This window comes from Tsuneonella rigui (assembly GCF_003958625.1).
Taxonomy (GTDB): domain Bacteria; phylum Pseudomonadota; class Alphaproteobacteria; order Sphingomonadales; family Sphingomonadaceae; genus Tsuneonella; species Tsuneonella rigui.
In genome coordinates, this window is record NZ_RSEL01000026.1 from 52340 (window position 1) to 94653 (window position 42314).

Consider the following 42314-nt stretch of genomic DNA (forward strand, 5'->3'; position numbering starts at 1 on the left):
ACCGGTGCGCAGCTTTGCCGCCAGGATATCGTGACGACGTTCGACAGTTCGGGCGGATTCTATACCGGCAACGTGTTCCTCGGCGACTTCGTCCCTTACACCCGGGCCGACTGACGCTCCGCATAACATGACGGCCGCCCCGCGCCGCTGGGCGGCCGACTTGCTCCATTTCTGGTTCCACGAACTCGGCGCAGAGGACTGGTTCGGCGGCTCGGCCGAGGTCGACGCGGCTTCGCAACGTTTCGCGCGCGACCTCGATATGCTCGGCCGCCGTCCGGCGCACGAGTTCCTCGGCGATCCGCTGACCGCCCGCGCCGCAATCCTCCTGTTCGATCAGATCCCGCGCAATGTGTTCCGCAAGGATGCGCGGGCTTTCGCCCACGACGCGCTCGCACGCCGGATTGCCAAGGGGGTGATCGCGTGCGGCTGGCTCGATGGGCTGTCGCGCGACGAGCGCGCGTTCGTCGGGATGCCGCTGATGCACAGCGAAGCCATCGCCGACCAGCGCGCGAGTCTCGCCTTCTTCCGCGGATCGCCGACCAACTTCGCCTTCGCCCGCGCGCACTGGCGGATGATCGCCCGTTTCGGACGGTTTCCCCACCGCAATGCCGTGCTCGGCAGACGGTCCAGCCCGGCCGAGCGCGCGGCCATCGCGGCGGGGAATGCTTGGTAAGGCGTCAGTCGGTCAGCTGACCCCGGATCGCGCCGTTGGGATAGGCGGTGGTGTGGACGTTGACATAGAAGTCCGCTGGGTTCCCCTGCAGGCGATTCTCGGTCCACTCCTTGCCGTCCTTGCAGCCCTGCCAGCGGCCCTCGTTTGACTTCTCGAGCGTGAGCACCGGGGGCCCGTTCACCCCGGCGCGGCCGAAGTGGATATGGGCCGCGGTGATCGGATCGAGACCGCGAAGGTCGTGGATTTCCCAGCACACCTGGCCGAAGCCGTCCGACACCGAGACCTCGGCCTTGCCGTAGCCATCGGGATCGCCGCCGCCGACCTCGTTGGCGCCGGTCAGCACCGCGTTGTAGGTGTCCGAGGTGGCATCGACCGCTTCTTCCTCGAGCGTTGCACAGCCGGCGAGCGTGATCGCTCCCATCAGGCCCGCGAACGCGAGCGCGTGTTTCCTGTTCATGCTACTCTCCTGTTTGCGGCGCCGTGTCCCTCGGCCCGCACGCGAAGATAACAATGGTTAGCGGGGGAAGTTTCCGCCAGGGTCATGGCCGCGCGGCCGGGGGAAGGTGCGCTGGGAGATAAGCGAATGATAAGTCAGCAGGAACCCGTTGGATCGCCGTTTGGCTACCGCTCGCGCGCACTAGAGGTGGTCGAGGGAATCGACCTGTCGGGCAAGCAGGTGGTGGTCACCGGCGGCTATTCGGGAATCGGCACCGAGACCGTCCGCGCGCTAGCCGCTGCTGGCGCGAAGGTCATCGTCGGAGCGCGCCGGACCGGGCAGGCCGAGGACGTGCTGCGCACGGTCGAGGGCGATATCGCGATTTTCCCGCTGGACTTGTCTGATCCCGCATCGATCGACGCCTTCGCCGAGAGCGTGGCCGAGCGGTGGGACCGGATCGATATCCTGGTCAACAACGCCGCAGTGATGGCCAGTCCGCTGACCCGCGATGCCCGTGGATACGAAGGCCAGTTCGCGACAAACCACCTCGGCCATTTCCAGCTCACCGCGCGGCTGTGGCCGCTGTTGAAGGCGGCGAACGGTGCGCGCGTGGTGGTATTGTCGTCGGTCGGGCACCGGTTGAAGGGGCTCGATCTCGAAGACCCGAACTTCGAGCGGCGCGATTACGACAAGTGGCTCGCTTACGGTCAGGCCAAGAGCGCCAACGCGCTGTTCGCGCTACAGCTCGACAAGCTGGGCGAACCGTACGGCGTGCGCGCGTTCGCGGTGCATCCCGGCGGGATCATGACGCCCTTGCAGCGGCACCTCTCGAACGAGGAGCAGGTCGCGATGGGCTGGATCGACGCCGACGGTAACGTCAACGAGCGCTTCAAGACTGAGGAGCAGGGCGCCTCCACCACCGTGTGGGCGGCGACCTCGCCGCAACTGGAGGGCAAGGGCGGTGTTTATCTGGAAAACTGCGAGGTCGCCGAGCCGGCGAGCAAGGATAATCCGATGGGCGGCGTGTTCCCGCATGTGCGCGACGAGGACTTGGCAGAGCGGCTTTGGGACAAGTCGGAGGAGATGACCGGGGTGCGGTTCAGGCCCTGACGGTCGGCGTTCGGTCCGGGTCGAGATCGATCACCAGGTCCGCGGGCTCGTCCTCCAGCGTCCAGCGGGTGATGCGCTCGTAGTGGTCAATGAAGCGCTTGATCGCAGGTGTTTCCATGCCGCCGAACGGCAGTTGACGCTCCTGTTCGGTCCGCCAGCGTAGCACGACATCGAAACTGGGCGCGCGCAGCAGGACGCGCAGCGCGAGCCGTTCGAATAGCGCGGCGTAGTCGCTCGACAGGCGCGCGTTCACCCAACGGCGCCAGCGACCGGCAGGGTCCTCCAAGCGCTCGAGCATGTTGATCGGTTCGGCAAGACAGCCGTCCGCCTGCGGCCGCGCGCCGATGCACCAGCCTTCGAGGATAACGACATCGAACGGACCTACGACCGTGCGCCAGTCTCCATCGAGCCGGTCATCCGTAGCCTTGTCGAAGCGCGGGATCTGCACGTCCTCCCCGCGCAACATGCCGTCCAGCACGGCCGTAAGAAGCGCGACGTCGTGGGTGCCGGGCACGCCGCGCGTTGCGAGGAGCGGGTGGACGGTGGCGGCCAGCCTCGCTCGCTCGGCGCGCGTGAGATAGAAATCGTCGAGCGAAAGCACTGCCGCGCGCAAGCCAGCCGCGGCCAGGCGCGCGACAATCCGTGGCGCCATCGTCGATTTGCCCGAGCCCTGCGCGCCGGCCAGCCCAACCGCGATCGGCCGACCCGTCGCGGCCAGGACCTTTCGGATAGCGGCCGCCACGTGAACGTCTACGGCCGCCCATTCCTTCTCGTGGGCTATCGGTGTCATTGGTCGACCGTCCCCCGCCATTCGTCGACCCGAATAGCGCAAGTGCTTGCAATGCGGAACGAAATGCTCTGGCGGGCTGCCCGCGCACGCTCTAGTGGCGCGCGCGCCGCGGGCCGATCGGCCCGGGCGAGAAATTCTGAGGGGTTCGTAATCACATGCATCGCAGAAACTTTGTCGGCGGGGCCGCCGCTTCGCTCGCGGCTGTCGCCGTGCCCAGTGCGGCCAGCGCGCAGCTTGGCGGGCTCGGAGGCCTCGGCGGCAAGCTCTTGAAGAAATCGCCGCTGGCCAACGTACTGGGCGGCAAGCCCCCGATCACCACCGAGCTGGCCGACGCCAAATGGGGCAATCCGGAGCTGGACAACTTCACCCCGCGCGAAGCCGCGCGCTCGCTGATGACGCTGCAGCGCACGCCCAACGGCGGCTTCGTGTTGCAGCCCGGCTACTACGAGTTCGTCGGCCAGAGCTATTGCCTGAAGGCGGGTACGCATGGTCCGGGCGGCGGTGACGGGTATCTTTACGCGCCGCCGCTGGGCCCGGCGGAGGATGCGGTGATGACGATCGTGCGCGGCTCGGTGAACCGCCCAGAGATCGCGCAGAGCAAGATCCAGCAGCTGTTGTGGGCCATCATCGCCCGCGCCAAGTTCGAGGACCTGACCGGCGACAGCAAAGCGGTTGCCGCGCAGCTCCTCACTCCGCGTCAGCTCGCGGGCCTGAACCGCAGCGCGCTCGATGTGCTGCACGGCAATGCTCTGACCGACGCGCTCGGCGGGGTCCCCGAACCGCTGCGCCAGATCGCCCAAGCGGAAGCGCAGCTCCGCCAGATGCTCACCACGCCGGGCGCGACTTTTGCCGAGATGGAGCGGATCGCGGTGCTCAGCGGCAACGCTCCGCTCGGTGCAGGCAGCCGCGAGACGCCATCGGGCCGGTGGTCGAACCACCCCGACGGGTATCACGTGCGTTACCTGCCGAGCGGATACTCGACCACCGAGGTCAACATCTGGGTGCCGCAGGGCAGCCCGGCGGTGGGCAAGGAATACGACCCCGCGACCCACATCGCGGTCCCCGGCAACACTTCGCGTCAGCGGTTGATCCAGTCAGGCCGCCCGCAGCAGGGGCATTGATGATCGATGGGAGTGGGCTCGGGTGCGCTCACTCCCACTCAATCGTGCCGGGCGGCTTGCTGGTGTAGTCGTAAACCACCCGGTTCACGCCCTTCACCTCATTGACGATGCGGGTCGCCACGCGGCTGAGGAAGGCAGCGTCGAAGGGGTAGATGTCCGCCGTCATGCCGTCGGTGCTGGTCACTGCACGCAGCGCGAGGACGCTGTCGTAAGTGCGGTAGTCGCCCATCACTCCGACGGTGCGCACGGGCAGCAGCACGGCAAAGGCCTGCCAGATGGCATCGTAGAGCCCGGCGTTGCGGATTTCCTCGAGGTAGATCGCGTCGGCTTTGCGCAGGATGTCGCAGCGTTCCTTGGTCACTTCGCCAGGGATGCGGATGGCGAGGCCGGGGCCGGGGAACGGGTGGCGGCCGACGAACACTTCGGGCAGGCCCAGCTCACGACCGAGCTCGCGGACCTCGTCCTTGAACAGTTCGCGCAAGGGCTCGACCAGCGCCATGTTCATCCGCTCGGGCAGGCCGCCGACGTTGTGGTGGCTCTTGATCGTGACGCTCGGCCCGCCGGTGAACGACACCGACTCGATCACGTCCGGATAGAGCGTGCCCTGCGCCAGGAAATCCGCCCCGCCGATCGCCTTCGCCTCGGCTTCGAACAGGTCGATGAAGGCCTTGCCGATGAACTTGCGCTTCTTTTCGGGGTCGGTCTCGCCGGCGAGGCCGGAGAGGAACATCTCTTCCGCGTTCACGTGGACCAGCGGGATGTTGTAGTGATCGCGAAACAGGGTGACGACCTGCTCCGCCTCGTTAAGCCGCATCAGGCCGTGATCGACGAACACGCAGGTAAGCTGCTCGCCGATCGCCTCGTGGATGAGCACCGCGGCGACCGCGCTGTCGACCCCGCCGCTGAGGCCACAGATCACCCGGCCCCTGCCCACCTGCGCGCGGATCTCGGCGATCTTGGTCTTGCGGAACTCGGCCATGTTCCAGTCGCCGGTGAGGCCGCAGACGTGGCGCACGAAATTGGCGATCAGCTTTCCGCCGTCGGGCGTGTGGACGACCTCGGGGTGGAACTGGGTGCCGTAATATTTGCGGCTCTCGTCGGCGATCACCGCGAACGGCGCGCCGTCGCTGGTGGCGACGATTTCGAAGCCCGGCGCGAACTGGGTGACCTTGTCGCCGTGGCTCATCCACACCTGGTGCCGTTCGCCTTCGGACCACAGGCCGTCGAACAGCGCGCAAGGCTTGGTGACGGTCAGGAACGCGCGGCCGAACTCGCCGTCCCATTCGCCCTGGTTACCCGCCTCGACCGTGCCGCCGAGCTGGTGCGTCATGACCTGCTGGCCATAGCAGATGCCGAGGATGGGGAGGCCGCTGTCGAACACGATCTGTGGCGCGCGGGGGCTGCCTTCCTCGGGCACCCCGGCGGGTGAGCCCGACAGGATGATGCCCTTGGGCTGGAGGCGGTGGAACGCTTCCTCGGCGGTCGTGAACGGGGCGATCTCGGAATAGACCCCCGCCTCACGCACGCGGCGCGCGATGAGCTGGGTCACCTGGCTGCCGAAATCGATTATCAGGATCGAGTTTGGCAGGACGGAATCGGGAAGATGCTGCGCGTCCATGCGGGCCGTTAAGCCAGTCCGCCGCGCGCTGTCCAGAAGCGCGATTGTCGCGTCCCCAGTGGCGCGTTACCAGTGCAGCGGGGAGGGGCTCATGCAGCAGCGCGCGGTCCTGTGGTTTCTGTTCGCGGTCGTGCTGGTCGACATGATCGGTTTCGGCATCGTCATGCCGGTGCTGCCGCAACTGATCATGCACTTGGGCGACATGCCGGTCGACAGCGCGGCGGTGTGGGCCGGGTGGCTGGCGGCGGGCTATGCCGCGATGCAATTCGTGTTCGCGCCGATCATCGGCAGCCTGTCGGACCGCTTCGGGCGGCGGCCGGTGCTGCTGGCGTGCCTCGCCGGTTTCGGAATCGACTATCTGGTGCAGGGCCTCGCGCCCAGCCTCGGCTGGCTGGTCGCCGGGCGGGTCGTCGCGGGATTGACGGGCGCAAGCTACTCGGCCGCCTACGCCTACATCGCCGATGTCACCCCGCCCGAGAAGCGCGCCGCCAGCTTCGGGCTGATGGGCATGGCGTTCGGGTTCGGCTTCATCATCGGTCCCGCGCTCGGCGGCCTGCTCGGCGAGATCGGTCCGCGGGTGCCGTTCCTCGCCGCGGCCGGTCTGGCGCTGGTCAACGTCCTGTTCGGGTTCTTCGTGCTCAAGGAGAGCCTCCCGCCGGAGAAGCGCCGGCCGTTCAGCCTCGCGCGCGCCAACGCCTTTTCGGCCTTGCGCGCGCTCGGCAATCAGAGCCGTGCGGTCATCTGGACCATCGGCGCGATCGGCGTGTGGCAGCTCGCGCACATCGTCTATCCCTCGATCTGGTCATACTTCGCGATCGAGGCCTATGGCTGGAGCGCGTGGCAGATCGGGCTATCGCTGGCGGCGGTCGGCGTCGGGAGCGCGCTGGTGCAGGGGGTGCTGCTCGGCCGCGTGGTGGCGCGGATCGGCGAGGTCGGCGCGGTGCTGGTCGGGCTGACAGCGGTGGTACTGGCGACGGCGGCGTTCGCCTTCGCCCGGTCCGACGTCGTGGTTTACGCAGCGATCCTGTTCAATGGGTTGCAAGGGCTGATCTACCCGTCGCTCAATGCGCTCAACAGCCGGGCGGTCGACAAGCCCGCCGCCGACGCAGGCGGAACGGAATCGAGCCAAGGCGAGCTACAGGGCGCGACGCAGGCGGTCGGCTCGGTCGCCCAGATCGTCGGCCCGCCGCTGTACGCCTTTGTCTTCGCCAAGTTTTCCGGACCAAACGCGATCGCGCATTTTCCGGCCATGCCGCTGGTGCTGTCCGCGACGATCGCGGTCCTCGCGGTGTCGCTGTTCCTGGCCGGCATCAGACGGGTGCATCGCTAGTTGCGCCAAACGCAACACGTCGCGCGCTTATCTCATTTGTGCAAAGCTTGGCGAAAGATTATTTCCACCGCTGAAGCCGGACGACGCCAGTCCTCTCCCCCCGAAGCGGCGGGTCCGGCCAGCGCCCGCGATCCCCTCCCGGATCCCGGAAGCGCGCTTCGCCCCCGCTGCAAGGCGGCCCGCGAATAGATACGGAGCGGCGGCTCTCTCTCCCCCTCGGCCGCCGCTCCGTTTTCATTCTCCCTGACGGATTTTTCCATCTTTTCCGCGCGTTCGGCGGCTAGGCGCCTCTGCGAGGGGAGCACGGTCAATGGATACGAATGACGCCGCCGAGCTGATCGCCGAGCTGTGCGAGGACCGCGCGGAGAAAGCTGACGAGGCGCACTTCGCCAATCGCGCCGCGCTGCTGATCGCGGCGATGGCGGCGGTGTTGGCGATCGGTGGTCTCGGCGGCGGCAACGCCACCGACGACATGATGATCGGCAACATCCGCGCGAGCGACACCTGGGCGTTCTACCAGGCCAAGAACATTCGCCAGACCGCTTACGAGATCGAGGCGGCCGAGCTGGAATCGCGGTTAGTCGGCGCCAGCGGTGCGCAGGCCCACGACCTCAACGGCCGGATCGCGAAGTACCGCGCCAAGGTGGCCCGCTACGATGACGAGCCCGATCCGGCGGCGCCTGATGATCCGCTCAAGGGCGAAGGCAAGAAGCAGCTGATGGCGCAAGCCAAGGTGTTCGAGGCCATGCGCGACCGCGCGTCCGAGCAGGACAACAACTTCGATTACGCCGAGGTCGTGTTGCAACTTGCACTGGTGTTAGGGTCGGTCGCGATCCTTGCCGGCAACCGCACCGTGCTGACTGTATCGGCTTTGCTCGGCGCGATCGGCACCGTGCTGACACTCAACGGCTTCTTCCTGCTGTTTCCAATACCGTTTTGACCGTTGCGCCAAACGCAACACGGGTGCGCGTCTTCTCATTTGTGAAAAGCCGCGCGTAATATTATTTCCCTGCGCATCACCGGGGTCGGCCGCTCATCCGGGCAGCCGATTACACGGAGAACCACTCAACAGGGGAAAGCCCATGCGTCTCGCATCGCACATCCTGGCGTTCTTCGCTGCGGCGGCCATCAGCGGCCTCACGCTCGCGACGACCATCGCCTGATCGCCAAGGCCCGGGGTTTCCCTGGGCCTTTTGCGTTGGGGCTCCCTGCCCCGCGCGTTCAGTCGATCGTCAGCTCGGCCGCGGCGCGTTCGCGCAAGTCGGTCTTGAGCAGCTTGCCGATGTGGCTGCGCGGCATCTCGTCAATCGTCAGCAGCGCCGCCAGTCGCTGGGTCTTGCCCAGCTTGCCGTTGGTCTCGGTCAGGATCGACTGCACCGCGGCCTCGGGCGTTCCCGGGATCAGCCGCACGAAGCCGACCGGGGTTTCACCCCACTTGCGGCTGTCCATCCCGACCACAGCGGCCTCCGCCACGCGCGGATCGGTTTCCAACACTGCTTCGAGATCGCTCGGGTAGATGTTGAACCCGCCCGAGATGATCATGTCCTTGGCGCGGCCGACCAGCTCGACGAACCCGTCCTCGTCGATGCGGCCGATGTCGCCCATGCGCTGCCAGGTTTCGCCGCTCTCGGGATCGGTCCAGTAGCCCTCGCGGGTCTTGCCCGGCTGGTTCTTGTAGCCCGACATCATCGTGCCCGAACGGCCGATGAGGTTGCCGGGCGTGCCGGGCGGAACCGGTCGATCCTCGTCGTCGAGGACCTTCAATTCGCTGCCCGGCGCGGGTCGGCCGACGGTGTGCAGCTTGTCGGGGAATTCGTGTGCCTGCAGCAGGCACACCACGCCGCCCTCGGTCATCGAGTAAATCTCGACCAGGCTGCCGGGCATCCGCCGCAACACCTCGCGCTTGAGCTCGGCGGAGAATGGAGCGGAGGTGCAGTATTTTGCAACCAGGCCTGAAAGGTCGAAGTCGTCGAACGACGGCTCGTCCATCAGGCGCTGGTACTGCACCGGCACCAGCATCGTCACGTTGGTCCTGTCAGCCTGCGCGTGCGCGAGCCAGCGCTTGGTGTCGAACTTGCCCATGATCCGCACCGTGCCCCCGGCCAGCAGCGGGGGCAGGAACGCGATCATGGTGGTGTTCGAATAGAGCGGCGTGGAGGCGAGGCTGATCACGTCCTGCCCGGTCGAGCGGAACGCCTGCGCGGTGCCGGTGAACTGGCGCCAGCGCATGAGGTGCGAATGAACGATGCCCTTGGGGATGCCGGTGGTGCCGCTCGAATAGATGATGTTGAACGGGTCGCTCTCGGCCGGATCGAACGGCGCGGCTCGCGTGCCGGCGGGCGCCATCCACCCGTCGAGGTCTTCGTCGAGCACGATCCGCTCGAGATCGGGCATGAACCCGTCGCCGAGCTCGGTCAGCTTAGCGCGGTCGATGAACAGGTGCCGCGCGCCGCTGTCGGCCGCCATGCCGGCAAGCTGCTCGGCGCTGGCGCTGGTAGTGAGCGGCGCCGCGACCCCGCCCGCACGCACCGCCGCCAGGAACACCAGCGCGTAGGGGATGGTCGAAGTGCCGAGGATCGCCACCGACTGCCCGCGTTCGAGCCCGGTTTCGAGCATGCGCGCGGCGATCCGTTCGATGCGGTCGTCGAGCTCGCCCCAGGTGACTTCGCCCTGCTCGTCGCGCAGGGCGACCTTGCCGGGCTGGACCGCCGCCCAATCGGCGAGGACTTGCGGGAACGAACCGAACGGCTCGCCGAGACGGGCGGCAATATCCTCAGGCGTCACTTGCTCGACAGCTCCTTGACCAGGTCGAACAAATAGTCGCGTGCGGTGTAGACCGCCTTGACCTCGACCCGCTCGTTGAGGCCGTGGGTGCCGTTGCCGTCGGGGTCGCCCCAAACGCTCGGCACGCCGTAGGTCGGGATGCCCGCGCCGCCGGTGTAGACGCCGTCGGTCGCGCCGGTGGACATCGACGGGACCACCGGCACGCCCGGATAGTACTTGGCGGCCAGTTTTTCCATCGGCCCGATCAGCGCCGGATCGAGCGGCGGGCTCTTGGCAACCGGCTTGTCGGCCCGGCGATACTCGATGGTGATCTTGGGATCGCCGATCACCTGGGCAAGCTGGTCCCTGATCTCCTCGCGGGTGTGGCCCGGGAACATGCGGCAGTTGACGTTCGCCTCCACCCGCTGCGGCAGCGCATTCAGCGCATGCCCGCCGTCGATCATTGTCGCGACGCAGGTCGTGCGCAGCATCGAGTGGAGCGACTTGTCCTTGTTCACCACAGCCATCGCGGCGCTGTCATTGAGGTCCTTGGTAAGCGCGACCATCGCCTTGCCGGTCTCGTCGAGCCGCAGCGCGCCGGCCTTGGCGAAGAACACCCGGGTGGTGTCGTTGAACTCCGCCGGAAATTCGTGCGCGGAGATTTTGTCGAGCGCGCGGCTCATGTCGTAGATCGCGTTCTCGGGCACCGGCGCGGAACTGTGGCCGCCCGGGTTGGTCGCGGTCAGCTTGAAGTCCTGGTAGACCTTCTCGCCGACCTGGATGGTCTGGACGAGCAGGTGGCCCTTGCCGTCGGTGCGCCCGCCGCCGCCTTCGTTCAGCGCGAACGCGGCGTCGATCAGGTCGCGCTTCTCGCTCGAGAGGTACTCGGCGCCGTTGAACGCGGTGTCGGTCTCCTCGCCGCAAGTGAGCGCCATCTTGATCGTGCGCTTGGGCTGGTAGCCCGCTTGCTTGAGCCGGATCAGGGTGTCGGCCCAGGTCGCGGCCTGGAACTTGTCGTCGAGAATGCCGCGGGCGTAGTAGTACCCGTTCTCCTCGACCAGCTTGAACGGATCGCGCACCCAGTCCTCGCGCTTGGCGGCGACCACGTCGATGTGCGCCAGCAGCAGCATCGGCTTGAGGGTGGTGGAGGTGCCGGGGAGGACCGCGACGAGGCCGCCATCGTCCGGATGCTCCGCGACCGAGAACGGGATAAGCTGCTCGTCAGTGAAGCCGGCCGCCTTCATCCGGGTGGCGATCTGCGCCGCGGCCTGGGTGCAACTGCCGACCCCGACCACGGTGTTGGTCTCGACCAGCTCCTTGTAGAGATCGAAGAACTTCTGCTGGTCGGGCCGCAGCGGACCCTGCGTGCCGGTGGCGACCTGCGCCAGCGCGGAAGTCGAGATCAGGGAAGCCGCGACCGCCCCCAGTACCGCCTTTTTCATCACATTCTCCCCTGCGATTCGCCCGCGACAAAAGCAGGAAACGATTGTGGATGGAAGGGCCCCTTGCGGGTTCCTAAATGGCCCCCTCGTCCCTATATAATCGGCATGGACGAGAAGACCGAAAATACCCCGAACCAGAATGGCTACGGCGCCGACAGCATCAAGGTGCTGAAGGGCCTCGACGCGGTGCGCAAGCGCCCCGGCATGTACATCGGCGATACCGACGACGGATCGGGCCTGCACCACATGGTGTTCGAGGTTTCCGACAACGCGATCGACGAGGCGCTGGCGGGTCACTGCGACCTGGTCCTGATCGAACTCAACCCTGACGGCTCGGTCTCGGTCGAGGACAACGGCCGCGGGATTCCCGTCGATATCCACCGCGAGGAAGGCGTCTCGGCGGCCGAGGTCATCATGACCCAGCTCCACGCGGGCGGTAAGTTCGAGAACACCAGCGACGACAACGCCTACAAGGTGTCGGGCGGCCTCCACGGCGTGGGCGTCTCGGTGGTCAACGCGCTCAGCGAATGGCTCGAGCTGACGATCTGGCGCGACGGCAAGGAGCACTGGATGCGCTTCGAGCACGGCGACGCCGTCGGCCCGCTGATCGTCAAAGGCGAGGGCCGCGAGCGCAATGGCACCCGTGTCACCTTCATGGCCTCGACCGACACTTTCAAGAACGTCACCGAGTACGATTTCGAGAAGCTCGAGCACCGTTACCGCGAACTGGCGTTCCTCAATTCCGGCGTGCGCATCAAGCTGCGCGACCTGCGGCACGAAGAGCCGATCGAGCACGACCTATTTTACGAAGGCGGCATCGCCGCGTTCGTGAAGTATCTCGACCGCAACAAGCAGCCCCTGGTGCCCGAGCCGATCTCGGTCAGCGCCAACAAGGAAGGCATCGGCATCGACGTCGCGCTCGAGTGGAACGATTCTTACTACGAGAACGTGCTGTGCTTCACCAACAACATCCCCCAGCGTGACGGCGGCACCCACCTTGCCGCGTTCCGCGCCGCGCTGACCCGCACGATCAACAGCTACGCCGAGCGCACCGGGCTGCTGAAGAAGGAAAAGGTCGGCCTGACTGGTGAGGACATGCGCGAAGGTCTGACCGCGATCGTCTCGGTCAAGCTGCCCGATCCGAAGTTCTCGTCGCAGACCAAGGACAAGCTGGTCAGCTCCGAGGTGCGCCAGCCGCTCGAATCGCTGATGGGCGAAAAGATGACCGAGTGGCTGGAGGAAAATCCGGCCGACGCGAAGACCATCATCCAGAAGATCGTCGACGCCGCCGCCGCGCGCGAAGCCGCCCGCCGGGCGCGCGAGATGAGCCGCAAGGGTGCGATGTCGGTCGCCTCGCTGCCGGGCAAGCTCTCCGACTGCCGCGAGCGCGATCCGTCGAAGTGCGAACTGTTCCTGGTGGAGGGCGACAGCGCGGGCGGCTCGGCCAAGTCGGGCCGCGACAGCAAGTATCAGGCGATCCTTCCGCTGCGGGGCAAGATCCTCAACGTCGAGCGGGCGCGGTTCGACCGGATCATCAGTTCCAAGGAAGTCGGCACGCTGATCCAGGCGATGGGCACCGGCCTGCGCGACGAGTTCAACCTCGAAAAGCTGCGCTACCACAAGATCGTCATCATGACCGACGCCGACGTGGACGGTGCGCACATCCGCACGCTGCTGCTGACGTTCTTCCACCGGCAGATGCCGGACATCGTCAAGGCGGGGCACCTGTTCATCGCCCAGCCGCCGCTGTTCAAGGTCAGCAAGGGCCGCAGCGAGGTTTACCTCAAGGACCAGGCGGCGCTCGACCGCTACCTGGTCGAGGGCGGCACCGCGGGCCGGGTGCTGGAAACCCAGCAGGGCGCGCGCACCGGCGCCGATCTCGCCGCGCTGGTCGAGTACGCGCTGCGCATCCGCAGCCTGCTCGGCTTCGTGCCGCGCAAGTACGACCCGGCGGTGATCGAGCAGATGGCGCTCGCCGGGGTATTCGATCCGGCGCTCGACGCCGCGGGCCGTATGGCTGCGCTCGAGTTGGCGGCGCGCCGGTTGGGTCAGGGCGATCCGGAGGCCGAGTGGAGCGTCCAGCGCCGTGACGACGGGTCGATCGTGTTCGCCCGCCGTTGGCGGGGGGTAACCGATGCGCATGAGATCGAGGGCAAGTTCCTCGACAGCGCCGAGGCGAGGAAGCTGCACAAGCTGGCCGAGGAGCACGCCGAGGCCTTCGCCACGCCCAGCCGGTTTGCCCGTGCCTCGGCCGAGGCGGAGCCAGAACCCGAGCCGGTTTCGGACGAGCAGGACGACGCACAAGAGGTTCAACCTGGGGTCGAGACGCCGGTCGTGGGCGATGGCGCGATCACCCGGCCGTCGCAGCTGCTCGACGCGGTGCTTGCCGCCGGGCGCAAAGGCCTGTCGATCAGCCGCTACAAGGGCCTCGGCGAAATGAACGCCGAGCAGCTGTGGGAGACCACGCTCGATCCCGAAAACCGCGCGCTGCTGCAGGTGAAGGTCGAGGACGCGGACGTGACCGACGAGATCTTCACCCGCCTGATGGGCGACGTCGTCGAACCGCGGCGCGAGTTCATCCAGGACAATGCGCTCAACGTCGCGAACCTCGACGTTTGATGCGGATCCTCGCCTCGCTAGCGGCGGCGGGTCTGCTGTCGGCGGCTCCGCTCGCGGCGGAGGACGTGCTCGCGCCCTATGACTACGGCATTGCCGGCATCAACGCCTCGTGGCTGCTGGTCGAATGCAGGGACAAGGACCCACTGCGGGTCGCGCGGTGCGATGGGTTCATCCAGGGCGTCGCCGCGGTGATCGAGGCGCGAGAGTTTCACCGCGGCAATGACCGCAAGGTCTGCGTCGCGGTGAATAACCCCGCCGAGCTGCGCTATGCAGTCCTGCACTTCATGGAGCCGACCCGCGATCCGGCGGCCGACGCGGTCGAGAAGGCTCTGACCGAAGCCTACGCCTGCGTGCCTATGCAGGTGACGACGCCGCAGCCCTAGGGGCGGTTTCGGCGGACGCTTCCGCCACCAGTTCCCCGAACAGCGCCTCGTAGTGGATCATCGCCTGGCGCAGCTCTTCGGTGGTCGCCTGGCCTTCGACCGCACGTCCGGCGATATCGTGCCCGGCGCGGTAGTGCCGCGCGACCTCGCCGTGATCGACCGTCAGGCTTTCGTAGCGCGCGTCGAAATCGGCGATCGGATAGCCGCGCGCGCCCATCACCACTCGGATAACCCCGTCCGCCTCGCCGACCGCGGCCGCGGGATCGTCGACGAAGCGTGCCTTGGCCGAGTGCCAGTCGCTCGCGAAGCGCTCCCGTTCATCCGCGGTGAGCGGCTTGAGCTCGAGTTCGGACACCCGCTTCTCGCGCTCGAGCAACGCGGCCTCGGCGTCAGCGCGGCTGCCGTGGCGGTCGAGCGTTCGATCGTATTCCGATTTGCCGAACCGGTCGCGTAGCGCGGAGGTGCGGCGCGAGCGGTAGAGCCACCACAACAGCAGCGCCGCGACCAGCAGCATCGCGAGTATGGCGCCGAGGGCGATCGGGTCGAGCGTCATGGCCGGAGGCTCCTTGGTTCAAACCCTCCCATCGGCATGGGATTCTTCGAACGCCCGCGACTTTGCCCGGTTCCGCCAGCAGCGTGCACTAAATGACGCTTTTTTCCTGTTTTTTCAGGAACCGATCGACGCGCGGCAGAATGGCCTTGAAGCGGTCACGCGGGCGGTGCACTCCGCGCACCCATGATCCGCCAACTCCTCGCGCTGCCGCTCGCCGCCGCGCTCGCCGCCTGTGCCACCGTTCCCAAGGCCCCGGCCGAACCGGTCACGGTCCGCATCGTCGGGCTCAACGATTTTCACGGCAACCTCGAGCCGATCAAGCGGCCGATCCTGCTCGAAGACGGGCAGGTCGGCAAACAGGAGGTCTATGCCGGAGGCGCCGCGTGGTTCGCCACCGCGGTCGAGAAGATTCGCGAGCAGAACCCATACAACATGGCGATCGGCGCGGGCGACCTGATCAGCGCCAGCCCGCTGTCCTCCTCGCTGTTCCTCGACGAGCCGACCGTGGGGGTGATGAACCGCGTCCACCTCGATTTCACCAGCGTCGGCAATCACGAATTCGACCGCGGGTGGCGCGAGCTGAAGCGCCTGCGCGAAGGCGGGTGCGAGAAGTTCACCTTGCGCGAACCGTGCGCTGTCGAGCCGGATTACAAGGGCACAACATACCCTATACTCGCCGCCAACGTGCGCCAGCAGGACGGCACCACGCTGTTTCCCGGCTACGGCATCAAGCGCTTCGGGACCGGCAAGAATGCGGTCGCGGTGGGCGTGATCGGTCTGACCCTCAGGGGCACCGCGCAGATCGTCTCGCCCGGCGGGATCGAGGGCCTGACCTTCGAGGACGAGGCGGAATCGATCAACGCGCTGGTGCCCAAGGTGCTGGCCGAGGGCGCCGACGCGGTGGTGGTGGCGATCCACCAGGGCCTCGTGCCCGAGCCCGGCGACAGTTACACCGGCTGCGGTTCGATGGCGGGCGACTTGCGCGATATCCTCGCCAAGCTCGATCCGCGGATCGACCTCGTCATTTCAGGCCACACGCACAAGTCGTATGTGTGCGACTTCTCCAAGGTCGATCCGACACGGCACTTCACGGTGACCAGCGCGGGCTACGGCGGCACCATGCTGACCGACATTGCGCTCACCATCGACCCGCGTCTGCACGACGTGACCGCGATCGCGGCCAAGAACGTGCCGGTGCAGAGCGTTGGCGACGGGCGGCCGGTCAACGCGGCGTTCGAGGCGCTCCAGCCCAACCCGGAGATCGCGGCTTACGTCGCCAAGTACACCGCGGCGGCGGCCGAGGTATCCAACCGCCCGGTCGGCCGCATCTCCGCCTCGGCCACCAAGAAGAAGCCCGAGAGCACACTGGGCAACCTCGTCGCCGACGCGCAGCTCGCCTCGACCCGCGATGCGGGCGCGGTGATCGCGTTCATGAACCCAGGCGGCATCCGCACCGACCTAGTCGCGCGCGATGGAGGCGTGGTGACCTTCGGCGACATCTACGCGGTGCAGCCGTTCGGCAACACGCTTGTGACGATGACCTACACCGGCGCGCAGCTCCTCCAGATCCTCGAAGAGCAGTTCGCCAACATGAACGACTGGAACATTCTCGCGGTGAGCGAAGGGTTCACCATGACGCTCGACCCATCGAAACCGGCGGGGCAGCGGGTGATCAAGGCGGCGCTGAACGGTCAGCCGATCGATCCGGCGAAGACTTACCGCGTGACGCTCAACAACTTCATCGCAGCGGGCGGGGACCGGTTCGTGACATTCAAGCAGGGGAAGGACCCGCAAGTGGGGCCGCTCGATCTCGATTCGATGGAGGAGTATCTGCGCGGCAAGGAGATGGTGCAGGTGCCGCCGGTGGGGCGGGTAACGATGGTGGGAGGTTAGGAAGGGGCTAAGGCGAGAAGCCCTCGCCTTCCGATCCACCGTCGCCCCGGACTTGATCCGGGGCAGTGCTGCCTTCTCGGACGTCCGAAAGAAGCACCAGGCCCGGATCAGGTCCGGGCCGACGTCGGTTTGTTGGATTGGGCGAGCTAAGCCGCCCGCAGCCCCGTCACACCCTGCGCACCGCCGTTCGCGGCGGACAGCCCGGCGAAGATCGTATCGACGATCCGGCCCAGCTTCTCCTCGCTCAGCCGCTCGTCCATGTACGTCAGCACTTCGGCCAGCGTGTAAGGCAGCACCATCTGGTTGATCAGACTCAGCGCCTGATCGATCGCCAGCCCCTCGAACGCGCCCTCGGCCTGCGCCTGCGCAATCAGCTCGCACAAGTAGTGATCGGCGAGATCGACATAGCCGCGAATGCGCTCGAACTGCGCCGCGCCCAGTTCGCAATACGCCTTGAACGCCGCCGGATTGGCCCGATAGCGCTCGCGGCTCAAACGAAAGCGGCGGGCGAAGAATTCGTACATCTTGCGGTTGGGCGGCAGGTCGCTCGCCAGGACCTCTTCCATGATCGCAATGTGATCGACGAACCAGGTCTCCACGATCGCGTCGAACAGCGCGTCATCGTCGGGGAAGATCGCTTCGAGCCGGGCACGGGGCACACCCGCGAAAATGGCTAACGAGCCCACGCTGATCGCGTCGCCGCGCTCCTCGATCATGCGCTCGGCCACGCCGAGCAGCCGCGTCTTCTCGTCGCCCGGCTGATCCGACCTGAGGTTCATGCGCTATGCTCCCGCCTTCTGCGGCGCATTTAAGCCAGCGGGCGCCCGGTTTGAAGAGGCGCGGCTAACATTTGGTCGCGTTTACATGCGGAACACGCCGAACGCCGGCCGCTCGGCGATGGGCGCTTCGAGCGTGGCGGCGAAGGCGAGGCCGAGCACGTCGCGGGTCTGCGCGGGGTCGATCACCCCGTCGTCCCACAGCCGCGCGGTGGCGTAGTAGGGGTTGCCTTCGTCCTCATACTTCTGGCGAATCGGGGCCTTGAACTCCTCGGCTTGGGTTGCCGTCCAGCTGTCGGCATCGCGGTGGACGGTGGCGAGGACCGAGGCAGCCTGCTCGCCGCCCATCACGCTGATGCGGCTGTTGGGCCAGGAGAACAGGAAGCGCGGGGAATAGGCGCGGCCAGCCATACCATAGTTGCCCGCGCCGAAGCTCCCGCCGATCAGCACGGTGATCTTGGGCACGGTGGCGGTGGCGACCGCGGTGACCAGCTTGGCGCCGTGCTTGGCGATGCCTTCTGCCTCGTACTTCCCGCCGACCATGAAGCCCGAGATGTTCTGCAGGAACAGCAGCGGGATGCGGCGCTGGCAGGCGAGTTCGATGAAGTGCGCGCCCTTCACCGCGCTCTCAGAGAACAGCACGCCGTTGTTGGCGAGGATCGCCACCGGCATGCCCCAGATGTGCGCGAACCCGCACACGAGGGTGCTGCCGTAGAGCGCCTTGAACTCGTGGAACTCGCTGCCGTCGACGATGCGGGCGATGACCTCGTGCACGTCGTAAGGGGCGCGGACATCGTCGGGGATGATCGCGTACAGGTCTTGCGGGTCGAATTTCGGCTCGCGCGGTTCGCGCAGCGTCACGTCGGCCGCCGCGCCGGTATTGGCGCCGAGATGGCTGACGATGTCGCGCACGATCGAGAGCGCGTGCTCGTCGTTCTCGGCGAGGTGATCGACCACGCCCGATTTCTTGGCGTGGAGGTCGCCGCCGCCGAGGTCCTCAGCCGAGATTTCCTCCCCCGTCGCCGCCTTTACCAACGGCGGGCCGGCGAGGAAGATCGTGCCCTGGTTTCGGACGATGACGGTCTCATCGCTCATGGCCGGCACGTAGGCGCCGCCCGCGGTGCACGATCCCATCACGCAGGCGATCTGCGGGATGCCCTTCGCGCTCATCTGCGCCTGGTTGAAGAATATCCGCCCGAAGTGCTCGCGGTCGGGGAAGACTTCCGACTGGTACGGCAGGTTCGCGCCGCCGCTGTCGACGAGGTACACGCACGGCAGGCGGTTTTCGGTCGCGATCTCCTGCGCGCGCAGGTGCTTCTTGACCGTCATCGGGTAGTAACTGCCGCCCTTCACGGTGGGATCGTTGGCGACGATCATCACCTGCCGCCCCGACACGCGGCCGATACCGCAGATCATCGAGGCGCCCGAGACGTCGCCTTCGTACATCCCGTTTGCGGCGAGCTGCCCGATCTCGAGGAACGGTGCGCCGGGATCGAGCAGCCGCTCGACCCGCTCGCGGGGGAGCAGCTTGCCGCGGCTGGTGTGCCTCTCGCGGTGCTTCTCGGGCCCGCCGAGCGCCGCCTCGGCGACCTTGGCGCGCAGCTCCTCGGCGAGCGCCGAGTTGTGCGCGAACCGCGCCTTCGCCTCCGGGCTCTCGCGGTCTAGCTTGCTGCTGAGGACGGGTGCGGTCATCGTATCTCCTTGGCCCAAGCGCCCTAACGGGTGGGAGGCGCGCCGCCAAGTTGGGAGGATGAGCGATGCGGTCGGGATTGTTCGCGGTGCTGGCGCTGCTCTGGGCGCTGCCCGCGCTAGGGCGGGAGCCCGCCTACGCTCCGCCCGCCGCGCCTGAATGCCGCCGGGTGGGCGACGTGCCCTCGCTGCGGATCGACCCGGCGACCGCGGCGCGCATGGCGGAGATCGGGCTCGACCGTGCCGGGGTCTTCGCGCGGATGCAGGAGACCTCGATCCCCGAGACGATGGGCTGCTGGGCGATGCCGGTCGGCAATTTCGACAGCCAGCTGATCTCGGTCGGGATGGCGCAGTGGAACTACGGCACCGGCAGCCTGCAGCCGGTGCTGAAAGAATGGCGCGATTCGTTGGGTTCGCGCCGCAAGGCCAAGCGCGAACTAGCGCGGCTGGCCCCCACTTACGGCAAGCTGCTGCTGTCGAAGGACTGCCTCGCGGTGCCGGCCACCGCGAAGTGCCGCGCCGGCATCCTCGCCGCGCATGGGCCCGACGGGAAGCTCAACCCGGTGATCATGGGCGAGCTCACCGCGTTGTTCGAAAGCGATGCGATGCTGCAGGTGCAGCTCGATCACTACCTCGCGCTGCTCGACCTCGTGCGCGGCGACCTCCAGCGGGTGTTCCCCTACGGCCCGATCACTTCGCGCAAGGTGCGGTGGGCGATCGACACCCGTGTCCAACAAGGCGGCCTGCCGCCGAGCGAGGACATCGCCCGGCTACGCAGCAAGCTCGTCGCCATGCCGCCCGCCGAGCGCTGGCCGCGCCTGCGCGCGATCTTCGACTGGTACAACGCGCTGGGGCAGACGATCGACCAGGACGGCATCGGCCGCGACTTCGCGTGGAACTACGCCCAGTGGAACTGCCTGATCGATGCGGGTCGGATCGACGATGAGCAGTACGAGCTCCTCGCCATCACCTTCCTGCGCAGCCGCACCGCCACCGGAAACTCGGGCCGCTGGCAGGCGCTGACATTCTCGCGCCGGGCGAAGATCATCCTCGGCGTCGGCAGCGTCAGCGGGGTGCGGGATGGGAGCTGTAGCTAGCCCGCCGCCCCGATCAGCTCGCGCCCGATCAGCATCCGCCGGATTTCGTTCGTTCCCGCGCCGATGTCGAGCAGCTTGGCGTCGCGCAGGTAGCGTTCGACCGGCCAGTCCTTGGTGTAGCCCGCGCCGCCCAGCGCCTGGACCGCCTCGCCGGCGACGCGGAAGGCGTTTTCGCTCGCCAGCAGGATCGCGCCGGCGGCGTCGAAGCGGGTGGTCTGGCCGGCGTCGCAGCTTTTGGCGACCGCGTAAGTGTAGGCGCGCGCCGATTGCAGCGCGACGTACATGTCGGCGACCTTGGCCTGGATCAGCTGGAACGCGCCGATGGGCTTGCCGAACTGCTTGCGCTCGCGGACGTAGGGGATGACCGTGTCGAGGCACGCCTGCATGATCCCGAGCTGCAGCCCGGCGAGCACCACGCGCTCGTAATCCAATCCACTCATCAGCACGCCGACGCCGCCGTTCAAGGGACCCATGACGTTCTCTTCGGGCACTTCGCAGTCGTCGAATACCAACTCGGCGGTGGGCGAGCCGCGCATGCCCATCTTGTCGATCTTCTGGCCGATCGAGAATCCGGGCATGTCCTTCTCGATCAGGAACGCGGTGATCCCGCGGCTGCCCGCATGGCCGTCGGTCTTGGCATAGACCACAAGCGTATCGGCGTAGGTTGCGTTGGTGATCCAGAACTTGGTGCCGTTGAGGACGTAGCCGCCCTGGACTGCATCGGCCTTGAGCTTCATCGAGACGACGTCCGACCCAGCCGAGGCCTCCGACATGGCGAGCGAGCCGACATGCTCGCCGCTGATGAGCTTGGGGAGATACTTGGCCTTCTGCTCGGCGTTGCCCCAGCGGCGAATCTGGTTGACGCACAGGTTCGAGTGCGCGCCGTAGCTGAGCCCGACCGAGGCGCTGGCGCGGCTGATCTCCTCCACCGCGATGACATGCTCGAGGTACCCGAGCCCGAGCCCGCCGTCTTCCTCGCCGACGGTGATCCCGTGCAGGCCCAGCTCACCCATCGCCGGCCACAGCTCTTGCGGAAACCAGTCCTCGCGGTCCGCCTTTTCGGCGAGCGGAGCGACCTGCTCGTCGGCGAAGCGGGCGGTCGCCTCGCGGATCATCTCGGCGCTCTCGCCGAGCTGGAAATCGAAATCGGGGGTGGCGCGCAACGGCTTTCTCCAGGTCTGGCGAGGCGCATAGCCGAGGGCCGCGGGGACAAGCAAACGCTTCGATTTCAGCAATTTGCGCGCAAATTAGTTTCGTCGCGCAAATACTTTGAATTTATAATGTTTTTCTGCTACTTGGCGCGCAGGATCGCAGTTACATGAACCAGGACGGGACTCTTCCACGGGCTACAGCCCCCGTTGCCGCCGTGCCGTGCAGCGAAGACGAGCGCGCGGTCGTGCTCGCCGCCTACGGGGTCGACAGCCTGGAGGACGATCCCGAGCTGGTCTCGGTGGTCAATTTCGCCGCCAAGCTATGCGGCGCCCCGGTCGCGGTCCTGAGCATGGTCGAGGGGGAGCGGCAACGCTTCCTCGCCCGCTTCGGCCTCGATGACCGCGAGACTCCGCGCTCGCAAAGCTTCTGCGCCCACACGATGCTCGAACCCGCGCCGATGATCGTCGCCGATGCGACTGGCGACGCGCGATTCCGGAACAACGAGCTGGTCACCGGCGCGCTCAACATCCGCTTCTATGCCGGCGTCCCGCTCGTCTCGAGCGAGGGCGTTCCGCTCGGCGCGCTGGCGGTGATCGACACGCAGCCGCGCCCTGAGGGGCTGACCGAGCTGCAGCTCGAAGGCCTGCAGGTGCTCGCGGAGTCGGTCATGTGCCGTATGGCCGCGCACCGCCACCAGCTCGCCGCCACCACCCGCGCGAGCGAAAGCGCGCGGGCGATGCGCGAGATCGCCGACATGGTCCCGGGTATCGTCTGGTCGGCCGATCACGAGGGCAAGTTCGACTACTTCAACAGCCGCTGGCGCCACACCACCGGGGCGGACCACCCCGCGACGATGACCGATTGGGGCCCGCACGTGCACGCCGAAGATACCGATCGGACGCGCGACGCGTGGCAATCGAGCATCGCCAACGGAATGCCGTTCGAGTGCGAATATCGCCTCAAGCAGGTTGACGGCACTTGGCGGTGGACCCTGGCACGCGCGCTGCCGGTGGTCGACGGTCAGGGGCAGGTGACGCGCTGGTACGGCACCCTGACCGACATCGACGAAGGCCACCGCCGGTCGGAGAACCGCGACCTCCTCGCGCGCGAGCTGTCGCATCGGATCAAGAACATCTTCGCGGTCGTCGCGGGCCTTATCTCGCTGCGAGCGCGGCGCCGGCCGGAAGCGGCCGACTTCGCGCAGGAACTGATCGACACCATCCGCGCATTGGGTCGCGCGCACGACTTCGTGCGGCCGATGGAGGGCATGAAAGGCGACAGCCTGCTGGGCTTGCTGAAGGAGCTGATGGCGCCCTATGCCGACGCGCCGGGCCGGGTCGAGATTAGCGGGGACGACTGCGTGATCGGCCCGCGCGCCGCCACCCCGCTGGCGCTAACCTTCCACGAGCTCGCGACCAATTCGGCCAAGTATGGCGCGCTGTCCGATGCCGACGGGTCGGTGACGATCACGATCGAATGCGGACACGATGTGCAATCGGCCGCGGTTCGCTGGCGCGAGCGCGGCGGGCCTAATGCGCAACAGCCGGCGGAGGAAGGGTTCGGCTCGCGCTTGCTCAAGAGCTCGATCGAAGGCCAGCTCGGCGGCACGCTCGAGCGGCGCTTCGCCGATGGCGGGCTTGAGGTCGACCTCGTCATCCCGCGCGCTGCGATTCAGAGCTAGCGCGCTAGCCAGCGCTCGCTAGGCTGCGGGCGATGCTGGAATTCATCGAGGTCAGCAAACGGTTCGGGGCGCTGGCTGCCATCGACGCGGTTACGCTCGCCGTGCCGCGTGGGGCATTCGTGGCGTTGGTCGGCGAATCCGGCTCGGGCAAATCGACCCTGCTCAAAACGGCCAACCGGCTGATCAAGCCTGACGCGGGGCGCGTGCTCATCGGCGGCGCGGACGTGCGCGAAGCGGACGCGCCCGAGTTGCGGCGGCGGATCGGCTACGTATTCCAGTCGATCGGGCTGTTCCCGCACATGGATGTTGCCCGCAACATCGGCATCGGTCCGCGGCTCGAAGGCAAGCCGCTGGGTGACGAGCGGATCGCGGAGCTGCTTGCGCTCGTGGGCCTCACGCCCGAGCACGCGCACCGGATGCCCGATGCGCTGTCGGGCGGGCAGCGCCAGCGGGTGGGGGTGGCGCGCGCGCTCGCAGGCGAGCCCGAGCTGCTGCTGATGGACGAGCCGTTCGGCGCGCTCGATCCGGTGACCCGCGATGCACTGGGGCGGCAGGTGCGCGCGCTGCACGACCGGCTTGGGCTGACGACGGTGATGGTGACGCACGACATGGCCGAGGCGCTGCTGCTCGCCGACCGCGTGGTGGTAATGGCGGCGGGGCGGATCGTTGCCGACGAGGAACCGCGCGCTTTGCTCGCGGGCGCGGGCGGCGAGATCGCCCAGGCGCTGGTCGCGGTGCCGCGCGCGCAATCCGAAGCGCTCGCGAAGCTCGGCGGATGAGCGAGACCTGGCAGACGCTGTTGACGCTCGGCGACAAGCTCTCGGCGCACGTGCTGCTGTCGGCCGCCGCGCTCGCGCTCGGCATCGCGGTGGCGCTGCCGCTGGCGGTGTGGGCGGGCAGGTCGCGTAGCGTCGCGCGGGTGACGCTCGGGCTGGCGAGCCTGGTCCAGACCATTCCCGCGCTCGCGCTGTTGGCGCTGTTCTTCCCGATCCTGCTGAGCCTGCGCGCGGTGTTCGGGTCTGGGGTACCAACGCTCGGCTTCCTCCCCGCACTGCTCGCGCTGGCGCTCTATGCGCTGCTGCCGATCCTGCGCAACGCGGTCACCGCGCGTGCCGAGATGGACCCCGGTGTGCTCGAAGCGGCGGACGCGGTCGGTATGACGCCGGCACAGAAGCTGCGGCTGGTCGAGGCGCCGCTTGCCGCGCCGTTCGTGATGGCGGGCATCCGCACCGCCGCGGTGTGGACCATCGGGGCGGCGACCCTATCGACCACCGTCGGGCAACCGAGCCTGGGCGATCCGATCTTCGCCGGGCTGCAGACGCAGAACTGGGCGCTGGTGCTGGCGGGCTGTATCGCTGCTGCAACGCTGGCGCTTGTGACGGATGGACTGCTTGCATTGATCGAACGCGGTCTCGGGACGCGGCGACCGGCGCTGGCGTGGCTCGGGCTCGGGCTGGTCGCGGCCGGACTGTTTGCTGCCGCCTTCGCGGGCCAGCGTGAAAGCCGCGATACGGTCGTGGTCGGGGCCAAGAACTTCTCCGAGCAGTACATCCTCGCCCGGCTGATCGGGCAGCGGCTGGAGCGGGCGGGCTACGCCGTGACCTACCGCGAGGGGCTCGGCTCCGCGGTGATCCACCGCGCACTGACCTCGGGCCAGATCGACGTCTATGTCGACTACTCGGGCACGGTGTGGGCGAACGAGATGAAGCGCACCGACACCCCGGATCGCGCGGCGATGCTGAAGGGCATCGCGGCGTGGGAACAGGGCAATGGGGCGCGGCTATTGGGCTCGCTCGGGTTCGAGAACGCCTACGCCTTCGCGATGAAGAGCGATCGCGCCAAGGCGATGGGCATCGCCAGCCTCGCCGATCTTGCCGCCAAGGGGCGCGACCTGACACTGGGCGGCGACCTCGAATTCTTCCGCCGGCCGGAGTGGCGCCGGGTGGACGCGGCGTATGGCCTCGGCGCTCTGCGGCAGAGGAACTTCGCGCCGACCTTCATGTACGATGCGCTGGCGAGCGGCGAGGCGGAGGCGATCACTGCGTTCAGCTCCGACGGGCGGATCGCCGCAGACAAGCTGGCGGTGCTCGCCGATCCCAAGGGCGCGCTCCCCGCTTACGATGCGATCCTGCTGGTTGCCCCGGCGCGGGCGAACGACGCGCGCCTCGTGAATGCGCTCAAGCCATTGGTCGGGGCTATCCCGGTGGCGGCGATGCAGCAGGCGAACTATCGGGTCGATCGGCCGGACGACAAGCAGTCGCCGGAGGCGGCGGCGCGCTGGCTGGCGCAGCGGATCGGGCGCTAGCTCCCGCGGCGCCAGACCTGGGTTTGGCAGAACGGGCCGATACAGCCCTTCACCTCCAGCCGGTCGCCCGCCAGCCGGCGCAACACCGAGCGGTACGACTTGCCCGACTTGGGGTCGTAGATCGTCCCGCGCCAGACGGCCCCGTCTTCGCTGAAGCCGGTGAGGATCGGCACGCCCAGCAGTTTGCGCGTGCGCAGCCTGGCGTCGGGATTGTGGATGTCGCGCTGGTCCGCGCCGCCGGGCGGGGTGACCAGGAACCGGGCGAGCGTGCCGCACAGGCTCTTGCCGCACGGGGCGATGCGCACGACCCCATCGCGCGCGGCGGTGACCCACGAGCCGGTGATCGGTTCGGCCGCCGCCACTGGGGTGGCGGCAAGCAGGGTCGCCGCGATGGCCAGGTATTTCATGCGCATCATGCCTCCTCGAATCCCACGCCGCGCGGCCAATCCGGCGCGGCCAACCCCATCACCTTGAACAAGGTGCCCATCTGGTCGTCCGCGATCAGCCGGTCGCGCGCGGCATTGAGCTCGTTGCGCAAGTGCGGCGCGCGCATGGTCAGCGCCTCGGAGCGGGTTTCGATCCCCAGCGCGCGCAGCCACTCGCCTTGGCCGACGGTGCCCATCCACTGCGCGTTGCGCGACTGGGCGACGCGGGCGAGCGTGGCAAAATCGACGTGCGCCGTGAGGTCCGCCTCTCCCGGTGCAGTGAGCGGATCGACCTTCCGGTGCGCCCTGACTGCCTGGAAGGTCGAACCGCCGCGCAAGTCCGCGTGGCCGTAGTCGATCAGCAGCGCGCAGCCGCCCTGGTTCGCGAGGCGTCCCGCGATCTCGTAGACGATCGCGGCGGCGGCGGGCGAGGTCTCGATGATCGCACCCTGCCGCGCACCGCGCCAGTCGGGCGGCACCGCGCTCTCCATCGGCATCGCGCCCGCGACGTAGACGAATGTGTCGCCGTCCAGACCTACCATCCGCTCGCGCCAGCCCTCGGCCGCGCGCACTAGCTGCCGCACCGGCAGGGCGTCGAGAAACTCGTTGCCGATCACCAGCAACGGCCCCTCCATCGGAACGGAGGTCTGGTCGGCATGGAACTGCGCCTGCGGCACCGCTTCCAATTGCAGCTTCTTGAGCGCGGGCGAGGTCTCGACGAAGTGCACCTGCGGGGTGAGGCCGTAGCGCTTCATGGTTCGCAGCGCATCCTTGGCGAGCGTCCCGCGCCCGGGGCCGAGCTCGACATAGTGGACCGGCTCTTCGCGCCCGGCGCGGATCCACATATCGGCCAGCCACAGGCCGATCAGTTCACCGAACATCTGGCTGATTTCCGGCGCGGTGACGAAGTCGCCCTCGCTGCCGAGCGGGTCCTTCGCCGCGTAATAGCGGGCGTTGGACTCGGCCATGAAGTGCGCCAGGCTGATCGGCCCGGTGGCGCGGATCAACCGGCGGAAGACCTCCGCCAGCGGCGTCGTTTCGTCGGTCATGCCGCCGCGGGTTGCGCCGCCGTGGTCCCCATCTGCGGCTTGATCAGCGCGCGGGCGATCAGCGCAAGGCCGAGCACGATCAGCGGCACGGTCAGCCACTGGCCCATCGAGAGGCCCGTCTGCCGCGCGAACTCGGCAAGCTGCTGGTCCGGCTGGCGGTAGAACTCGACTGTAAAGCGGGCGAGCGCGATGCCGGCGGTGAATACGCCGACCAGCAGCCCCGGCCGCCAGCGCGCGCGGGTCTTCCAGAACAGCAGCAGCATGACCACGATCAGCAACGCGCCCTCGAGGCCCGCCTCGTAAAGCTGGCTCGGGTGGCGCGGCAGGCCGAGCGGGTCGGTGGGGAAGATCATCGCCCACGGCACTTCGCTCTCGACCGGGCGGCCCCACAGCTCGCCGTTGATGAAGTTGGCGATGCGCCCGAACATCATCCCGAACGGCACGTTGACCGCGATGTAGTCGGCGGTGCGCAGGAAGTTGATCTGGCCGCTGCGGCACACCCAGGCGATCGCGATCAGCACGCCGATCACCCCGCCGTGGAAGCTCATCCCGCCGTCCCATAGCCGCAGCAGGTCCCAGCTCGGGAATTCGCCGGGGGTGAAGTGGGTGAACATCGACGGGATGCCGGTCTCACCGCCGGTGTAGAACGCCGCGTAGCCCAACCGTCCGCCGATGATGATGCCGAGCGTGCAGTAGAAGAACAGGTCGTCGGCATGGCGCTGCGCCATGGGGCTGCCGGGCGCCTTGATCATCTTGCTGAGGTGCCAGTACCCCAGCACGATCCCCGCCAGGTAGGCGAGCGAGTAGAACCGCAGCTCCATGAAGCCGAGGTTGATGCCCTTCCTCAGGCCCAGGTCCTCGAACCGAATGGCGTGGTCGGCGTATTGCGACGCGTCGGCCAGTAGTGACAGCAGCACGATTGATCCTTAACCCTTGGCGCCAACCTCCCATAAGGGGGCCGCGATCGTCCGCGCGCGTCTTTGGCATAGCGCGGCGCGCGGCGAAACCCCGGCGCGGGATACAGCTGGAAGAGGAACGGCATGCCGACGGAGCTCGACAAGGATATTCAGCGGATCAACGCGGCGCTGACCGCGCCCGGGCAGATGTTCGAGACCCGTGCCGTCGAGCGCCGGGGCGTTGAGATGCCCGCCTTCGTCAACGCGCCGCCCAGCCTGGCGCACTACTTCGCCCACTTCGTTGGCCAGCATAGGGACACGCTGTTCATCGTCGACGGCGACCAGCGGCTGACCTTCGGCGAGATCTACGAAGCCGCCGCCCGTGTCGCCGACGGTCTCGCCACGCGGCATGGGATGAAGAAGGGCGACCGCGTCGGAATCGCCGCCCGCAATTCGGCCAACTGGATCGCCGGCTACATGGGCGTGCTGATGGGCGGCGGATGCGCCTCGCTACTCAACGGCTGGTGGACGGGGGAGGAGCTCGCCTTCGGGATCGACCTCTGCGAATGCACGATCGTGCTCGCCGACCGCCAGCGCGCCGAGCGGCTGAGCGGCGTGCCGCACGGCGCCAAGCTGGTGGTGTTCGATCACGACGGCCCGCCGGCGGTGGGGCTGGAACCGGTGTGGGGCGAAGGCGACACCGCCACCCGGATGCTCGAGGAGCTCGGGCCTGACGATCTCGCGACCATGCTCTACACCTCGGGGTCGACCGGCTCACCCAAAGGCGCCTATTCCGATCATCTCGGCAAAGTGAGTGCGGTGATGAATTACATCGCCCAGACCGCCACCATCGTGCAGCTGTTCACCGAGAAGGGCGAAATGCCGACCGTCCAGCCGAGCGCGCTGGTCAATGTCCCGCTCTTCCACGTGACCGGGGAAGTGCCGGTGTTCCTCCAGAGCTTCGCGATGGGGCGCAAGCTGGTGCTGATGCCCAAGTGGGACGCGACCGAGGCGCTGCGCTTGCTGGAAAAGGAGCAGATCACCTATTTCGTCGGCGTGCCGCTGATGAGCTACGAGCTCGCCACGCACCCCGACCGCGACAAGTACGACCTGTCGGCTTGCAAGACCTTCGCCGGCGGCGGCGCCCCGCGCCCGCCCGAGCACGTGACCAAGATCAAGGAGGCGTTCTCCGAAGGCTTCCCGGTATTGGGCTACGGTCTCACCGAAACCAACGGCGTCGGCTGCGGCAACATGAACGAGAACTACCTGGCGAAGCCGGGTTCGACCGGCACCGCCTCGAAGCCGCTGGTCGATCTTGCGATCCTCGACGATGCCGGGAAGCCCGTGCCGCAGGGCCAGGTGGGGGAGATCTCGATGCGCTCGGCGTGCAACTTCCTCGGCTACTGGCGCAACGAGGAGGCGACCGAGGCCGCGTTCACCGCCGACGCCTATTTCCGGACCGGCGATCTCGGCTATCTCGACGAAGACGAGTACCTGTTCATCGTCGACCGCAAGAAGGACATCATCATCCGCGGCGGCGAGAACATCGCCTGCATCGAGGTCGAGCAGGAGATCTACGCGCACCCGAACATCGCCGAATGCTCGGTCTTCGGGCTGCCCGACGAACGCTTCGGCGAGGTGGTCGCGGCGGTCTACCTGTCGAAGGACGGGCGGGACGTCGATCCGCAGGACCTGTGCGAATTCCTCGCCGAGCGGCTCGCCAAGTTCAAGATCCCGCAATACCTGTGGCAGGTGACCGAAGCGCTGCCGCGGCTTGGCACCGAGAAGATCGACAAGCGCGCGCTCAGGACCAAGTATACCGCGCTGCTGCAGGCCGCTTGAGGCTGATCGAGCAGGGCGAATTGCGTTTCGGGTTTCCTACACCCGTCGCGCCGGTCTAGCGTGCATGGATGGTCAGCCCGCGCCCTTCCGCTTCCTATTTAGCGAAACGAACACGGGGTGTGGACTTCGCCAAAACGGAAGGTGACACCGGTTTAGCAGGTTTTCGTTTGTCGGCAGTAAGTTGCCGCCCATTTGAGTTTCAAAGAAAGGGTGGGATCGGTGTGACACAAGGGGGCCTCCGGTGAGCGAGCCGCGCGTCCCCAACCAGCGCGCCGTGATCGACCGGCGCGCGATCGCCGGCAGGATCGCCGAGCTGGCGGCGGACGGCGCCAAAGCGCGGCCCGCGATTGTGGCTGCGCTCAAGGCCGCGCTCGAAAGGGGCCGTGCCGAGCTCGACCGGCGGCTGACCGAGAAACCGAGCGCGGGCCACGAGATCACCGCCGGCCACGCGTTCCTGATCGACCAGCTCGTTCGCACGATCCACGACCACGTGATCGCCGATGTCTACCCGGCGCAGAACCGCACCGCCGCCGAACGCCTGACTCTGATCGCGGTCGGCGGCTACGGCCGCTCGGAAATGGCGCCGCATTCGGACGTCGACATCGCCTTCATCCACCCGACTCGCAACGCAGCCTGGTGCGAGCAGGTGATCGAGGCGATGCTCTATTATCTGTGGGACCTCGGGTTGAAGGTCGGACATTCGAGCCGCTCGGTCGACGAGATGATCCGCATGGCGCGCGGAGACCTTACCATCCGCACCGCGCTGCTCGAAGGCCGTTACGTGTGGGGTGACCAGGCGCTCTACGACGAGGCGACCCGCCGCTTCGCCGATGAAGTGGTCAAGGGCACCGAGAAGCAGTTCGTCGCCGAGAAGCTCGAAGAGCGCAACGCGCGGCACAAGCGGATGGGCGACAGCCGCTATGTGGTCGAGCCCAACGTCAAGGACGGCAAGGGCGGCCTGCGCGACCTCCAGACGCTGTACTGGATCGGCAAGTATATCCACAAGGTACGGGTCGCCGCCGAACTGGTCGACGCCAAGTTGTTCACCCCCGAGGAATACCGCAGCTTCCGCCGCGCCGAGGGGTTCATGCTGGCGGTGCGCTGCCACCTCCACACGATCACCGGGCGCGCCGAGGACCGCCTGACCTTCGACCTCCAGCGCGCGGTCGCCGCACGGATGAACTTCGCCGACCGTCCGGGCAAAAGTGCGGTCGAGCGGTTCATGCAGTTCTATTTCCTGCAGGCGAAGCGCGTCGGCAGCCTGACGGGCGTGTTCCTCGCGCACATCGACGAGCAGTTCGCCAAGAGCCGCGCGCGCAGGGGCCTGCTCGCCAGCTTCACTCCGCGGGCGCGGACCCTGAAGGGCTATCGTGTGTTCGGCGGCAAGATCGCCGCGCCGTCGGACGATTGGTTCAAGAAGGACCCGGTGCGGTTGATCGAGGTGTTTCAGCTCGCCGAAGAGCATGGGCTCGAAATGCATCCCGAAACGATGCGCCAAGCCGCGCGCGATGCGGGCCTGATCAAGGGAGAGATGCGCGACGACCCGCGCGCCAACGCCCTGTTCGTCGACCTGCTGGCGGGCCGTAACGATCCCGAGGGCGTCCTCCGCTGGATGAACGAAGCCGGCGTATTCGGGCGCTTCGTGCCCGACTTCGCGCGCGTCAACGCGCAGATGCAGTTCGACATGTATCACCACTACACGGTCGACGAGCACACCATCCGCGCGATCGGGCTGCTCAACAAGATCGAGAAGGGGGAGCTGCAGCAGGACCACCCGCGCTCGACCCGGCTGATTCACGAAGTCGCCAGCCGCCGCGCCGCCTACGTCGCGGTGTTGCTGCACGATATCGCCAAGGGGCGGGGCGGCGATCACTCGGTGTTGGGCGGCGAAGTGGCGGAGGAGCTATGCCCGCGCTTCGGGCTCGACGCGGGCGAGACCGCGCTGGTCGCGTGGCTGGTGCGGCAGCACCTGCTGATGAGCCGCACCGCGTTCAAGCGCGACCTGACCGATCCCAAGACGATCGACGATTTCGTGGCCGAGGTGCAGGGGCTCGAGCGCCTGCGTCACCTGATGATCCTGACCGCGGTCGATATCCGCGCGGTCGGTCCCGGCACCTGGAACAGCTGGAAGGGCCAGCTGCTCGGCGAGCTCTACGACGCGGCGGAGGAGCACCTGCGGCTCGGTCACATGCGGCACGGGCGCAAGGAACGGGTGGCGGCGAAGAAGGCCAAGGTCGAATCGCTGCTGGGGAGCAAGGCCGGACTGCTGCGGCTCTACTCCGATCGGTTCGACGACAGCTACTGGATCGCCGAGCCCGAGGACATCGCCGCGCTCAACCTGCTGCAATACGGCTTCGCGCACGAGGACACCGGCAACCTGTCGGTGCGCTGCGAGGTCTATCCGGCGCGCGGAGCGACGCTGGTGACGGTGATCGCCGCCGACCACCCGGGGCTGTTCTACCGCATCGCCGGCGGCATTCACCTCGCCGGCGCCAACATCATCGACGCGCGCATTCACACCACCCGCTCGGGGTGGGCGGTCGACAACTTCCTGGTGCAGGACCCGCACGGCGCGCCCTTCAGCGAGCCGGCGCAGATCGCCCGCATCGAACAGGCCATCGCCGACGCGCTCGCCAACCGCAGCGCGCTGGTGCCGCAGCTCGCGCGCCGTCCGCTATCGCACAGCCGGGCCGGCGCGTTCGACGTGCGCCCGGTGGTGAGCTTCGACAACCAGGCCTCGGGCCGGTTCACCGTGATCGAAGTCAACGCCCGCGACCGCGCGGCGCTCCTGAATCGCCTCGCGCGCGCGCTGTTCGAAAGCCGCCTGCTGGTGTTCAGCGCGCACATCACCAACTACGGGGAGCGCGCGGCGGACACGTTCTACGTGACCGATCTGACCGGCGGAAAGATCACCGGTTCGGCGCGGCTCAAGGCAATCGAGGCGGCGCTGCTGGAGGCCGCCAGCGACGAGCGGCAGGCCGAACTGGAGAGCGCGTGAGCCCGATCGATTAGGTAATCCTGACGAAGTGTGCTAGGTGAAACCCGCTGACGTCGAATTTTGCGACGGACTTCGGCTTTTGACGACCGTTTCCGCTTATGAAGCGGCAACGAAAATTAGACGGCGACTTCCTTTCAACAGACGACCCGACGCACGGCTCGAGAGCACTATCGCTCGCGGGCAACCACAGCGTTTCTTGAAAGGAAACTAGCATGACCAAGACCGGAACCGTCAAGTTCTTCAACAACGACAAGGGCTACGGCTTCATCCAGCCCGACGATGGCTCGGGCGACAGCTTCGTTCACATCAGCGCAGTCCAGGCCGCCGGCATGAACGCGCTCGATAAGGACCAGCGCCTCAACTACGAAGTCGAGACCGGCCGCAACGGCAAGGAAAGCGCCGTCAATCTGTCGGCTGCCGACTGATCTCAAAGCCCCTCCCGCGCCTTGCGGGAGGGGACTTCCCCTTCGTTCCCCGCCGAGGAGCCGCGATGAGCCAGACCTTCGAATTCTACGATGCCCGCGCCCGCGAGGCGGTGGCGGAAGCGGATGCGGCGACGCTCGACAACGTGCGCGACCGCAACTTGCGCGCGGCGAAGACCTGGCGCGCGCTCGCCGACCAGGCGGGCAAGGTGTCACGCGACCGTCAAAAAGCCGAACTCGACCGCGCTGAGCGCCGCTTGGCTGAGGAAGCCGCTAGCCGCGCGCTCCAAACAGAGCAGTTCCCACCCGAACATGAGTAGCGCCTAGCATGATGGCGGTTTCGTAATCGCCGCTCATGCCCATGCTGCGGCCATCCAGACCGTGATCGCGCGCGAGCTTGTCGAGGAACGCGAAGAACGGCGCCGCCTCGATCTCGGCCGGCGGCACGCACATCAGGCCGATGATTGGAATGTCCGCCTCCCGCGCCAGGGCGAGTAGCGCCGGAAGCTCCGAGACCGGGCATCCGCCCTTCTGCGGTTCCTCGCCGACGTCGACTTGCACGAAGCACGGCACCTGCCGGCCGGTCTTGTCGAACGCCTTGGCCAGCGCCGTGACCAGATTCGGCCGGTCGAGCGAATGGATGCAGTCGAACACTCGCGCCGCGTCCTCGGCCTTGTTCGACTGGAGCTGGCCGACGAGATGCAGTTCGGCGTCGGGCCACCGTTCGCGCAAGCCCGGCCACTTGGCCTGCGCCTCCTGCACCCGGTTCTCGCCGAACACGCGCTGACCCGCCTCGAGCAGCGGTGCGATCGCTTCGGCAGGATGGGTTTTGCTGACCGCCACCAGCGTTACTTCCGCCGGCTCGCGGTGGGCGAGTTTGCAGGCGTGGGCAATTCGGTCGTGGATTTCGCTCAGGCGCAACGCTGCGTTCATGACGAAGTGCGCTATAACGATGGCATGGGACTGCGCCAGTCACTCCCCGATCTTTGGCTCCTGTCGGATGCCCGCAACGACGAATTGCTTGCGCGCGCGCTCCGGGCGCTGCCGCGCTCATCGGCCTTCATCTTCCGCCACTACCATCTCGATCCCAAGAGCCGCCGCGCGCGGTGGGACGAATTGATGCCGCTGGTCGATGAGGGCGGCCATCTCGCGATCCTGTCGGGTAGCGATGACCAGGCGCGCGCTTGGGGGGCGGTCGGCAGCTACGGCCCGCCAGAAGCGGTGGGCGAAGCGCCCGAGCTGCTGCGGGTGGTAACGGTGCACGATGCCAACGAGATCGCGCACGCCAATGCGTCCGGCGCGGATGCGGCGATGCTCTCGCCGGTTTTCGCCACCCGTACGCATCCCAATATCCCGCCGCTCGGGCCGGAAAAGTTCCACGCCCTCGCCGCGCTGGCCGAGATGCCGGTGATCGCGCTAGGCGGCATGACGTTCGAGCGGGCGAAGGAGCTTGGCTGGGGCCGCTGGGCCGCGATCGACGGTTTGGCACTCAAGCAGGACCACTGACGCCAAGCTCGCTTGACGCCGGACTCGCGCACCTGCGATAACAGGCGCGGACGTTTTCAGGGGTAGCAGCAATGGCAACACGCGCGATGGGTGCGGGCAGGGCACCGGCCGCCGACTGGCGCGCGGCCTTCCGCCGCAGCTTGCGCCGGGCCGCGCAGATGACCGGCGCCGCCGGGCTGTTCGGCGCGATGCTGTTTCTCGGCCTCGCCCTCGCCAGCTACACCCAGACCGATCCGAGCGGCTCGACCGCCGCCGCCGGCGACGACGTCCGTAACTGGATGGGCGCGAGCGGCGCTTGGTTCGCCGAGAAGGTCTATTTCCTGTTCGGCGCCACCGGCGTGCTGCTGTTGCCGCTGCTCTACGTCTTTTCGCGCAAGCTGTGGCATGATGTCGAAGAGGAAGACGACGACCTGCGCGCTCGCTGGTGGCGCCCGACCGGGCTGCTGCTGCTGTCGATGGCGCTGATCGGCACGGTCCTATCGCTCACCTTCGACGGTCCGGGGGGCTCGCTCCCGGCTTCGCTCGGGGGGATTACGGGCCTGCTGGGCGCTGCCGCGGTCGAGGGGGTGGCCAATCGCCTCGGCGAAGGGCTCTCCGGCTGGGTGATCCTCGCGCTGGCGCTGGTTGCGCTGGCGGGCGGGGTCGCCGGCGTGACCAAGGTCTTCGCGCTCGACTGGGTGCAGCTGTTGACGCTGCCGCGCTTTCTCAAGCGTGCGCCCGCGCTGCCCGAACGCTTGGCAGACATTGACCTCCCGTTCCTCCCAAAGCCGCGCGCCAAGAAGCGCGACGCCGCGTCTGAAGACGCGCCGCAGTTCGCCGAACGCCGCGCGCCCGAGATTGCCGAGCCCACGCTCGCGCCGCGCCCCGCAAAACCAGCGACCAAGGCCGCGCAGAAGGACCTGTTCGCCAGCTACCAGCTCCCGAGCCTCGACCTGCTGACCAACCCGCCCGCGCACAGCGCACCAAAGCTCGACAAGCTGGCCCTGGAGCGTAATGCGCGCCTGCTCGAGACGGTGCTCGACGACTTCAACGTCAAGGGCGAGATCACCGCGGTCCGCACCGGCCCGGTGGTGACGATGTACGAGCTCGAGCCAGCGCCCGGCATCAAAGCGAGCCGCGTGATCGGCCTTGCCGAAGACATCGCCCGCAACATGAGTGCGATCAGCGCGCGCGTGTCGTCGATCCCCGGCAAGACGGTCATGGGCATCGAGCTGCCCAACACCGACCGGCAGACCATCGCCTACAAGGAACTCGCCGGTTGCGAGGCCTTCGTAAACGCCAAGGGCACGCTGCCGATCATCCTCGGCAAGGATATCGCGGGCGAACCGATCGTTGCCGACCTCGCCGCGATGCCGCACTTGCTGGTCGCGGGCACCACCGGCTCGGGCAAGTCGGTGGGTCTCAACTGCATCCTGCTGTCGCTGCTCTACAAGTTCACGCCCGACGACTGCCGCCTGATCCTGATCGATCCCAAGGTGCTCGAGCTCAAGAGCTACGACGATATTCCGCACCTCCTCTCGCCGGTGGTGACCGAGCCGGCCAAGGCGGTCCGCGCACTGAAGTGGGCGGTTGAGGAGATGGAGCGCCGCTACCGCTGGATGAGCAGCATCGGCGCGCGCAACATCGCGGGCTTCAACGAGCGTGTGCGCACCGCGCAGGCCAAGGGCAAGCCGCTCGGCCGCCGGGTGCAGACCGGGTTCAATCCCGACACCGGCGAGGAACTGTTCGAGGAAGAGCAGCTCGAATACGCGGCCTTGCCGCAGATCGTGCTCATCGTCGACGAACTGGCGGACCTGATGGTCACCGTCGGCAAAGAGATCGAGGTGCTGATCCAGCGCCTCAGCCAGAAGAGCCGCGCCGCCGGCATCCACCTGATCATGGCCACCCAGCGCCCCTCGGTCGACGTCATCACCGGTGTCATCAAGGCGAACCTGCCGACCCGTATCAGCTTCAACGTCACCAGCCGCATCGATAGCCGCACGATCCTCGGAGAGCAGGGCGCCGAGCAGCTGCTGGGCAAGGGTGACATGCTCTACAAACCCAGCTCGGGCGCATTGGTGCGCGTGCACGGGCCGTTCGTCAGCGACGAAGAAGTCGAACAGGTCGCCGAGCACTGGCGTAGCCAGGGCAAGCCCGAGTATGTCGACGCCGTTACGGAGGAGCCGGAGGACAACTTCCACTTCGGCTTCGACGACGAGCTGACCGCGTCCGACAATCCCGAGGAACGCAAGTATCGGCAAGCCTGCCAGATCGTGTTCGAGCACCAGAAGGCGTCGGGTTCGTGGCTCCAGCGCCAGATGGGCGTGGGCTACAACACCGCCGCCAAGTGGATCGAGCGGATGGAGGAAGACGGGTTCGTCGGGCCGGCCAACCATGTCGGGCGGCGAGACATCTACCGCGACAAGGACGGCAATCCGCTGTGACCGACGGCGCCAGCGCTATCTTTCGATTGTAACAAAGGCGCAACACTGCCGCACAAATTCGGCACCGAAAGAATTTATCTTGCGGGGGCAAGCCGCATCGTTGGTATTTCATGAGGTCAGACAGGAGGGTCTACCCATGAAGTTCACGCGTTTCGCGCTCCTCGGCTCCGCCGCCGCGGTTCTCACCACCATCGCCGCCCAGCCGGCTCTCGCCCAGGACGTCCCGGGCGAAACCACCGCGTCGGAGCAAGGCGAGGAAATCCCGCAAGAGCAGATCATCGTCACCGGCACCCGCCGGACCGACCGCACCGTGGCCGACAGCGCTGTGCCGATCGACGTGATCTCGAACGATGCCCTGCTCAACCAGGGCTCGACCGAGACCAACCGGTTGCTCAACAATCTGGTCCCTTCGTTCAACTTCCCGCAGCCATCGCTGACCGACGGCACGGACTCGCTGCGACCCGCGACGCTGCGCGGCCTCGCGCCCGACCAGGTGCTGGTGCTGGTCAACGGCAAGCGCCGCCACATCTCATCGCTGCTCAACCTCAACGGCTCGGTCGGCCGCGGGTCGGCTGGCGTCGACATGAACACCATCCCGGCGATCGCGATCGACCGTATCGAAGTACTGCGCGACGGTGCCGCCTCGCAGTACGGCTCCGACGCGATCGCGGGCGTGATCAACATCCAATTGAAGCGCCGCCCCGGCGGGCGCGCGCAGGCGACGTATGGCAAGTACATCACCACGCTCGAAGACGTGTTCGATGTCGCCAGCGTGGCGAAGACCACGGCGGCGGGCGTAGACCCGGTGATCACCTACGAGGATCAGGAGTCCAAGCGCCGCGACGGCGAGACCTGGACGATCGCCAGCAACATCGGCGTGCCGGTGGGCGACACCGGGTACTTCAACGTCACCGCAGAGTACCGCGATCGCTCACCGACCAACCGGTCGGGGCCCGATCCCCGGCGCCAGTACGCCACCACGGGTGACGTTCGCGAGACCACGATCAATCGCATCAACCACCGCTATGGCGACGGCAAGTCGCAGGACTACAACTTCGTCATCAACGCCGGTGCCGAGATTGGTGGCGGTTTCGAACTCTACGAATTCGGCAGCTACGGGGTGCGTGACGGCAACGGCGCGGGCTTCTTCCGCCGGCCGAACGATGCGCGCAACGCCGATTTCGCCCACGGCGGTGCGCCATTCTATCCCGATGGCTTCCTCCCGCTCATCGTCAGCGAGATCACCGACATTGCGGGCGTTATCGGCGTGCGCGGCGAGACCGCGGGCTGGAACCTCGACCTTTCGCTGAATTACGGCTCGAACCGTCTCAACTACTCGGTCGAGGATAGCTGGAACGCATCGCTGGGCGGCAACATCAGCCCACGCAGGTTCCGTGCTGGCGGCATGCGTTCGGGTCAGACCCTGGTCAATTTCGACGCCCAGCGCGAGATCAACCTCGGCATCGGCGACACGTCGGTGGCCGCTGGTCTCGAGTACCGCAACGAGAACTACAAGATCGTCCCCGGCCAGTCCGAGAGCTACGCGGTCGGTCCGTTTTTCTTCACCAACGGCGCGGCGCCCGGATCGCAGGTGTTCCCGGGCTTCTCGCCGACCACCGCGATCGACAAGTCGCGCAACAGCTATGCCGCATACCTCGAGCTCGACAACGACCTGACCGATGCGGTCAACGTCCAGGTCGCGGGGCGCTTCGAGCACTTCTCCGACTTCGGCAGCACGATCAACGGCAAGGTCGCCGCCAAGGCGGACGTGGTCGACGGACTGGGCGTGCGTGGTTCGGTCTCGACCGGTTTCCGCGCGCCGGGCATGGCGCAGCAGTTCTTCTCGACCACCTCGACCAATAACGTTGGCGGTCAGCTGATCGAGATCGGCACCTTCCCGGTCGGCTCGCCGATCGCGGTGGCGCTGGGCGCGCAGCCGCTCGAGCCCGAAAAGTCGGTCAACATGGGCGCGGGCGTGGTATTCACGATGGTGCCCGGCCTCAGCATCACCGCCGACTATTACAACATCAAGATCAACGACCGGATCGTGCTGACCGAGAACCTGCAGGGCGCCGACGTGGTCGCGCTGCTCAAGGCGGCCAACGTCGCGGGCTCGTCGGCGCGCTTTTTCATCAACGGAATCGACACCCGCACCCAAGGGCTCGATATCGTCGCCAGCTACCGCATGCCCGATTTCGGCGCGGGCAACTTCCGCTTCAACGCGGGCTACAACCGCAACAACACCAAGATCACCGATCGCCGGGCGTTCTCGGCGTTCAGCACCCAGCGGCTGTTCGCGCGGCAGGAAAGCTTCCGTCTGGTCGAAGGTCAGCCCAGCAACAAGATCAACGTCGGGGTGAACTGGGACGCGGGGCCGTTCGGGGCGACGGTGAACGCCAACCGGTATGGCAAGGTTCTGCTGCCCGACAGCGTCACCACGGTGGCCGCGAATGGTCAGGCGGTGACGCTGAGCAATCCGGCCATCCGCGACGACATCAACGTCAAGGCGGGCGATGCGCCGGGCGACATCTTCCTGTCGCCCAAGTGGGTGGTCGATGCCGAAGTGCGGTTCAAGCCGATCGAGAGCCTGGAACTCGCGGTGGGCGCGAACAACCTGCTCGACGAATATCCCGATCGCCTGCCGTTCGGGGTCGTGAACGGGGTCAACTACGGCGGCAACAATGCCTTCCTGCCGTATTCCTCGCAGTCGCCGTTCGGTTTCAGCGGGCGGTTCCTCTACGGCCGGGTGAGCTGGGACTTCTGAGTTCTCAGTTCCAAGCTGTCCAGAAGACCCCGCCGGTGCGAACCGGCGGGGTTTTTCGTGTCAGAAATCGATCTGTGCCCGCGCCCCGAGGGCGTCGACCGAGTAGTTGCGGTCGCCACTGGCGGCCGGCAGAAATGCGTCGCTGTAGAGCAGGTGGCCATAGCTCAACATGAACCGGGTGTAGTCGGTCGGGGTCCACACCACACCGAGCTCGTAGCCGTCCTGCTTACCGCCGATCACGCCAGCATCGATCAGGTCGAGATAGTCGTAGCGGACGTTGACCTGCACCGCGCCAAAGCCGCCCTTGTCGACCGGGCGCTTGGGCTTCACCCGATCGAACACGCCGCCCTTGTAGCCGCGCGTGTCGCCTTTGGTGAGGAACAGGCCCGCCTCGACATAACCGCCGAAGAAGGTGGGATCGGTCAGCGCGCCCGGGCGGTCGACGCGTTGCCAGTGCGCCTCGCTCGCGACGTGGAATGGTCCCTGGATGTACGCGGCTTCGAGGCCGTGGCCCAGTTCGCTCACCGCCCTGACGTTTCCGGTGTCAATGAAGCGTATATCGGGAGTGTGGATCAGCGGCCGAACACGGTACCGAACAGACGAAGCACTGTCGTTGAGGTCGTGATAGTGGACCGATCCGCCCAGATGCAGCTGGCCGGTGCCGATCTTGGGCGCGAACACCGCGCGGCCATCGAACGAATAGGAGTTGTTCTCGTCGTTGTTGAGGTCGGCGGCGTTGTCGGTGAATGCACCGCCCTGCAGCAGGACATCGCCCTTCGCGTAGGTGGCGCTCACGCCGACCCGGCGTTCGTAGCCGAAGGCGGTGTTGACGGCGGCGCGTTCGACGAAGCTCGGGAACAGGTCGCTGGTCAGTTCCTCCAGCCCCCAGAACGGCTTGTGCTGGCCGACGGTGAACTGGAGTTCCTTCGATGCCTGGTAGGTCAGGTAGAGGTCGGTGATCTCCACCGCGCTCGCGGCGACATCGATTTCGGCGCGGTAGCCGAAGCCGCCGGGGATCTTGCCCTCGAAGCCGAGATAGGCGCGCCGGACCTCGCTGCCAAAGCCGGTGCTTGCGTCCGAAATGCCAGTTGGGCTGCTGACGGTACCGGCATCGAACTGCAGCCGCCCGCGCGGCTTGAAGGTCCAGCCGTTCGCGGTGGTCAGTTCGGGTGCGCCTTTCCAGGCGATCTGTGTCTCAGTGTTGGCGGCGGTGGCGCTCGCGGGCGCTGCCGTCGCCGCGCTCGTGGCTGCGGTTGTCGCCTGCGTCTCCGCCTTGGTCGCCGCGAGCTGCGCCTCGAGCGTATCGATCCGGCTGGCCATCGCCGCCATCTGGGCGCGCATCGCGGCGAGCTCCTGCGCCATGGCCGAGGCGTCCTGCGCCGCGGCGGGAGCGGTCCAGCCCGCCGAGAGCGCGATCGCCGCGGCCGACGCTATCAGTCGATTGTTCACTTGAGGATGCCCCTGTCCATTAGCCGCCATCGGGTGTTGGTTACGCCAATATGGCGGCCGTGTGACAGCGTTGTGACACGATACGTCCACCGTGCGATCCGCATCGCGCTTGCCGCTAACTGGTTGCAACTGTAACGGCGCGTTCCGAAGGAGACCCGTCAGATGCGCATCGGCTGCCCCAAGGAAATCAAGAACCACGAATACCGCGTGGGCCTGACGCCCGAGAGCGTGCGCGAGCTGTCTGCGCACGGGCACGAAGTGTGGGTCGAGACCGGCGCCGGCCTCGGCATCGGCGCGGACGACGGGCAGTACCGCCAGGCAGGCGCGGCCATCCAGGACGGCCCGGACCCGATCTTCGCCGAATGCGAAATGGTCGTGAAGGTCAAAGAGCCGCAGGCGGTCGAGCGCGCCAAGCTGCGCGAAGGCCAGGTGCTCTACACCTACCTCCACCTCGCGCCCGATCCCGAACAGACCGCCGACCTCGTCAAGTCCGGCGTCACCGGGATCGCCTATGAGACAGTCACCGGCCCGGGCAACACGCTCCCGCTTCTGAAGCCGATGAGCCAGGTCGCGGGACGGATGAGCATCCAGGCCGGCGCCACCGCACTGGAAAAGGCGCACGGCGGCCGCGGCGTGCTCTTGGGCGGCGTCCCGGGCGTGCTGCCCGGCAAGGTGATGGTGATCGGCGGCGGCGTGGTCGGCTTCAACGCTGCGCAGATGGCGGTCGGTCTCGGCGCCGACGTGACGATCCTCGACCGCGATCCCGAAGTGCTCGAGCGGCTCGGCACGCATTTCGAAAGCCGCGCCAAGACGCTATTCTCGAGCCAGGCGAGCATCGAGCAGACGATCTGCGAGGTGGACCTCGTGATCGGCGCGGTGCTGATCCCCGGCGCCGCCGCACCCAAGCTCGTCAGCCGCGAGATGCTCAAGTGCATGAAGCCCGGCGCGGTGCTGGTCGATGTCGCGATCGACCAGGGCGGCTGCTTCGAAACCAGCCACGCGACGACCCACGCCGACCCCACCTACGTCGTCGATGGCATCGTCCACTACTGCGTCGCCAACATGCCGGGCGCGGTTGCGCGCACCAGCACTTACGCGCTCAACAACGT

Annotated in this window: 35 protein-coding genes (1 of these 35 cut by a window edge); 21 read left to right on the forward strand and 14 right to left on the reverse strand. The window is 67.2% G+C overall.

The genetic code is table 11. From position 1 onward, the window contains the following. Window positions 1–114 carry the 3' portion of a hypothetical protein gene (locus ELY12_RS11205; protein WP_126176796.1) on the forward strand. 282 nt of this gene lie to the left of the window's left edge, so the window shows 114 of its 396 coding nt (coding positions 283–396); the start codon falls outside the window, past its left edge; its stop codon occupies window positions 112–114. Window positions 115–127: 13 nt separating this feature from the next. After that, entirely contained in the window at window positions 128–673 is a 546-nt protein-coding gene (locus ELY12_RS11210) for a DUF924 family protein (protein WP_126176797.1), read from the forward strand. A gap of 4 nt (window positions 674–677) precedes the next feature. Here the strand turns inward: ELY12_RS11210 and ELY12_RS11215 are convergent, their stop codons facing one another. After that, the gene (locus ELY12_RS11215) at window positions 678–1130 is read right to left on the reverse strand and encodes a CHRD domain-containing protein (protein WP_241229830.1); all 453 of its coding nucleotides are present in this window, start codon (window positions 1128–1130) and stop codon (window positions 678–680) included. A gap of 126 nt (window positions 1131–1256) precedes the next feature. Between ELY12_RS11215 and ELY12_RS11220 the strand changes: the two genes are divergently transcribed. Continuing rightward, window positions 1257–2219, forward strand: a complete 963-nt coding sequence (locus ELY12_RS11220; protein ID WP_126176798.1) for an SDR family NAD(P)-dependent oxidoreductase — start codon at window positions 1257–1259, stop codon at window positions 2217–2219. Here ELY12_RS11220 and ELY12_RS11225 read toward each other — a convergent pair. Then, window positions 2209–3009: a kinase gene (locus tag ELY12_RS11225; RefSeq protein WP_126176799.1), complete on the reverse strand. Its 801-nt coding sequence runs from the start codon at window positions 3007–3009 to the stop codon at window positions 2209–2211. The two genes, ELY12_RS11220 and ELY12_RS11225, sit on opposite strands and share 11 nt — an antisense overlap. 155 nt (window positions 3010–3164) lie before the next feature. Between ELY12_RS11225 and ELY12_RS11230 the strand changes: the two genes are divergently transcribed. Next, window positions 3165–4130 (forward strand): hypothetical protein, encoded by a 966-nt coding sequence (locus ELY12_RS11230; protein WP_126176800.1) that lies wholly within the window; start codon window positions 3165–3167, stop codon window positions 4128–4130. A gap of 28 nt (window positions 4131–4158) precedes the next feature. Here the strand turns inward: ELY12_RS11230 and guaA are convergent, their stop codons facing one another. Beyond that, window positions 4159–5748: a glutamine-hydrolyzing GMP synthase gene (gene guaA, locus ELY12_RS11235; RefSeq protein ID WP_126176801.1), complete on the reverse strand. Its 1590-nt coding sequence runs from the start codon at window positions 5746–5748 to the stop codon at window positions 4159–4161. A 91-nt stretch (window positions 5749–5839) separates the two neighbouring features. Between guaA and ELY12_RS11240 the strand changes: the two genes are divergently transcribed. Beyond that, window positions 5840–7078 carry an MFS transporter gene (locus tag ELY12_RS11240; protein WP_164549489.1) on the forward strand — a complete coding sequence of 413 codons (1239 nt, stop codon included), beginning with the start codon at window positions 5840–5842 and terminating at the stop codon, window positions 7076–7078. A 310-nt stretch (window positions 7079–7388) separates the two neighbouring features. Further along, window positions 7389–8018 (forward strand): DUF4337 domain-containing protein, encoded by a 630-nt coding sequence (locus ELY12_RS11245; RefSeq protein WP_126176803.1) that lies wholly within the window; start codon window positions 7389–7391, stop codon window positions 8016–8018. A gap of 281 nt (window positions 8019–8299) precedes the next feature. Here the strand turns inward: ELY12_RS11245 and ELY12_RS11250 are convergent, their stop codons facing one another. Next, entirely contained in the window at window positions 8300–9862 is a 1563-nt protein-coding gene (locus ELY12_RS11250) for a class I adenylate-forming enzyme family protein (RefSeq protein ID WP_241229831.1), read from the reverse strand. Continuing rightward, on the reverse strand, window positions 9859–11283 hold the full coding sequence (locus ELY12_RS11255) for a M20/M25/M40 family metallo-hydrolase (protein ID WP_126176804.1): 1425 nt from the start codon (window positions 11281–11283) through the stop codon (window positions 9859–9861). Before ELY12_RS11255 ends, ELY12_RS11250 begins: the two co-directional genes overlap by 4 nt. A 105-nt stretch (window positions 11284–11388) precedes the next feature. Here ELY12_RS11255 and gyrB point away from each other — a divergent pair, with 105 nt between their 5' ends. Together gyrB and ELY12_RS11265 are read left to right on the forward strand one after the other, a co-directional pair. Next, on the forward strand, window positions 11389–13902 hold the full coding sequence (gyrB, locus tag ELY12_RS11260) for a DNA topoisomerase (ATP-hydrolyzing) subunit B (protein WP_126176805.1): 2514 nt from the start codon (window positions 11389–11391) through the stop codon (window positions 13900–13902). Next, window positions 13902–14285, forward strand: coding sequence for a Rap1a/Tai family immunity protein (locus ELY12_RS11265; protein WP_126176806.1), 384 nt, complete (start codon window positions 13902–13904; stop codon window positions 14283–14285). The genes gyrB and ELY12_RS11265 overlap by 1 nt, the downstream gene beginning before the upstream one ends. Here ELY12_RS11265 and ELY12_RS11270 read toward each other — a convergent pair. Further along, window positions 14257–14838, reverse strand: coding sequence for a hypothetical protein (locus ELY12_RS11270; RefSeq protein WP_126176807.1), 582 nt, complete (start codon window positions 14836–14838; stop codon window positions 14257–14259). The two genes, ELY12_RS11265 and ELY12_RS11270, sit on opposite strands and share 29 nt — an antisense overlap. 183 nt (window positions 14839–15021) lie before the next feature. Between ELY12_RS11270 and ELY12_RS11275 the strand changes: the two genes are divergently transcribed. Continuing rightward, entirely contained in the window at window positions 15022–16731 is a 1710-nt protein-coding gene (locus tag ELY12_RS11275) for a bifunctional metallophosphatase/5'-nucleotidase (protein ID WP_206435817.1), read from the forward strand. A 146-nt stretch (window positions 16732–16877) separates the two neighbouring features. Here the strand turns inward: ELY12_RS11275 and ELY12_RS11280 are convergent, their stop codons facing one another. Both ELY12_RS11280 and ELY12_RS11285 read right to left on the reverse strand, forming a co-directional pair. Next, complete coding sequence (locus ELY12_RS11280) at window positions 16878–17510, reverse strand: TetR/AcrR family transcriptional regulator (RefSeq protein ID WP_126176808.1); 633 nt, start codon at window positions 17508–17510, stop codon at window positions 16878–16880. 81 nt (window positions 17511–17591) lie between these two features. After that, window positions 17592–19199, reverse strand: coding sequence for a carboxyl transferase domain-containing protein (locus tag ELY12_RS11285; RefSeq protein WP_126176809.1), 1608 nt, complete (start codon window positions 19197–19199; stop codon window positions 17592–17594). Window positions 19200–19264: 65 nt separating this feature from the next. Between ELY12_RS11285 and ELY12_RS11290 the strand changes: the two genes are divergently transcribed. Continuing rightward, window positions 19265–20293 (forward strand): hypothetical protein, encoded by a 1029-nt coding sequence (locus ELY12_RS11290; RefSeq protein WP_126176810.1) that lies wholly within the window; start codon window positions 19265–19267, stop codon window positions 20291–20293. On the opposite strand, the gene ELY12_RS11295 is transcribed toward ELY12_RS11290, so the two are convergent. Continuing rightward, complete coding sequence (locus tag ELY12_RS11295; RefSeq protein ID WP_126176811.1) at window positions 20290–21456, reverse strand: isovaleryl-CoA dehydrogenase; 1167 nt, start codon at window positions 21454–21456, stop codon at window positions 20290–20292. The two genes, ELY12_RS11290 and ELY12_RS11295, sit on opposite strands and share 4 nt — an antisense overlap. A gap of 155 nt (window positions 21457–21611) precedes the next feature. Here ELY12_RS11295 and ELY12_RS11300 point away from each other — a divergent pair, with 155 nt between their 5' ends. From ELY12_RS11300 to ELY12_RS11310, 3 genes are read left to right on the forward strand one after another with little or no spacing between them, the layout of a single operon-like run. Continuing rightward, the gene (locus tag ELY12_RS11300; protein ID WP_126176812.1) at window positions 21612–23126 is read left to right on the forward strand and encodes a PAS domain-containing protein; all 1515 of its coding nucleotides are present in this window, start codon (window positions 21612–21614) and stop codon (window positions 23124–23126) included. Window positions 23127–23158: 32 nt separating this feature from the next. Further along, window positions 23159–23905 carry an ATP-binding cassette domain-containing protein gene (locus ELY12_RS11305; protein WP_126176813.1) on the forward strand — a complete coding sequence of 249 codons (747 nt, stop codon included), beginning with the start codon at window positions 23159–23161 and terminating at the stop codon, window positions 23903–23905. Continuing rightward, window positions 23902–25431 carry an ABC transporter permease/substrate-binding protein gene (locus ELY12_RS11310; RefSeq protein ID WP_126176814.1) on the forward strand — a complete coding sequence of 510 codons (1530 nt, stop codon included), beginning with the start codon at window positions 23902–23904 and terminating at the stop codon, window positions 25429–25431. The genes ELY12_RS11305 and ELY12_RS11310 overlap by 4 nt, the downstream gene beginning before the upstream one ends. On the opposite strand, the gene ELY12_RS11315 is transcribed toward ELY12_RS11310, so the two are convergent. Genes ELY12_RS11315 through lgt form a run of 3 tightly spaced genes read right to left on the reverse strand, consistent with a single transcriptional unit; the run spans window position 25428 to window position 27819 of the window. Beyond that, the gene (locus ELY12_RS11315; protein ID WP_126176815.1) at window positions 25428–25838 is read right to left on the reverse strand and encodes a DUF2147 domain-containing protein; all 411 of its coding nucleotides are present in this window, start codon (window positions 25836–25838) and stop codon (window positions 25428–25430) included. The genes ELY12_RS11310 and ELY12_RS11315 overlap by 4 nt on opposite strands. 5 nt (window positions 25839–25843) lie before the next feature. Next, window positions 25844–26905: a class I SAM-dependent methyltransferase gene (locus ELY12_RS11320; RefSeq protein ID WP_126176816.1), complete on the reverse strand. Its 1062-nt coding sequence runs from the start codon at window positions 26903–26905 to the stop codon at window positions 25844–25846. Continuing rightward, window positions 26902–27819 carry a prolipoprotein diacylglyceryl transferase gene (lgt, locus tag ELY12_RS11325; protein WP_206435819.1) on the reverse strand — a complete coding sequence of 306 codons (918 nt, stop codon included), beginning with the start codon at window positions 27817–27819 and terminating at the stop codon, window positions 26902–26904. Before lgt ends, ELY12_RS11320 begins: the two co-directional genes overlap by 4 nt. A 126-nt stretch (window positions 27820–27945) precedes the next feature. Here lgt and ELY12_RS11330 point away from each other — a divergent pair, with 126 nt between their 5' ends. From ELY12_RS11330 to ELY12_RS11345, 4 genes are all read left to right on the forward strand, one after another. Continuing rightward, window positions 27946–29643, forward strand: a complete 1698-nt coding sequence (locus tag ELY12_RS11330) for a class I adenylate-forming enzyme family protein (protein WP_126176818.1) — start codon at window positions 27946–27948, stop codon at window positions 29641–29643. Between the two features lie 241 nt (window positions 29644–29884). Next, the gene (locus ELY12_RS11335; protein ID WP_126176819.1) at window positions 29885–32641 is read left to right on the forward strand and encodes a [protein-PII] uridylyltransferase; all 2757 of its coding nucleotides are present in this window, start codon (window positions 29885–29887) and stop codon (window positions 32639–32641) included. Window positions 32642–32853: 212 nt separating this feature from the next. Continuing rightward, window positions 32854–33066 carry a cold-shock protein gene (locus tag ELY12_RS11340; RefSeq protein ID WP_126176820.1) on the forward strand — a complete coding sequence of 71 codons (213 nt, stop codon included), beginning with the start codon at window positions 32854–32856 and terminating at the stop codon, window positions 33064–33066. Window positions 33067–33131: 65 nt separating this feature from the next. Then, window positions 33132–33383, forward strand: a complete 252-nt coding sequence (locus ELY12_RS11345; protein ID WP_126176821.1) for a hypothetical protein — start codon at window positions 33132–33134, stop codon at window positions 33381–33383. Here ELY12_RS11345 and ELY12_RS11350 read toward each other — a convergent pair. Then, window positions 33337–33996 (reverse strand): YggS family pyridoxal phosphate-dependent enzyme, encoded by a 660-nt coding sequence (locus ELY12_RS11350; protein ID WP_126176822.1) that lies wholly within the window; start codon window positions 33994–33996, stop codon window positions 33337–33339. The two genes, ELY12_RS11345 and ELY12_RS11350, sit on opposite strands and share 47 nt — an antisense overlap. Here ELY12_RS11350 and ELY12_RS11355 point away from each other — a divergent pair. From ELY12_RS11355 to ELY12_RS11365, 3 genes are all read left to right on the forward strand, one after another. Beyond that, entirely contained in the window at window positions 33886–34569 is a 684-nt protein-coding gene (locus tag ELY12_RS11355) for a thiamine phosphate synthase (RefSeq protein WP_338142062.1), read from the forward strand. The genes ELY12_RS11350 and ELY12_RS11355 overlap by 111 nt on opposite strands. Before the next feature lie 71 nt (window positions 34570–34640). Beyond that, a complete protein-coding gene (locus tag ELY12_RS11360; protein ID WP_126176823.1) occupies window positions 34641–36992 on the forward strand; it encodes an FtsK/SpoIIIE family DNA translocase in 2352 nt (783 codons plus the stop codon). Window positions 36993–37128: 136 nt separating this feature from the next. Next, the gene (locus ELY12_RS11365) at window positions 37129–39756 is read left to right on the forward strand and encodes a TonB-dependent receptor plug domain-containing protein (protein ID WP_164549490.1); all 2628 of its coding nucleotides are present in this window, start codon (window positions 37129–37131) and stop codon (window positions 39754–39756) included. 60 nt (window positions 39757–39816) lie between these two features. Here ELY12_RS11365 and ELY12_RS11370 read toward each other — a convergent pair whose 3' ends face one another. After that, window positions 39817–41205, reverse strand: a complete 1389-nt coding sequence (locus ELY12_RS11370) for an OprO/OprP family phosphate-selective porin (RefSeq protein WP_241229832.1) — start codon at window positions 41203–41205, stop codon at window positions 39817–39819. A 162-nt stretch (window positions 41206–41367) separates the two neighbouring features. Here ELY12_RS11370 and ald point away from each other — a divergent pair. Continuing rightward, window positions 41368–42314: alanine dehydrogenase (gene ald, locus ELY12_RS11375; RefSeq protein WP_126176255.1), on the forward strand; the 947-nt coding region annotated here is incomplete at its 3' end.

Coding starts and splice junctions, on each gene's coding strand:
- gyrB (WP_126176805.1), top strand. CDS start 11,389: ATGGACGAGAAGACCGAAAATACCCCGAACCAGAATGGCTACGGCGCC.
- ELY12_RS11285 (WP_126176809.1), bottom strand. CDS start 19,199: ATGACCGCACCCGTCCTCAGCAGCAAGCTAGACCGCGAGAGCCCGGAG.
- ELY12_RS11330 (WP_126176818.1), top strand. CDS start 27,946: ATGCCGACGGAGCTCGACAAGGATATTCAGCGGATCAACGCGGCGCTG.
- ELY12_RS11365 (WP_164549490.1), top strand. CDS start 37,129: ATGAAGTTCACGCGTTTCGCGCTCCTCGGCTCCGCCGCCGCGGTTCTC.
- ELY12_RS11240 (WP_164549489.1), top strand. CDS start 5,840: ATGCAGCAGCGCGCGGTCCTGTGGTTTCTGTTCGCGGTCGTGCTGGTC.
- ELY12_RS11360 (WP_126176823.1), top strand. CDS start 34,641: ATGGCAACACGCGCGATGGGTGCGGGCAGGGCACCGGCCGCCGACTGG.
- ELY12_RS11255 (WP_126176804.1), bottom strand. CDS start 11,283: ATGAAAAAGGCGGTACTGGGGGCGGTCGCGGCTTCCCTGATCTCGACT.
- ELY12_RS11340 (WP_126176820.1), top strand. CDS start 32,854: ATGACCAAGACCGGAACCGTCAAGTTCTTCAACAACGACAAGGGCTAC.
- ELY12_RS11210 (WP_126176797.1), top strand. CDS start 128: ATGACGGCCGCCCCGCGCCGCTGGGCGGCCGACTTGCTCCATTTCTGG.
- guaA (WP_126176801.1), bottom strand. CDS start 5,748: ATGGACGCGCAGCATCTTCCCGATTCCGTCCTGCCAAACTCGATCCTG.
- ELY12_RS11230 (WP_126176800.1), top strand. CDS start 3,165: ATGCATCGCAGAAACTTTGTCGGCGGGGCCGCCGCTTCGCTCGCGGCT.
- ELY12_RS11225 (WP_126176799.1), bottom strand. CDS start 3,009: ATGACACCGATAGCCCACGAGAAGGAATGGGCGGCCGTAGACGTTCAC.
- ELY12_RS11300 (WP_126176812.1), top strand. CDS start 21,612: ATGAACCAGGACGGGACTCTTCCACGGGCTACAGCCCCCGTTGCCGCC.
- ELY12_RS11320 (WP_126176816.1), bottom strand. CDS start 26,905: ATGACCGACGAAACGACGCCGCTGGCGGAGGTCTTCCGCCGGTTGATC.
- ELY12_RS11215 (WP_241229830.1), bottom strand. CDS start 1,130: ATGAACAGGAAACACGCGCTCGCGTTCGCGGGCCTGATGGGAGCGATC.
- ELY12_RS11315 (WP_126176815.1), bottom strand. CDS start 25,838: ATGAAATACCTGGCCATCGCGGCGACCCTGCTTGCCGCCACCCCAGTG.
- ELY12_RS11275 (WP_206435817.1), top strand. CDS start 15,022: ATGATCCGCCAACTCCTCGCGCTGCCGCTCGCCGCCGCGCTCGCCGCC.
- ELY12_RS11245 (WP_126176803.1), top strand. CDS start 7,389: ATGGATACGAATGACGCCGCCGAGCTGATCGCCGAGCTGTGCGAGGAC.
- ELY12_RS11270 (WP_126176807.1), bottom strand. CDS start 14,838: ATGACGCTCGACCCGATCGCCCTCGGCGCCATACTCGCGATGCTGCTG.
- ELY12_RS11220 (WP_126176798.1), top strand. CDS start 1,257: ATGATAAGTCAGCAGGAACCCGTTGGATCGCCGTTTGGCTACCGCTCG.
- ELY12_RS11290 (WP_126176810.1), top strand. CDS start 19,265: ATGCGGTCGGGATTGTTCGCGGTGCTGGCGCTGCTCTGGGCGCTGCCC.
- ELY12_RS11305 (WP_126176813.1), top strand. CDS start 23,159: ATGCTGGAATTCATCGAGGTCAGCAAACGGTTCGGGGCGCTGGCTGCC.
- ELY12_RS11310 (WP_126176814.1), top strand. CDS start 23,902: ATGAGCGAGACCTGGCAGACGCTGTTGACGCTCGGCGACAAGCTCTCG.
- ELY12_RS11265 (WP_126176806.1), top strand. CDS start 13,902: ATGCGGATCCTCGCCTCGCTAGCGGCGGCGGGTCTGCTGTCGGCGGCT.
- ELY12_RS11280 (WP_126176808.1), bottom strand. CDS start 17,510: ATGAACCTCAGGTCGGATCAGCCGGGCGACGAGAAGACGCGGCTGCTC.
- ELY12_RS11355 (WP_338142062.1), top strand. CDS start 33,886: ATGGGTTTTGCTGACCGCCACCAGCGTTACTTCCGCCGGCTCGCGGTG.
- ELY12_RS11350 (WP_126176822.1), bottom strand. CDS start 33,996: ATGAACGCAGCGTTGCGCCTGAGCGAAATCCACGACCGAATTGCCCAC.
- ELY12_RS11345 (WP_126176821.1), top strand. CDS start 33,132: ATGAGCCAGACCTTCGAATTCTACGATGCCCGCGCCCGCGAGGCGGTG.